This window comes from Candidatus Hydrogenedentota bacterium (assembly GCA_016791475.1).
Taxonomy (GTDB): domain Bacteria; phylum Hydrogenedentota; class Hydrogenedentia; order Hydrogenedentales; family JAEUWI01; genus JAEUWI01.
Window position 1 is genome coordinate 1 of sequence record JAEUWI010000038.1, and the last position, 57671, is coordinate 57671.

The window sequence follows — 57671 nt, forward strand, 5'->3', positions numbered from 1 at the left end:
GGCTGAAGGCTGAAGGCTGAAGGCTGAAGGCTGAAGGCTGAAGGCTGAAGGCTGAAGGCTGAAGGCTGAAGGCTGAAAAACGTACTTGTCGGAGATTGTCTTGTTGCACTGGCTCACTCAACTCCAGATATCCCCCGATCAGATCGGTCCTATCCGTCCAATCCGTCTGATAAAACCGCTACGGCAATGGGCACTCCTTTCAGCCTTCATCCTTCAGACTTCAGCCTTCTCATCCCCCATGGTCCCCGGCTTCGAGCGATTCGCAGCCTCCCCCGATAGCGGCGTCTCCCCCGGCCTCCTGCTCTACAACGAGCTCAAGTGCGGCGCGTGCCACGGCGAGATCGCGCCCATGCAATCCGCATTCCCGCCCCACGCGGCCCCAATCCTCGACAATGCGGGCGCGCGGATGCGTCTCGATTATCTCCAAGCCTTCATCGCCGCCCCCCACGCCACCAAGCCCGGCACCAGCATGCCCGATCTACTCGCCACCCTCGAACCCGCCGCGCGGGCCGAAACGAGCGAGGCCCTGGCCCACTATCTCGCGAGCCTGGGCGAGCTGATGGCTGAGAAGGACACACAAATCTCCGAGGCCGAATTGGAAGCGGGTGCCGCGCTGTTTCATTCCGTCGGCTGTGTCGCCTGCCACGAACCCACGCAATCCGCCCAAACCGCGGGCCCGGAGGATATCTTCTGGGAAGACGGCGGCGTGGAGACGCCGAAGATTGAAGTGCCATCGGTTCCCCTGCCCAATCTCGCCGCGAAGACCACGCCCGAGGCGCTCGCGGCCTTCCTCCGCGATCCCGCCGCAATTCGCCCCGGCGCACGCATGCCGAATATGACCTTGAGCGAAGAGGAAGCGCGACAAATTGCCCAGTGGATGACCCAGGGTGATTCAGCGTCGGCCACCGCCACTATTGACCCAACCAAAGCCGCGCGCGGCAAGGAACTCTTCCAAACCCTCGGTTGCGCTTCCTGCCACACCATCGGCGGCGCGACCACACGGCCCACCGCCACGCCACTCGCGGGCAAGCCGCTTTCCGACGCCGGGTGCCTCGCAATCGCGCCCCTGCCGAATCTGCCCTGGTTCGATCTGAGCGAAGCGCAGCGGACCGCGCTGCGCGCCATCCCCATCGACGCGCCCGCCCCCACGGATGCCGACACCATCAACCACACGCTTCTCGCGCTGAACTGCTATGCCTGCCACGAGCGCAATGGACTCGGCGGCCCCGAGCCCGGTCGCGCGCTCTATTTCACCGAAACTGAAATCCTCGATCTGGGCGACGAAGGCCGCCTCCCTCCCACGCTCACCGGCGTGGGCGCGAAGCTCACGCCCGAATGGCTGCGGACCATCCTCACCGACGGCGGTCGCGTGCGCCCCTACATGGCCACGCGCATGCCCCACTTCGGCGAGGCCAACATCGGCACACTCGTAGAGGCATTCGCCAAGGTCGACGCGGATCCGAATCCGCCCACCGTGAACGTCTCCGGCCTGGAGCATCACCACCGCAACGAATACGGCCGCGAACTCATGGGCACGACCGGCCTCGGTTGCGTCACCTGCCACAACTTGAACGGACAAAAATCCCTCGGCATCCCCGCGGTGGACCTGGCCCACGTGCCCGCGCGGCTCCAGCCCGAATGGTTCATGAAATATATGCTCGCTCCCGCGTCGCTCCGCCCCCAGACCCGCATGCCCGCCTTCTTCGAGAACGGCAAGAGCCTGAGCAGCGAACTCTTCAAAGGCGACGCCGTCAAGCAGATTGAAGCGCTCTGGATCTACCTCAAAGAAGTAAACGAAACCCGCCTTCCCGAGGGCATGGAGGACACGGGCGGCTTCGAACTCATCCCAACCGACGCACCGATCATCCACCGCACCTTCATCCAGGATGTCGGACCCCGCGCCATCGCCGTGGGCTTTCCCGGCGGACTCAACTATGCCTTCGACGCCGAAACCTGCCGCGTCGCCCTCCTCTGGCGCGGGCGCTTCATCGACGCCGAATCCGCCTGGGCCGATCGCTTCACCCTCTTCGTGTCGCCCCTGGGCGAGGCCATCGCGAAACTGCCCGAAGGGCCCGCCGTGGCGTTGAACGCCGAGGGTCCATGGGATCAGAGTCGCTTGCGCTTTCTCGGTTACCGACTCGACGAATCACGAACGCCCATTTTCCGATATCAATTGGGAGACGTGATCATCGAAGAGTCACTGCGGCCTGCGCCGGAAAACCCGATTCGACTCATAAGGCGATTGGAACTCAAGGGCCCGTTGCAGACCGTGTACGTGCGCTTGGGAATGGAGTCTCCTCCAACGCCAATTGAAGTAACCGAAGCGGGTACGACGTTTGAAGAGGTGATAACATGGTAAGTCAAGACACCACGGGTACCACTCACTCATCTCGAACTCGTTCCCAAGCTCTGCTTGGGAATGCAGCCCGTGAAGCTCTGCTTCACAACCCGGCGGCGAATAAGCTGGTCGATCAGCGTAACATCCAGAAGCGTGAAATACAGCTCAAGTGGGTTAACGTGACCGCGGTGCCTGCGGAGCGGAGCTCCGGGGACTGCATTCCCAAGCAGAGCTTGGGAACGAGAGCAGGCACTCCGCTCTCTCAACTCTTCTCTGCGTCTCTGCATCTTTGCGTGACATCTTTTCTCAGTTTCGCACGCAAAGGCGCAAAGGCGCAAAGCATCCACGCATCGGCTTTCCTGGCTGCGCTCACTTTCCTGGTCGTCATCATCCCCCCATCCACCCACGCCGAAAACCACCCCGCCTACACCATCCAGGCGATCCCCACACCCGAGGGCGTGCCCTTCGAAGCCAGCGCCGTGGAGACCCTGCCCGATGGTCGCATTGCCATCGCCCTGCGCAAGGGCGAAGTCTGGCTCCTCGACAATCCCGATCCCGCGCAGGCGAACTTCACGAAAATCGCCGAGGCCCTCCATGAACCCCTCGACCTACTCCACAAAGACGACGGACTCTACGTCGTCCAGCGCGGCGAGCTCACCCACCTGCGCGACACCAACGGCGACGACCTCATCGACGAGTACCGCTCCGTCACCAGTGCCTGGGGCATCACCGGTAACTACCACGAATACGCCTACGGTGCCGTGCCCGATAAAGATGGCAGTCTCTGGGTGACGCTCAATATCGGCATGGGCAAAGCCGACTATCCCGAGCGAGACGCCTGGCGCGGCTGGGGCGTGAAGATCTTCCCCGATGGCCACATGGAACCCCAGTGCGCGGGCATGCGCTCCCCCTGCGGCCTCGGCGCGAACCTCGCGGGCGATGTATTCTTCACCGACCAACAGGGTAACTGGATTCCCGCCGGTTCCCTGCACCACCTTCGCAAGGGCGCGTTCTACGGGCACGTGGAATCCCTCAAACACTGCGCCCTGCCCGGCGCGCCCTTTGCAAAACCCGCCAGCATCCCTTCGGGCATACCTCTGCCCCAGGCCAAGGCCGTATTCCCCATGCTCTCCCTGCCCGCCGTATGGTTCCCCTACAAGAAAGTCGGCATGAGCACGACCGACATTCTCTGTGTGCAAAACGACCAGCAAATCGGCCCCTTCGCCGGACAACTCCTCGTGGGCGACTTCACCACCGCCGCCATCTCGCGCGTGTTCCTCGAACAAGTCAACGGCGAATACCAGGGGGCCTGCTTCAACTTCCTGGAAGGCTTTCAGAGCGCCGTGCTCCGCATGGCCTGGGCGAAAGACGGCTCCCTCATCGTCGGCGAGAGCAACCGCGGCTGGAACTCGGTAGGCAAGAAATCCTTCGGCCTCGACCGCGTCACCTGGAACGGAAAAACGCCCTTCGAGATCCAGGAAATGCGCCTCAACACCGACGGCTTCACCCTGCGCTTCACCCAGCCGGTCGATACGGCCAGCGCAGCCAATCCGAGCAGCTACACACTCTCCAGCTACACCCTGATGTACCACGGGAGCTACGGCAGCCCCGAAATCGACACCCGGCCCCACGCCATCCAGTCCGCCACCCTCAGTGACGACGCCATGGAAGTCCGCCTCGTCACCGACCCCATCCGGCAATACCACATCCACGAACTCCACGCCGAGGGCGTGAAGAACACCGAAGACCAGCCACTGCTCCACGCGGATGCCTACTACACGACGAATGAGCTTCGAGCCCAATAACATTCGTCCGTACGTAGCCCGCTTGGATGCAAAGTACACGCCGGGTGCCACCCACACCACCACGGGTGCCACCCTCAAGCAGAGGAGCGAAGCGGGGGAAGCTTGTGGGTGAGGTGACTGCAACATAGTTCGGCACTGTAACGTCCGTGGTACGTCTCTGCCATAAAATTTTGAAGATAACCCGCTGCACTTCCATGACCGAAATCCCATCACCCACAAGCTCCCGCGGCGGAGCCGCCCCGCTTGAGGGTGGCACCCGTCGGCCCCCCTTTCTCAACCCGTGCGATTGGAACTATCAACTATCAACTATCAACTGTCAACTGCTCTGTCACCTTTCCCTTCTTTCCCCCAACTAAGGGTAGAATCAACGGGAAGGATCACCCCAATGTCGGCAGATACCCAGCAACTCATCCAGCGGAGCCTCCAGGGCGATCAGCGCGCTTTCGGCCAGATTGTGGAGCGCTACCAGGGCGCCGTCAGCGCCATGGCCTACAGCGTCACCGGCAACCTCGCCCAGAGCGAGGATCTCGCACAGGAAGCCTTCATCATCGCGTGGAAAAAACTCGGCGCATTGCAGAAGCACGAATCACTGAGCGCCTGGCTCTGTGGCATCGCCCGAAACCTCGCCCGCGACTGGATGCGCACGCAAGCCGCCCGGCCCACCGTCTCCATGGAAAACCTCGACGAGACCGCGCAGCCCCTCGCTGAATCCCCCGAGATCACGCAACACCAGCGCGAACGCGCGGACCTCGTCTGGACCGCCCTCGCCGAGATCCCCGAGACCTACCGCGAGCCCCTCATCCTCTTCTACCGCCAGGGCGAATCCATCCGCGACATCGCCGAGGCCCTCGAACTCAGTGAGGACAACGTGAGGCAGCGCCTCTCCCGCGGCCGCAAGTTCCTCCGCGCGGAAGTCGCGCACACCGTCGAAGACACCCTCGCCGACACACGCCCCGGCAAGGCTTTTACGGCGGGCGTCATCGCCGCGCTACCCGCGCTCTACGGCGCGAAAACGGCCGCTGTCGAAGCGGGGACGTATGCACTGCAGACACGAACGGGAGTGCTCGCCATGTCTACGAAACAGGTGGTGCTAACGGGAGTCGCAATACTGCTGTTTACCGCGGGTACATACCTGGCAATCCGGCCACACGTTACGACGCCTGGACCTGTCTCGACCGAAACCCTTCCTGCCGCGACGGTCCCCGGAAATACGTCGATACCCGTTAGTGCCACCGCAATATCCACCCCTGCTGAACCAACACACCTCGCGGGAACGGCAATATTTCCCCCGGCGTCGCCACAGAGAATTGAAATCGAGCCGATTGAGATTTCCAATCCGAGCGACTACATCACGCTCATGGGTTCCGTTGTGGATTCGGCCGGGTACCCAGTGCCGGGCGCTGAAGTAAGTGTCGCGGCCCTGGGTCTGCCGAAACCGCCCTCCGATGCAAATGCGGATCTGCTTTATGCACACCGGACGGCCTACGAGAAGTATCTTGGAAACCGCAGCCATTATTGGTACGGCCATACCGGCGAGAACGGCGCCTTTACTATCGCCGGCGTGCGCTTTTCCGGATCGACGTTGATCACTGCGCGCGCTCCGGGTTACCGGGCCGCGATGAAACATCTTGCTCTGGACGATACCGATGTTTCGCGAGAGAACCTTGTACTGCGCCTGGAAGCCGGTGTTACTATCCGCGGCGTTCTATTGAGTTTCGCCGGATTGCCCGTGAATGACGGCGTGTTGAAACTCGTGGGGTTTGTTGATGAGTCGGGAAAAATGAGCGACTCGATAGGGCTGACGGCGCTCACGAATGATAGGGGGCAGTTCGAAATGGCGATTGACGGGCCTGGTGTCGCATCGCTCAGCGCCCGGAGCGAATCCTGCGGCCAGAATTCGTTTGCAAACGTTGTTGCGAATCCAGAGCGGGAGTTGGTACTTCGTTATCCTCCGGTGGCATCCGTCTTCGGCAGGGTCACGGACAGCGACGGGGCGGCTGTATCCGGGGTTGAAGTTCGCCTCGACGGCACGCTGGAAACCAGACACCCGTCTGCCGGCGGCTCCAGCCCGAGCAACAGAGCGAGAGGCGAGACATTCAAGGCAACGACGGATCTCAACGGCGGATACCAAATCGCAAGAGTCGACTCCGGGCAGCAATATACCAGCGGAGTGTATGGGACAGACGGAACGATACTGACGCAGGGCCCCGGAGTTGAGGCGGTGACACCCGGACGCGACTACCGATTGAATTTCACCGTGACCACACCGGCAATTGTGCGCGGCACGGTCCGCGGCAGGTCCTCGGGCAAACCGATTCCGGGAATTCCATTGATCGCTATTCAGTCGGAAAATCTTCGCCAGACAAGCGGGATTTCCGGATTGACGAGCTACGCAACCGCGTTGAGTGGTCCAGACGGCACCTATGAGATTAGTATCACCGGCGCCAGTAGCACCTATGTCTTGATGCCCACGTACGACCTTTCCCCATATGATTTTGTGGGTACGGACGTCCCGCCAAACGCCGTTACAGTGAACGTTCGTCCGGGCGATATCGTTTCATGTGATTTGCAAGTCGATGAGCCCGGAACGCGCGCTTTCCTGCTTCTTGACGGTAGCGGCAAGCGGGTCGCGGACGCGCACTTGCACCTGGGTCTCGATCCCCACGAATCTGGTTTTGGATACAGTCTTGATGCGAAGACCGGAGCCGATGGACGCGTCGTTGTGAACGGCATACCACCGGATCACTTATCCGTGATTTCTTTTCGAAGAGATGGATTCTACCCCGCCCAAAGTGAGCCCCTGGCGGTCACATGGGATGAGACGCCGACGGAGGAAGTCATCGTTATGTACCAACTGGCTCGAATTCTGTTGGTGGCGCGTAACCCGGCTGGCGAGCCCCTGGCGAACCAGACGGTGGAAATGGAGGCCGAATTCGACCTCGACAACGTCTTGACGGCCATCCTCCGTACGGATGCCAATGGTGTGGTCAGCGTCGACACGGAACTGCCGGCGACGCGGCTTGCAGTCACATTTTATCAGGATGTTAATCGGGACGGCACGAGCACGAGAGTTAGTACAGGACCCGTCGACTTTGAACTGAGTCCGGGACAAAACGACCTTGGCGAAATTGTACTTGTCTGGGAGTAGGCACCCCGGGTGGACAGCATTTCTAATCATAGTGACCACCACAATTTATTCGGCAATCTCCATGTCGCAAAATCGTAGCTCCCCGAATGAAGACTCCGGCCCCCGATTCGTGGTAGCCTTTCTTCAGGAGGCCGCCATGGAATACTACGACGTCACCTGCCCCCACTGCTGGCAAACATTCTCCATACCCCTGGATGTGTCCGTACGGGGCCAGCTTTTTGTCTATGATTGCGAGATATGCTGCAATCCGCTGGAGGTGGAGTATGAGGCGGAGGACGGCGAGATTGTGTTCTGCGAGGCGCGTTCTCTGGAGCAGTAGGGGGAAATCGATAGCGAGTGATTTCCCTTGATTCTCTCGTTCGCGGCACCTCCTGGAACTTACAAAGAGAATTCGCACGGCTGGGAGCGCAGGCGTCCCCGCCTGCATCATGCACCGAAGGTGCATAGACTTTGTATAAGAAGATTGCTCGGTACTTAGGAAGTGCCTTCGGCACTTTGCAGGCGGGACGCCTGCGCTCCCAGCCTTGCGCGATTCCATTGGAAGGGCAAAGTAGCCTTTCAAAGCGAGGCGGATGACGCTCCTACATATCCGACATCGTCCTCGGCGGCCAGGCGGCGCGGAGGGCGTTGAGCACGGCGAGCACGTCGATCACTTCCTGGCATATCGCGCCTTCCACGGGACTGAGCATCCCCACGGAGGCAAAGGCCATACCCGCGAGGCTGAGCACCATGCCGCCCACGGCGGTCTGAAGGGCGATGCTCCGCATGCGCTTGCTGATGTGGAGGAACTCGTCGATCTTGCGCAGGGAGTTGTCCATCACCACCACGCCCGCCGCTTCGGCCGTCACATCGCTACCCTGGCCGATGGCGAGGCCCACGGTGGCGGCCATCATGGCGGGGGCGTCGTTGATGCCGTCCCCGACGTACAGGGTCCTGGCGCGCTTTGTCTCGTCGCGCACAATGGCGAGCTTTTCTTCCGGACTTTTTTGCGCGTGGATATCGGTAATGCCCACTTCCTTCGCGAGATAGTGAACTTCGGATTCGCGGTCACCGGACACGATCATGAGCCGGTTGAACTGGTGACGCGGGCCGAGGTGCTTCATGAAGGAGTGGCTGTCGGAGCGGGGTGCGTCGCGGAAGCGATAGACGGCGGCAAAGGCGCCCCCGACGGCCACCACGCACTCCAGGCCCTCTCCCGCGCCGGGCATGTGCTCCTGGCCAGTGACAGCGATGTTGGCGAGCTTCTTTCGGCTGGTAATCAAGACTTCCTGGCCGGAAACTCTCCCGCGCAGGCCCTGGCCGGGGTGCTCGCTTACTTCTGTCGCGTCTATGTCTTCTCCGCCGAGTTTTTCAGCGGCCTTAAGGATCGCGCTGGCCAGCGGGTGCTTGGAATAGCGCTCCAGGCCCGCCGCGAGAGCAAGCACGGTAGGCGCGTCAAAGCCCGGCGCCACGATCTGTTCAACCAGCGCGGGCTCGCCGTAGGTCAGTGTGCCCGTCTTGTCGAAAATGGCCGTGCGACACTTGGCGATCTGCTCCAGCACCACGGGACTCTTCACGATGATCGCCCGGCGCGCGCAAAGCGAAATGGAGCCGATGATGGCCACGGGAATCCCGATGAGCAGCGGACACGGCGTGGCGATGACGAGCACGGCGAGAAAGCGCGTGGCGTCGCCGCTGAAACCCCAGGCCAGGAGCGCCACGGCCACCGCAATCGGCGTGTAGACCGCGCCAAGTTGATCGCCGAGCCGACGCATCTGCGGGCGGGTCGCCTCGGACTCGCGCATGACCGACATGATCCGGGCATACCGGGAATCCGCCGCGCGCTGGGTCGCGCGAATGGTCAACGCCACTTCGCCGTTGATGGAGCCGGAGATAACCGACGAACCAATCGTCTTCGTAATCTGAAAGGGCTCGCCCGTGAGGTAGGATTCATCCATCACGCCGCGCCCTTCGATCACATCGCCGTCCACGGGGCAGATCTCGTGCGGGTAGACCACCACTATATCACCGGGCTCCAGCGATTCCAGTGCGGCGTCGGCGATGCCATCCGGCCCGCGCCGGTGCGCGATGGAAGGCATGCGCTTCGCCAAAGCCGCCAGCACGGAGGAGGCGCTGCGCAAAGCATAGGCCTCCAGCGCCTCGCCGCCGGATAACATCAGCACGATGATGGCGCCAGCCAGGTATTCGCCCAGAAACACGGACGTGGTAATGGAGATGCCGCCCAGCAGATCGGAGCCGAATTCACCCCGCAGGAATTTTTTGAAGAGATCGATGACCTGCGGCACACCACCCACGATGAGGCAGAGAATCAGGGGCGCATTCACTACGGACGATGAGGCTTCCGTCGCCAATCGCATTACCGCGTAGGCCGCGATGCAAATCAGGGCCATCACAGCGGTGCCCGTGGTGCGAAAACGCTCCGATCCAAAGAGTTGCCGAAACGCGCTCGGCGTTCCGGTCGTATCCCCCGTCGCATGCTCAGTCATCGGGTCCCCGGCTTTCTAGAAGTGTGAGGCGGTTGTCGGATCCCGGCCGGGCACGGAAGCCCCGGCCCGAACCTCCCCAATCATAGCGTATTTCCGTACCCCCGAGCGATTTCACCCCTGGCCGGCGGGGTGGACCTCGTAATTCAATTGTTCAAGTTTCTCATTCTGGTTTTCGCATTTGTTTCACTTCCCTATTGCGCCCGCGACCCCTATCCGAGAAAAAATTCAAGCAGACCAGGGCAAATGGGGTAAATCCCGCATATTTTCGATTATTTTTGGTGCGATGAGCCGAAGAATATGCTATGGTAGCAACGGTATCTATATAGTCTATAGATTCAAATAAACTTGTGTATGGCGTATCACACAATTGGGCAGCCTGCGATAATCGAGGAGCGGACCGTATGGAAGACGCAGAACGCGCTGTAGTCTTTTCCGTTGACGCACGGCGATTTGCCGTCTCCGCCGCCTGTGTCGATTTTGTCACTCGGGCGGTCGCGCTCACCCCCCTGCCCAATGCGCCGGATATCGTCGCGGGCCTCGTCAATGTACGAGGTGTCATCATGCCCGTCGTCAGCGTCCGACGCCGTTCGGGCATCCCCGATCGTCCCCTCTCGTCGGGAGACTACTTCATCGTCGCCCGCACACCCCGTCGCTCGCTGGCGCTCATTGCCGACGCCATTCTGGGTCTCTTCCCATTTCGCGCGGAGGACTTTTCCGCGACGGCGGAGGTCCTGCGGGGCGTACCCCATCTGGGCGGTATCCTCCAGGACCCCGATGGATTGATACTTATCCACGACCTTGAGCGCTTCCTCTCGCTGGAGGAAGAGCAGTTCCTCGACGTCGCGCTGGCGGGCCACACGTCATGAACGCCCCCCTGACGGATCAGCTCCTCTCCCGCGCGAGCGCCTGGCTCACGGAAGCCATCGGTCTCCATTTCCCACCGGCGCGGTGGCGCGATCTGCGGCGCGGCATCGCTTCGGCCGCGCCGGCGCTTGGCTTTCGGTGCCCGCTCGATTGCACGGAATGGATCGCCCAGGGACGACTGAGCCCCGAGCAGCTTGATCGTCTCGCGCCCCATCTGACCGTCAGTGAGACCTACTTCTTCCGCGATACGGCCCTCTTCCAATACTTGGAAAGTGTGCTGCTTCCCGATTTGATCCAGAAGAAGCGCGCCGGTGGGATGGGGCTGCGTCTCTGGTGCGCCGGGTGCTGCACGGGTGAGGAGGCCTACTCTCTCGCCATTCTCCTCCACCGCCTCATTCCCGATCTCCCCCGATGGAACCTATCCCTGCTGGCGACCGACATCAACGTCGACGCCCTGGCGAAGGCGCGGGAGGGCTGCTACAGCCTCTGGTCCTTCCGGGGCACTTCCGCCTGGAATGACACCCGCTATTTCACAGCCGGCCCCGGTAAGTGTTTCACGGTTCGCCCCGAAGTCCGCGCCGCCGTTCGTTTCGAATCCCTCAATCTGGCAAGTTCCGACTACCCTTCGCTCCTCAACGGAACCTCCAACATCGACGTGCTGATCTGTCGGAACGTGCTCATGTATTTCGAGCCCGGGGCGGCCAACCGCGCCATGGCGCGGCTGGCCGACGCCATCTCGGAAGAAGGATGGCTCATCGTAGCCCCTTCGGAACTCCCGCTCGTGGACAAAGCTCAGTTCGCGCCGGTCCACAGGGAAAGCACGATCCTCCACCAGAAATCCGGCCTGCGACTCCACACACCCGTGCCGCCACCCATTGCGAAGCCCTTCCCGAGGCCTGCCCACCGCCCTGTTCCACCCGCGCGGCCCGCGGCAAACCCGAATGCCTCCCCCGTGGACCGCGCGGACGCAGAGTTCGCCCTGAGCAACGCCGAGGACCTCTTTGCGGCCCATCAGCACGAGGCCGCCTGGGACATCGCGGTAACCTTCACCGGGGAAAGTCCCGCCCGAGTAAGGGCGATGCGCCTGCTGGCGCGAATTTGCGCCGATCAGGGTCGCCTCGCGGAAGCACAGGACTGGTGCGACAGAATCATCGCGGAGGATCGCGTGGACCCCGCGGGCTACTATCTCCGCGCCCTCGTCCTCCGGGAGCGGGGACTCCATATCGAAGCGGGTGACGCCCTCCGACAGACCCTCTATCTCGACCCCGACTTCATCATCGCCCATTTCACGCTCGGGGCGCTTGCCCACGCCAGGGGCGATGCCGCCACGGCGGCGCGGCACTGGCGAAACACCATCCGGCTCCTGGGCCGTTGCGCCCCGGAGGCGTCCGTACCCGAGTCCGACGGACTCTCCGCCGCCCGTCTGCTGGACATCGTAGAAAGTCTGATGGAAAGGGAGGTGGCGATATGACCGTGGAACCGGGCCCCCCCGAGGAGCAGGCTATCCTCGAAAGGCGCGCGCGCGAGCTCGCGCGGCGGCCCCGAGGCGACGCCGACACCGGCGCACGACTGGAAATCGTGGAATTCACCATGGCCCACGAGCGCTATGGCGTGGAGTCCCGATTCGTCCGGGAAGTTTACCCCCTGCGCGAGTTGACGCCCATTCCAGGCACGCCGCCCTTCGTCCTGGGTATCGTGAACTTGCGCGGCCACGTCATCTCCCTTGTGGACCTGAAGCGATTCTTCTCCTTACCGGAAAAAGGACTCTCGGACATAAACCACGTCGTGCTGTTGTCCTCCACGGAAATGGAATTCGGCATTCTGGCGGATACCCTGCGCGGCGTGCGCAGCCTCCCCGCGGGCGAACTTCAGCACGAACTGCCCACCTTCACGGGCCGAAGAAGGGACTACCTCCTCGGCGTGGCCCGAGACGGAACCGTGGTGCTCGACGCGCGGCGGATTCTGGGCGACCCGGATATCGTCATTCGTGATCACGGAACCGACTAGCAGGCGTCGCGGGCGCACTCGGGGTCAAACCCCGGACCGCGACCCGGCCCTGATATTTATGCATTCAATGTTGCGGTGAGCAGGCACTGAACGGGCCAACAGTGGGCCCCGGCAGATCAATGGAGCGGGAATCATGACAATCGGAACTCGGGTACTCAGCGGGTACGTCGTCGTACTCGCCCTTTCCACCCTCGCAAGCGCCGGTGGAGTCTGGGCCATCACCGAGGCGCGCGACGCCTACTCGGAGTTTATCGACAAGGACTCGGCAATGCATCAGCGCGCCATTTCCCTGAGTATGCACGCCCAATTGCAGAGCTCGGCGTTTCGGGGATACCTGCTCTACCGGGATCCCGCCATGCTCGATGCCTGGAAGGGCGCGATCCAGGACTTTGACCGCGATCTGGCCGGGCTCGGCAAAATGGTGGACGATCCGGCCGACACCTCCACCCTCGGCGAGATTGAAACGGGGGCGCGGCTCTGGCGGGATCTTCAGGAAAAGCAGCTACAGACCGTCAACTCAGAAGCCGCCGGGGTCGGCCCGCCGGTCGGCGAACTGGACGACCAGCGCACCAACGCAAGCGACGCGATCCGGACGCAGGTGGAAACCTTCATCGCCCACCGCACCAGCGAACTGGCGGATTCCAGAAAGCATCTGGAGGAGGCCATCGCCCAGGTTGTAACCCTCCTCCTGATTCTGGCCGCCGCCGCCCTCGTCACGGGACTCGCCACCTCCATCTGGACCACCCGCTCCGTTTCTCGGGCGCTGCGCGACGTCATCGGCCGCCTCGCAAGCTCCACCGCGGAGATCTCCGCCATGACCCGCCAGGTCGCCTCCAGCGCCGCGGAGACGGCCGCCGCCGTCAGCGAAACGACCAGCACCGTCGAGGAAGTAAAGCAGACCGCTTCCGTCTCCGCCAGCAAGGCCCGCTCCGTCTCGCAGATCGCCCAGCGCTCGGTGGAAATATCCGATGGCGGGCAGAAAGCCGCGGACGACTCGCTCCACGGGATGCAGGCCATTCGCAAGCAAATGGATACGATCGCCCAGTGCGTGATACGCCTGAGCGAACAGGGCCAGGCCATAGGCGAAATCATCGCCACGGTAAACGACCTGGCGGATCAGACCAACCTCCTCGCGGTCAATGCCTCGATCGAAGCGGCTCGCGCGGGAGAATACGGGCGGGGATTCGGCGTGGTCGCCCAGGAAGTGAAGAGCCTGGCGGATCAATCCAAACTGGCCACGGCCCAGGTGAGGACCATTCTCGGCGAAGTTCAGCGCGCCACCGGCTCCGCGGTCATGGCCGCGGAGCAGGGCAACAAGGCCGTGGATGCCGGCGTCCAGCAGGCCGGCACCGTGGGCGCCGCCATCCAGCAGCTTGCGGCGAGCATCGCGGACTCCGCCTTATCGGCCGCACAGATCGCCGCATCCAGCCAGCAGCAACTGGCCGGGATGGACCAAGTCGCCCTGGCCATGGAAAACATCAGCCAGGCCAGCAAGCAGAACGCCGCCGGCACCGGCCAGGCGCAAAGCGCCGCGGAAGATTTGAAGCTGCTCGCCGAACGCCTGCGCCTGCTGATCGAGAAAGGCACACCGGCGACTGCGGTTCACTGAGCAAAAGGCGGGGCCCATGGGTATGAACGAGCGCGAGTTTCTGAAACGGCTGATGGCGACCTTCCAACAGGAGGCGCGGGAGCTGCTTGATGCCATGTCGCAGGGCCTCGTGCGCCTGGAATCCAACCCGGACGACACGGAAGCCGTCGAAACCGTATTCCGCGACGCCCACAGCCTCAAGGGCGCCGCGCGGGCCGTGAATCTCAATGAAGTCGCGCGGCACTGCCACCGGCTGGAGGATGTGTTCTCCGATTGGAAGCACGCACGGCGTCCAACGTCACCGCAGGTCTTTGACGCCCTCCACCGTTCCATCGACGCGCTCCAGCGGGCGGTGGCGGCCATCGATCCCGTCGATGGCGCCAGCGGCTACAACGCCGGCGATGCCCTCCGCGATCTGGACATCGCCCTCAATGCGGAACCTGAACCGGAGCCCGCCGAGCGGGAAACACCACCCGCGGCCCCCCCTCCCCTCGCGGCGGAGGCCGCCGAAGCCCCCCAACCCGCTCCACCCCGCGCCGAACCGGTCGGACGCCTCCCCCGTGCCGACACCGTCCGCATTCCAGCCGCGCGGATGGACACGATTCTGCTCCGCAGCGAAGAACTCACCGGCATCAAGTTGGCCGCCGTGGAGCGCGCCGCCGATCTCGCCCAATTGGGCAGCCTGGTGCGGGAGTGGACTCGCGAAGCACCCGCGCGGGACGCGACCGACGATGTCACCGGCGCGGCGATTGTCCACAGGCTTTCCACCGCCGCGCGGGAGGCCGATCGCGACCAGCGGGCCTTTTCCGCCATGCTGGAGAGCCTGCTGTCGGAACTCAAGCAGGCCCTGATGCTGCCCGTGGGAACCTTGCTCGAAGGGATGCCCAAGCTGGTGCGCGACCTCGCCCGGGATCAGGGCAAGGACATCGAAGTCACCTTGGAAGGCGAACACATCGAGGTGGACCGGCGGGTCCTCGAAGAGCTTCGCGCGCCGGTGGTACATATCGTAAGAAATTGCGTCGACCACGCGATCGAGACGCCCGCGGCCCGCCGGGAGAAGAACAAACCTCCACGGGGCGGCATAGCCATCCGCGCCGCGCAGCTCGAAAACCGCTACTTCGAGCTGAGGATTCGCGACGACGGACGGGGTTTCGACACCAGAGCCCTGCGCGCGGCCGCCTTGCGCTCTGGAATTCTTGCGCCGGAGGAGGATGCATCGCCGAATCGGGAAGACCCGGCCGTGCTGGCCTTTCACTCGGGCGTCTCCACAAGCCCCATACTCACCGACGTATCGGGGCGGGGTCTGGGTCTCGCAATCGTGCGCAACAAGGTCGAGCGGCTGGGGGGGACCGTGGAATTATCCGTGCCCGCGGGCGGTGGCGCGGAGATCGCACTTCGGGTCCCCATTACCCTGGCGACCTTTCGCGGCGTGCTCGTGAAGTGCGGCGAACACACCTTTTTGCTGCCGACCCACAGTGTCCGCCGGGTTCTCCGGGTCCGGCCCGGCACCCTGGAAAGCGCCGAGGGCAAGGAAATCCTCCGCGTCAACGACGAACTACTCGCTCTGGCCCGCCTGAATCGGATTCTGGGCCTGGCGGAGTCTCGCAAAGACCTCGCGGACGAACGCCCCCACTGCGCCCTCGTCGTCGAAGCCGCAAACCGCCGCCTGGCCCTGCTGGTCGATGAAGTTGTCGCGGAGCAGGAAGTTCTCGTAAAAAGCCTGGGAAGACAACTCGCCCGCGTCCGCCACATCGCGGGTGCGGCCGTGCTCGGCGGCGGCGCCCTGGTCCCGATCCTGCACCTCCCCGACATTATCCATACCGCCATCCACGGTGGCGGCGCTGGCGGCGCCACCGCGCCCGAACCCGCCGCCGAAAGGCGGGCGTTCAACGTGCTGCTGGCGGAGGACTCCATCACCGCCCGCACCCTGCTGAAGACGATCCTGGAAACAGCCGGCTATTTCGTTTTCCCCGCCGTCGATGGGGCGGAAGCGTGGGCCACGATCCGCACCAACAAAATCGACATCGTCGTCTCCGACGTGGAAATGCCACGCATGAACGGCTTTGAACTTACCGCGCGAATCCGCGCGGACCGGGAACTGGGCACAATTCCCGTCATTCTTGTCACCGCCCTCGAGTCCCGAGAGGACCGCGAGCGCGGCATCGAGGCGGGCGCCAATGCCTACATCGTCAAGAGCAGCTTCGACCAGAGCAATCTCTTCGAAGCGATAAAGCGACTCCTCTAGAAAGGCTTCACGTGGTCAGTATCCTGATAGTCGATGATACCCTGGTTGTCCGGGAGCTGCTGAGTTATATCCTCGGCTCCACCCCGGGCGTGACCATTGCCGGCACGGCGGCGAACGGCAGGGAAGCGCTGGAGGCCATCGCCACGCTCCGCCCGGACATTGTCACCATGGATATCAACATGCCCGGGATGAACGGCTTCGAGACCACCCGCAGGATCATGGAGACCTGCCCCCTCCCCATCATCATCGTCAGCGGAAGCTGGAAAACCGACGAAGTCGCCACCACGTTTCGCGCCCTGGAGGCCGGCGCGGTCGCGGTGGTCGCACGGCCGCCGGGGATCGGCCATCCCGATCACAAATATGCCGCCGCGGAGCTCGTGCAGACCGTTCTCGCCATGGCCGAGGTTCGCGTCGTCCGGCGTTGGCCCAGGGCCGCCGCACAGACCCCCACCACCTTCCAGCCGGATCGCCCCACCGCCCCCGCAAGCCGCAAGCAAATCGATATGGTGGCCGTGGGCGCGTCCACGGGCGGCCCGGTCGTCATACAATCCTTCTTGAAATCCCTGCCGGAGAACTTCTCCATACCCATTCTCATCGTGCAGCACATGGCCGGCGGCTTCATCCAGGGCTTCGTGGAATGGCTCGCCCACACCTGCGGAAGGCCCGTGCTGCTCGGGGGCCATGGCGCATTTCTCGTGCGGGGTCACGCCTATGTCGCGCCCGATGGGCACCAGATGGGCGTCGACGCGTGCGGTCGGCTTCGCCTCGGCGCACCGGAACCCGAAAACGGCTTCGCACCATCCGTCTCCTATCTCTTTCGTTCCGTCGCCGAGGTCTACGGACTTCGATCCGCCGCCATTCTGCTTTCCGGCATGGGGATCGATGGCGCGGCGGAACTCAAGCACCTCAACGACATCGGCGCCCTGACCTTCGCACAGGATGAAGAAAGCGCCGTCATTTATGGGATGCCCGGCGAGGCAAAACGCCTCGGCGCGGCTCAGTACATATTACCGCCGCAGAAAATTGCGACAACACTGGCGTCGTTATCCCAACCGTAACGCCGGAAGGAAGTACAATCATGGCTACAGGCACCACCTATCCCAACGCCGGCAGGCATATTCTGATTGCGGAGGACAGCCCGACCCAGGCGGTCAAACTCCAGTTTCTCCTCGAACAGGCAGGCTTCGTCGCCGACGTTTCACGCAATGGCGAGGAAGCGCTGGCCAGGGCCCAGGCCAACCGGCCCGACCTGCTCATTACCGATATCATCATGCCCAGGATGAACGGCTACGAACTGGCCCGCAGTTTCCGCCAGGATCCCGAGCTGAGCCAGGTGCCGATCATCCTCCTCACGACCCTCTCCGATCCCCATGACATTATTCTGGGCCTGGAATGCGGGGCGGACAACTTCATACGAAAACCCTACAGCGACGACTACCTCCTGCAGCGCGTCAGCTACATCCTCACAAACAAGGCGCTGCGACAAAGCGAAAAGGTCCAGATGGGCATCCAGATCGACCTGAGCGGGCAGCGGCACTTCATCACGGCGGAGCGCCAGCAGATCTTCGACCTTCTCATCTCCACCTACGAGGAGGCCGTCCAGCTCAACAAGAGCCTCGAACTCTCAAATCAGTCCCTGAACGGACTCTTCCGCGTCGCGGAAGGCTTGAACCAGTGTACCCTGGAAGCCGATGTCCTCGTTCGTGTCCTCGAACGCGTCCTGGAGCTCCCCGCCGTCGCCGCGGGGTGGATTTACGCCTGCGATCCCCCGCGCGACCTCCATGTCGCCGCCGTAAAGGGCAATGACACCGTCTTCCAGCAGCCCGGCGGAAAGAACGGGGGATGTGAATGCCGGCGGCGCTTCCTCGCCGGCGCCTGGGATCAGAACGCCGGCGATCTTCATTGCGAAACCCTGCTCCATTGCGCCGTGCCCAACTTCTCCGCGCGGGCCCAGGCCTCAATCCCCCTCTGGGTGGGTACCCAGCCCGCGGCTATCCTGAATCTCGTCAACGCGTCGGGGCACCCCTTCACGGAGGAGGAACTCCAAGTCTTCCACGGCGTGGGACACCAGGCCGGGCTGGCCCTGGAGCGGGCCCGACTCCACGGCCAACTCGAGCAATTGGTCGAACAGCGCACGAAGGAACTGCGGGAGAAGACCACCCTCCTCGATCATCTACTCTCGGCCAGTCCGACCAACATCTATGCGATGGCCTACCGGGACGGCGAATTCGTGCCCACCTGGGTCAGTGAGAATCTTGAGAGCATCACGGGTTGGCCCTCGGCGGAAGGCCTCCGGCCAAACTGGCTCGCCCTTGTGGCGCACCCCGACGAACGGGATACCATCGCGGAGGGGGAGGCCCGCCTCTTGCGCGAGGATTATGTCTCTCTGGAGTACCGAATCCGCCACAAGGCGGGCCACTATATGTGGATCCACGACGAGCGGCGACTTCTGCGCGGCGCGGATGAGGCCCCGAGAGAAGTCGTCGGCTCGCGCATCGACATCAGCGCGCGCAAGAACGCGGAGGAGGCCCTGAAGCGCACCGAGGAACTCCTGTACCAGGCCCAGAAGCTGGAGTCCATCGGCAGCCTCGCCGGGGGCATCGCCCACGACATGAACAACGTGCTCGCCGCCGTTTGCGGCTTCACGGAAATGGTGCTCAACGATATCGGCCCGGACAGCCCGTACCATCGCGACTTGAGCTATGTGCTCACCGCGGGAAACCACGGCGCCAAACTCATTTCCCAGATTCTGGCCTTCAGCCGCAAGCAGATCCTGCGACCCGAGGTTCTCAATCTCAATGAAGTCGTACTCGATTTCACCGGGATGATCCGCCGCCTGCTGGGCGAGAGTGTTGAAATTGTCAACGCCCTGAACCCCGACCTCCATGCCGTGTACGCCGACGCCGTTCAGGTCGAGCAGGTCATTCTGAACCTCGTCATCAACGCCCGCGACGCCATGCCCGATGGCGGCACTCTCACGATCGAAACGGCGGATGTGGAACTGGACGCGACCTACGCCCGGCACCACCCCAATGTGGCGCCCGGCCCCCATGTCATGCTGGCGGTAAGCGATACCGGCACCGGTATGGACGCCGAGACGCGGCAGAAAATCTTCGAGCCTTTCTTCACCACCAAGGAAGTGGGGCGCGGCACGGGCCTGGGCCTCGCCACCGTGTACGGAATCGTCAAGCAGCACAACGGCAGCATCTGGGTCTACAGCGAACCCGGACAGGGCTCGACCTTCAAAGTCTATTTCCCCGCCGCGCTCGAAGCCGCCACCGGCAACTCACCAATCCAGGCGGTTCCCGAGTCGCTCAAGGGTACCGAGCGAATTCTGGTCGTCGAAGACGACGAAATCGTCCGGCAGTTGATCGTGGAAACGCTCCAGGCGGAAGGTTACAAGATCACCAGTGCTCCCCTTCCCCAGAAGGCCATTGACATTTTCGCCGCCGCCCAGCCTCCCTTCGATCTGCTGGTGACCGACGTGATCCTTCCCGGAATGAACGGAAAGGAACTTTATCTCCACCTGCGGACCGGCGCCCCCGATCTCAAAGTACTCTATGTGTCGGGATACACGCGCGATGTCATCAGCAGGCATGGCCTGCTGGAGAAGGGTATCCTTCACTTGCAAAAGCCCTTCACGATTCGCGGGCTGCTCGTCGCCGTCCGAGACGCCCTGAATGCCCCATCACACCCGGAATAAACGCGAGGCAAGGTTCAAGTCGCGCAGGGGAACCTGTGAAAAAGGGTCCAATGGGCGGGCGCTAACGCCATCAACCCATTGGACCCGGAGAACCGCGCGAGCCCTTAGTCCAGGCTAAAACCGGACCTGCGCCTGGTAGGTCAGTTCCACCTCGCCATCGACCGGCACCGGGATCGTAAACACCGCCGTCTGGGCATCTTTCTTCACGTGGGGGTGGGATGCCTCGAGTATCTTCCAGTCGCCGGGAATACTCTCCACGACGTCCACCGTAACAGCCGTGTCCTTGTGATTGCGCAGCACGATCTTATAGCTGGACTGGTGAACATTCACGCCCACCACGTTGAAATCGGTCTGGGTGCGCTCGCCCATCACATCGAAGGCATTGCCCAGGCGCAGGGTAATCTCCTCATCCTTCGGCGTGTGCTTCACGTTGTCTTCGCCGGTGAACTGGAGCATGCCGGACGAATCCTCCTGATAGACCCGCATGACGCCCGCGGGCAGGGGCATGCCGAGCTTGTTCGCCTCTTCGTTCTTCAGTTTCAGCGTCACGCTGATATGCTCCGGCTGCGAGGGAGTGGGCTGGGTGTAGTAGTGGCCAGGCCCGCGAAACTCATAGACCTTGGTCACGGCGGCGCCGTCCGCCCGAAGCAGACTCACTTGCTTGGTCTGGTTCTGCTTGATGGTGGTGCGGCGCGGCAGGGTATAGAGGTGATACTCGCCAAAGGCCTCCTGCTGCATCGGCGCGGCGGCGTCGAAGGCCACCATCTCCATCGCGCCCGCTTTGGCCATCATGGGCATCGGGGCATTCTGCACCACATTCACGTCGCCCGCCACCAGCTTCAACTGGGCATTCGTGTATTGGGCCCCCGATTCATTGGTCAGCGTTACCCAGCCTTCCAGGTCGATCGTCTCTTCGTCCTTCGACAGGGTCGCCACGTAGTCGGCCTTCCACGACACGCCGTTGGTGAGATAGGTCACTTCGACCTCGTGATCGGTGCCGCCGTTGTTCAACAGCCAGATCAGCGACGGCTTGGCGATGAGCTCCTCGGGAATCTCCGGAAGCACGACGGAGCCGGGGTGGCCCAGATAGATGTCATCGTTGATCTGGTAGACCGGGCCGTCGTTGTTGCTGAGCAGCGTCGCCGTCTCTTCGATGAAGGAAAGGTCGTTGGACTTGTTGATCAGCCGCACGTTTTTGCCCACGTACTTGTTCAGCAGCGAAGCCTGGGTCATCAGATCGTATTCGTAGTTCTGTTCCAGGATTTGAAGTCCGCCAGGATTGGAGACCGACTTCAGGCTCACCGTCTCCGGCATGATCTGCGCCGCCACATCCATGAATTTCAGGGTCATTTCACCGGGCAGCAGCTTGATCGTCCGCCGATCGCGCACCAGGGCGCGATTCGTGTTGTAGGCCGTAAGGGCCACGTCGGTCTGATCGGCCAGGGTGGACTCGCCCGGACTCGCCGATTCCTTCAGTGGATCGGCCAGCTTCAGCGCCGGCTTGTCCCCTTTCGCGCCTTCCTGGGCCGGGCACATGGCGGGCAGCGCCAGGGCGGCAATCACGACAACTGAAAGCAGCTTATGCATTGGGAAACTCCTTCTTCGGTACGCGGAACGAGGTCCGCGATGGTTTTCACTGCCGGATCGCGCGCATTGGACGCGGCGACCTGATCATGCGCCTTTAGACACCGGAAATGAAGCCCGGTTCGAAGAAAGTCGGATCGAAACACGCCAGGGGGGTACTTCTCCACCGCCGGGGTTTCAGCCGCCAACACCCGCCGACGCCGTAACGGTCATTTCCAGGTTTTCCGGCGCCAGCTTGAGCAATCGCGGCACCAGCGGCTCCAGCGTGGTGGGAAACTCCACATCCTGGCCCTGAATCAAGTCGCGGCCCCGCGATACCTGGGTCGCCAGCGTGACGTAAACCGGCTCCTTGCGCAGATTGATGATGTACAGATAGGCGCTGCCCTCATGCACCACATACCGCGTTTTCACCCCCTCCACGGGGTAACCCTGCGCCGTGATCGCCCTCGGGATCTGGGGGAGCGCGCCGAGCACGGTGGCGGCATCCATCGCATGAAGGTATTCGGTCGGTAGATTCAATCCGCGAACGAGTACCGTATTCCCCGTGTTCCGGATCAGGTCGCCCCGGGAGAATCCCCGCTCATTGTAGGGAATCGGCGCGCCCGTGCGCGCGACCGTGCCGCCCGCCTCCACAAACGCGCTGATCTTCTGAAAGGCGCCGTCGCCGAGGGCCGGCGTGTTGGGAATCACCAGGATCTTCAGGTCGTCCAGCGCGCCGTTGACGCATTGCGCCTCGGTAATGAAACGGACGTTGTAGCCGCCAAAGGCCGCGCCGTCGTAGGCATTGATGGCCGATTCGAGATGGGGTTCGCCATCGTCAAACACCTTGGAGGCCGAGCTGAACAGAATGCCCACGTCCGTGGGCGCATTCTGAAAAGCGCGCACGATGGGGGCGAGCCGGTTGACATCCAGCGCGGCCGTGGCGAAGCCCTCCAGGGCTTCGGGCTGCTGGAACAACAGGGAATCCATGGGAACCGTGGCGCCGTTCAGGCCGGACATGGCCCCCTCCCATATCGCCGAATGGGCAAAGCGGAACCCGCGCTCACCGGTCTGTCCCGCACTCAACGTCAGCACTTTGTTCAGGTTGAACACGGGCTGTCCGGGCTGGAACGACTTGAGCAGGGTGTAGTACGCCGAAGCCTTGGGGTAGCCCATGGCATAGATCGGGTCCTCGGCCGCCACTTCGCCGCTGCATGCCGCGATCTGAAGCGACTCGGCAAGGCGCTCGCGGTTCACGCCGTAGCGCGTTTCGCCCTTGGCGAACACCACGTCGGTCATGGTCGCCGCCAGGGGTGTACCGGGCAGTTGAGCGCCCACCAGATTTCGGGCCCAGTCGAAATAGGCGTTGCCCAGGCTCTGGTGATAGGTCTGCCAGTCAAACTGATAGGGGCGATGGGCCTGATAGGTATCCAGCGGATCCGTGCTCCAAAGGGTGATATCCTCCAGAACCGCAAGATGGGCCCGCCACGACCGATTGAGCGTCAACCGATCGGGATAATTGGAACGGATGAACTCCAGGAAACCGTCCCGAATGTCAAGCCCGGAAAAATGAAAATGCGGATCGCTGGCGAGGCTCACCCCCGCCACCATGGGCTGCCCCTTCAGAACTGGAAGCACCTGACCAAGATAGGCCTGCCAGTCCTCGCGAACTTCGGGCCGAGCAATGTCCACGTACCCCTCATGCTTCACATCGGGGTGGCTCGCAAGAAACTCCGGCGTGAGTTGCTCCGGCGCCAACTGCACCATCAGGCTCACGTTCTGCGCCACCGCCGCGTCCAGCACATCCCGCAACCGGCCGAGTTGGTCCGCCGGATTCTGAACGGTACCCGGCTTTTCCTCGCGACCCAGCGTCAGCGAGGCGGCGTTGAACTGATAGCGGCGCAGTGAAGCCAGCGCCTCGCTGTCCAGCGCCGGCAACGCCCCGCCAAACAGGAAGACCGGCGTCCCCTGCGCGGAAAATCCGCCGTTCTCAATGGCAATCCCGTTGAGCGCGGGATGGACCGCGGCCGGTAAACGCTCGGGCGCCGCCGCACCGAAGACCAGTCCGCCATGTATGGCGTCCAGCCGCAGCGTCACGAAGCGGAGGCGCTGCTCCAGCGATTCCCACTCGCCCTTCTGGCCGTTTTCTTCCGCCTTCCGCAAGACATCCCCCGCGATGCTGGCCTTCAGCCGCAGATAGGGCAGACTTCCCTCGCTGCTGTCGGTCTTGTCCAGGGCCTTCTCCAGGGCATCGAGACGCGCCCGCGAGGCCCCGAGCAGCTCCAGAAGCTTCACACCATTGACTTTACGCAGTATGATCGTGTGAGACGGCTGGTCCAGAAGCTGGGGATGGGAGAGATAGATTCGGGCCTTGTAGGTCCCCAGGGGCAGGGCGGTCGCGTCGAACACGATCCGGCACTCCGTGGCGCCCGCCAGCACATTTAGACCCTGCTCGCCCGAACTCATCACCGTTCCCGCACTGTCCGTCACCTCCAACGCCACACGGGTGTTGTTGTATCCCAGGGTGCTCCGCACAGCCCCTGTGAAATGAATAATTTGACCGGCCCCGTCGTCTGCTGACCGTGTAACTTCGAGCGACAGATGGCGCGCCGGAACCGCCGGTTCGGGTGTGGCCCAGACCCAGGTCTGGTCGGCGCCTTCCTGCCCCGGCGCCTTAAGCGCGACGGTCAGGGCGAGGATGGAAAGGCCGAGGGCCAGCGTGAACACGGAATTCTTCATGGGTGCTATCCTTACCCCCCGGATCGGGGCGAAAATCCTGCTGTTTGAGCCCCGGTATAGTACCCGCCGCGGCAAGAATGATGCAACGAGTGAACGATTCCGCGCTCGCCCGCGTTGACGGCGGGAGCGCGCCGCAACCCGTGGTCCGCCAACCCGGCTCTGGAATCGCCCCACGGGGGTGTCACAAGGCCCCCCCTCGGTGGTATTATTGATTCAGGAGAGCGCAAGGCGTAGGCTGGGTGCTCGCGTCCCGCATGCGCCGAAAAGAAAACCGGTTTTCAGGAAACTTTTTCGCGTTACGGGGCATGAAGTACACCAGTGGCCCGGGCCTACCGGTGCGGGTAGCCCAGGAGGCTACCCCACAAGGGCCGGGGCGTGGCGGGTATTTAATTGACACAAAAAGGACGTGAAGCGTACCATTAGTACGTTTTAGAACGATAACAACCCCCGAGCGCGTGGCTGTACTGCATCGCCGGGTAGAAAGCGTTCCAAAATGGGACTTCGTACATACACGAACTGGTTGCTGTGCTTGACCGCCATTGCCGTTGGGGCTACGGCGTGGGGGCTTTCCATACCTCCCGAGCAACAGGATCTGCAGAAAATCTTCTATGGCGTGCCGGAAAAATTCGAAAAGCCGGCCCGGGTTAACTATCAGGAAATTGTGAAGGCCACCCCGGAATATTCGTCCATCAAGAAGAAGAAAATTGTCAGCGGTTCGGCCAAGTACTGGATTCTAATCAGCAAAGCCAGCGAACGAGCCCAGCAACTGATCAAGGAGGTGGGCGAGGAATCGACCTACGACCTGATCGTCGCGGATGGTTACCTGGAAACGATGGAACCCGCGATTCCCGCCGACGACATAACCGAACTGGTTCTAGAGAAGCTCAAGTAGTAACGCATTTGCTGGCCTGCCCATCATGAAGACCGTGCTTCGCACCCCGGGGGATCAATCCGTCTGTCTCCTCGCGGTGATATCTGCGGGACTGGTTGCGATTTCAGGCTGCCAGATTGCGGGCCCTCAGAGCCTGCGGGATGGACGAGGCCCCTACGCGCTGGAGCGAACGGCGGTCAACAGCCTTACCGCGGACCAAGAGTTGGCCCAGGCCCGCCGAATGCTCGACTCGGGTGAGCATTCTCGGGTGATCCCCCGCCTCACCGCCATCGCCGCGCAAAATCCCGGCACCGACGCGGGTACGGAGGCGCTCTATCTGCTCGGGCTGACCTACTACAAGATTGAAGGCATCTACTACGCCGAGGACTATTTCCGAAAGTACGTCGCCGCCGCCCCGGAAGGCGAATTTGCTCCGTTGTGCCGCGAGTACTTGCGCGGGATAGAGGGCGCGCGTGCGCGGAAGGGAAGCGCTCGCTCGGCCCTGGAAGCGCGCGTGGCGCGGTATGATGGCGTCTCCGCCCCCGAAGAACTCGCGGCCAATCTGGAACTGGCCGACACCTACTGGCAGGATGGCGACTTTGAAAAGGCGTCGGCGGTTTACGCGAAAGTGTTTCGGGTCTGGCCGTCGCTGAAGGATGACGCCCTCCTCCGACAGCGGATGGAGCCGGCTCCCGGCGGCGGATACGTTGTCCTCACGCCGGAAGAGGTGACGCGGCGCGAGGCGGCGGCGGCCCCGCTGGCCGTGTTCAACGTTCAGTCGTTCCGCAGCGGCCAGTTTCGCGCGGATCACTACGGCTATCAGGAAGAGTATTATAATGTGGCCGGTCAGACGGTCAACCGGGGCGATCAGCTCCTGCTGGACGCATCGGTGACCGTGACCATCTTCGGAATCGCGGGCCAGGTCTACGATACGCAGACGGTTCAACTGGGCCGTCTGAAACCCGGCGAGGTGCGCGCGTTCAGCGTGCGTTTCAGCCATTTTGACAATATCGCCAACGTGCATCGACACGAGTGTACGGTCGCCTATTCGCAGTAAGGATCCCATGCGCGCACAACTCATCATAGCGGCCCTGCTTCTGGCCATGCCTGGCGTGCCGGTGGCGGCCCAGGCCCCCCAGCAGGTTCAGGTCTCGGTGAAAGTCATCGAGTTCCAGACGAGCAAAGATGTGGAAACGGGACTCAGCGCCTATTTCAAGCAGCGCACCGAGCCCCAGCCCTATGGCCGCGCGGACAGCGGCGTGGGCAGTATTTCCTCTTCGGATATCACCTTCCCCACCAGCACCACGAGCGGCATCACCGTATTTCTCGACCGCCTGGTCACCAAGTACGGCGACATCGAGGTGGTCCTTCAGGGCCTCGTGGAGCAGGGGCGGGCTTTCATCCTTTCCCAGCCCACCGCCCTGGTACCCGTCGCCCCGGCCAACGACGCTATCCCGACCATCATCAAGACTGCCCAGCAGATCCCCTACGAGGACAAGCAGGTATTTGTCTATACACCGGTGTCCATCACGGCCTTCAAAGACACGGGGGTATCCCTGACGATTCAGGCGCTCGCCGTGGTGGATGACGACGCCGACCCCAATACACGAGGCGACACGTACATCCGCCTGAACCTGATCGCGACCGTCAAAGAAGAGGGCCAGCGCATTACCGTGGCGCTGGACGAAAACAGTTCGTCGGGTGGCCTGCTTGGCGATTCGAACAACGCCATCCAGGTACCCGAGTTCGTCAGCCGCGAAATAAAGACGGAAGTATGGGTGCGCCATGGGCAGGTCCTCATGCTGGGCGGCCTCTACCGCGACACCGACGAGAAGGACTTGTCCACCCTGCCCTGGCTCTCCCAGGGCGACCGCTTCATGAACGGGCTGATTCAACGTGTCGTACCCTTCGCGGTGGAACCCGTGCCCCTCAGCAGCAGCATTGGCAACAACAAGACTTCCGACGCGCGCCGTGAACTGGCCTTCCTGATCAAGGCCGATGTGCCCGCGCTCATATACGACGAGACCACCGCTTCCGAAGAGAAAGAGAGTTTCATGACGCGCCCGACCGAAGTGGTCACCGGCGTGCTCAGGGGCCTCACCCAGATACCTCAGGGGATTGCGGAAGGGGTGACCGGCGAAAACCTGGACGAGGATATTTCGACGGGGCTTCAGGAGGATGAAAAGGAATGAAACGGGCCCGTTTAATTTGGATAAGTCTTCTGGGCCTCGGCCTCTTCGCCGCCGCCACGCAAGCCCAGGATCCCGCTCCGGCGCCCGCGCCCGCGCCCGCCCCGGCGGAAGCGGCACCGCCCGCGCCGGCACCCGCACCTGCGGAAGCCGCCCCCGCCGCGCCGCCGCCTGCGGAAGCCGCACCGGCGGCCCCCCCGGCGGAACCGGCGCCCCCCCCGCCACCTCCGCCACCGCCACCGCCTGTAGACATTCGCCAGGTTCAGGTGAAGGTGAAGATTGTGGAGACGAGCCAGCGCGGCCTGCGCCAGTTGGGCGCCAATCTGAACTACACCCGTTTCGTGGAAGGTGTCGAGCAATCGGGCTCGGTCGCGCGTGTCGCGACCGGAACCTTTGACCCGGTAACCGATTTCCCGCGGGTGACGCTGCCCGTGCCCGGCGTGGGAACACCCAACCGCCCCGACGAGGACAAGAACGCTTCCAACGCCATCCAGACACGCGAAGGCGCCGGCCTGACCGCCAGTGTGATTGAATCGGATGAAGGGACGCTCGAAGCCGTGTTTCGCGGACTCGAAGAAGGACAGGATACGGACACCGTGTCCCAGCCGGAGCTCCTCGTCATCGACAAGATGCCGGCGGAAATCAACGCGGGCGGCGAAGTCCCCTTCCAGGGATCGCTCCTGGCGGCTACGCCCTCGCTCAAGGTGGAATTCAAGAACATCGGCGTAAACCTGGGAATGACGCCGACCATCATGCCCAACGACCTCGTGAAACTGAATATCACGAAACTGGATGTGACCGACACCCTGCGCTTCGACCAGATTCGAGGCCTGGACTTGCCCGTATTCTCCCAGCGATCGCAAACGGGCGTCGTTTACGTTCCCAATGGCCGAACCCTGGTTACCGGCGGTTTGACCTCCCATGTGGCACGCCGCAAAGAGGCACGCGTTCCCCTCATGGGCACCTTGCCCGTCATCGGATTTCCCTTCCGGAGCCGCGAGACCGAGTCCCTGGAAAACACGCTGCTGATATTCGTCACCCCGACGGTGGTGGACCTGCGCAATCTCTCCCCCGAAGGCCTGCGCGCCATGGAATTCTGGAAGAACGGCGACTGGGAAAATGAAAAGAGAATCGACGCGGAAAAGGAAGCGCTGCGGTATTAGGCGGTGGTTGACAGTTGACAGTTGACAGTTGACAGTTGACAGTTGACAGCGACGCGACCCATAAGACCCATAAGACCCATAAGACCCATTTTAGCTTTCATCACAGCGTCAACTTGATCAGTTGGCGCTGTTTTTCGCACAATCCCCCGTCGCGACCCTGAACCACCCTTCCGGAGCCCTTTCCCCTCGATGATTGTTTTTCTGCGCAGTTATGGCTGGGCGTTGGCCTCCGGCGTGCTCATGTCGTGGGCGTTGCCAAATTTCCATTGGTACCCCCTCGCATGGATCGCGTTGATTCCCCTGCTGGCTCGCAGCCTGGACCAGACGCCCGGACAGGCCGCGGCGCAATTCTTTGCGGCGGGCTGGATCTTCCACACGATCACGCTGCAATGGCTCATGGCCAACATTTTCTGGGCGGGTGGCTGGGCAATCGTGGGCCAGCAAGGCATCTGTGTGGCCCTGGCGGGCTACTGGGCCCTCATGGGGGTGCTGTGGACGTGGATCAATCGGCGTTGGCCGGGAGCGCGGGCGGCGTGGCTCTTTGGCGCGTGCTGGATTTCCATGGAATGGCTCCAGGCGCGGCTGTTCACGGGCTTCGCCTGGGCCGCGCTGGGCTATAGCCAGGGACCCGATCTCTGGTTTGCCCAACTGGCCTCGCTGGGCGGGGTAATTCTGATCTCGGGCATACTGGTGGTGGTCAACGCGCTTCTGGCACAGGCCATTGCGACCCCGCCCCGGCGCTGGCGCGCCACCGCTATCGCCGCACTCACGGCCCTTCTGGTCCATGGCGTGGGCTACGGAATGCTGCGTCCCGCATCGCAGAGCGCTTCTTACAGCGCGGGAATGTATCAGAGTAACTACTCCCAACAGATGAAGTGGGACCCGGACTTTCAGGACGAAATGCTCGACCTCGCCTTCGCCCAAACCGAGGCCGTGCTGGGGCGGGAACCGGCCAACGTGTTCGTGTGGCCGGAAGCATTGATCATGGACGACTTTCGCGAGCCCGACGTGCTCTCCGCCCTCCAGGCTTTTGCAGGCTCCACCCAGACCCCCCTCTTCGCGGGGGCGGTGCGGGAAGAAGGGGGCAAGTCGTACAACAGCAGCGTGCTGGTGCGTCCCGACGGAACCTACGAGTGGTACGACAAGATTAAGCTGGCCCCCTTTGGCGAGTATATCCCGCTGGAGTCGTGGCTGTCCTTTATGGAGGGCTTCGGCGCGGCGGGTGGCCAGACTTCGGGTGCGGAGCACAAGGTGCTGGAGGCGGGTGGCAGAAAGCTGGGCCCGCTCATCTGCTTCGAGGTGCTCTTTTCACCCCTCGCCTCAAAATGTCGGGCACTGGGGGCAGACTATCTCGTGGTCATCACCAATCTCGGCTGGTTCGGCCTCAGCAATGTGCTGGCGCAGGAATTGGAACTGGCCCGCTTCCGGGCCATCGAGAACCGGCTACCGCTGGTCCAATGCGCGAACAGCGGCATCTCCGGAGTCTTTGATGCCTACGGCCGTCTGACCGTCATCGACGGCTTCGTCAATTCGCGTGGCGGCTACGCCGTGGCCCAGTCCCCCCAGTCGCCTTCTGATGCGAAAATGCACCGGCGGGCGGGCGCTCTTCCCGTCCCGGAAGCGGGGCGCATGCTGTTTCCGGGCTCCGTAGACTGGTTTGGTCGCATTCTTCCCGTCGCAACCCTGTTGCTCCTCTGCTGGGGCTATGCAACACGTAATCGGCAGGCGACGGTCTGATGAGTTCCAATCGAAGTCAACTTACCCGCTTCATGGCCATTTTCGCCGGCGGCACCATGCTCAGCCGCGTCCTCGGACTCGTGCGGGACGTGGTCGTCGCCAATATGCCTTTCGCCTCCCGCGAGATTTTCCTCTTCGCGTTCCGATTTCCCAACCTGCTGCGCGACATGCTCGGCGAGGGCGCGGTCAATGCCGCCTTCGTACCGCTTTTTGCGCGCTGCCGGGAGACCGAAGGCGAGGAAGCTTTTCAGCGCCTCGTACGCGCATGCCTGGGGGCGACGTTGATCCTGTTCGCCGTGTTGAGCGCCCTGGGCATGGTATTGGTCCCCCTTCTGCCGGGAATTCTCTCGGTACTGGACCCATGGACGGGTGGTGATTCCACCACGGTCGACATGGACCTGACCCTCTCGGTCATGTACTGGCTCATGCCCTATTTCCTGCTCATCGGCGCGGCCGTCTTTGCCATGGGCCCTCTCTTTGTAGTCAAGCGCTACGGCACGGCGTCGTGGTCGCCGGTAATTCTGAATATTGCCCTCATTGCGGTGTGCCTCATTCACCAGGACTACTTCTCCGATCCGGTCTGGGCGCTGGTAACCGGCGTGTGGCTCGGTGGCATCGGGCAGGTGATAGTGATGTTTCACGCGATGAAGAAGCACACGGGGGTCTGGCTGCCTTCGCTGGAATTGAAGCACCCCGGCGTGGCCAAGGCCTTTTTGCTCCTGGGTCCTGTGATTGTGGGACAGGCGACCGGAGAAGTGAACAAACTGGTGGACAGTTTCTTCGCTTATAAGCTCGAAGCCGTGTCTTACCTCTATTTCTCCAACCGGCTGGTCCAGTTGCCCCTCTCCATCTTCGGTATCGCCGTGGCCGTTTCGATTCTCCCGGCCATCTCTGCGGCGGGCGCGCGCGACGATCTGAAGGAGATTCGCGAGACGCTCATCTTCGGTTTCCGCCAGTCCGCCTTCCTGGTAATGCCATCCCTCGTGGGTCTGTTGGTGCTGGGCGATCCCCTGATGCGTCTGCTCTTCGTGCACCCGGGCGGCGGTTTCAGCGTAGAGGATGCCCATCACTCGGCGAACGCCATGTTCTACCTCGCCTGGGGCCTGCTGGCCTTCACCTGGGTCAAAGTCGCGGTACAAGGGTTCTTCGCAATCCATGACACCAAATCGCCGGTGATCATTGCCTCGCTGAGCATGGCGCTGAATATCGTGTTGATCCTGCTGCTCGTGAAGCCCATGGGGTATCAGGGGCTGGCTTTCGCCACGACCCTGTCCTACGCCGCAAATTTCTTCGGCCTTTACTGGATGCTCGGACGGCGGTTCGGCTCGCTGACCACCGCCGCCTTCGTCTGGTCTCTCGCGCGGATCGGCGCGGCGGCCGGCCTGATGGGCGCCGCGGCGCGAGTCACCTATCAGTTGCTGCTTGCACGCTTCCCCGATCATTCCCTGCACCACGAGCTCCTCTCGGTACTCGTTCCCATCGGCGTGGCCATGGCGGTCTACCCGCTCCTGGCGCTGATACTTCGCCTCGAAGACGCCCACCAGCTTCTGGGCATTCTTCGCAGGCGCCTTCCCGGCAGTCGCGGCTGAGCCGGGGCTCGGGGAACAAGGAACGGCCGGCCCGGTGTTTGCCCCTTGACGGATGGTGTACAATCGGGTTGGAGAGCGTGCCATGACTTCTGACAACTCCCTTCAGCAGGCGGACGGGCAACCGGTATGCACCGCCCTCACCCAGCGACATCTGGAAACGCTGTTTCGGGCCACTCTCGATGTGACCCTGGTGCTGGACGGGGAGTCTCAGGAAATACTCTATGCCAACGATGCGGCCATCCGGGTGCTGGGCTACCCACCCGAAGCCTTGATCGGCACGCCTTTTTCCCGGCTCCTGCCCGACCATGCGGCGGACCAACTGATGGAAGCCGAACTGGTGGATGGCGTCTATGGCCCCATGCCTGTCCGTTGCGCCACGGGCGAATTGCGCAATGTGGATGTGACGGTGGCCGTGGTGCCCTGGGATGGAAAACCGGCCCTGCTGTACTCCCTCCGGGACGCCACCCAGCGCACCCGGGCCGAGCAGGAACGGGAGAAGCTGATCCGGGAATTGCAGGCCGCGCTGGCCACCGTGAAACAGCTCAGCGGCCTCCTCCCCATCTGCGCGAACTGCAAACGCATTCGGGACGACGACGGTAACTGGGCGAATCTGGAGCGCTACATCAGCGAGCGCTCCAACGCGGAATTCAGCCACGGCATATGCCCGACCTGCCGCGAGGAACTCTACCCGGAACTGGGCAAGTCCTGAATCATTCGATTTATTGGGGGCGATCATGGAATGGACAATAGCGACGTGGCGATCCGAGCGGAACAGATCAGATTCGACGACGGATCAGCGCGCGCGGGTCAGGCGGTCATGCGTTTGATACGTGCCGTGGCCTTTCCCGGATCGGGGAACACGAGGGAAGCCGTGGTCCCCTCGCCCGGCACGCTCTCGATCTGAAGGCGCCCCCCGTGCTGCTCCATGACGCGGTGGCAGACGGCGAGGCCGAGACCCGTACCCTGGCCTTTTTTCGTTGTGAAGAAGGCCTGACCCACCCGGGGCATATCCTCGGGGCGAATACCGGTGCCGGTATCGCGCACCCGCACCACGTTCGCATCTTCCTCCGCGGCGACCTCGATCGTCACCACGCCCCCCGCCGTCATGGCGTCCAGCGCGTTGCTGAGGAGGTTCAGCAGCACCCGGTGGACCTGCTGGGTGTCGAGCGAAATCTTCTCGATCAGGCGGTTCTCGACGCGGATGCGGACGTTGCGCTTTTCGGCCTCGGCTTCGACGGACTCCACGACTTCATTCACGAGGGCCCCGAGATTTACATCCTCCAGCGTCAGATCGGTCTTTCGAGCGCAGGTAAGCAGACTCTCCACCAGCGTCTCGAAACGGTGGAGGGAATTGCGGATGAGCCGTGTGGCCTTGGCCGCGCGCTCCCAGTTCTGATTCTGATTCGCCAGTTCGAGCAACTCCGCCCCCCCGGAGATGCCCATGAGGATATTGCGCATGTCGTGGCTCGTTGCGGATACCGCCTGGCCGATGGCCGCAAGTCGCTCCTGGTGGATCTGCTTCTCATACAGCAGCATGTTCTCCACCGCCGCACCGGCCACCTGCCCGACAATGGACATGAGCTGCAGATGGGTCTGGGTGAAGGGCATAGGCTCCGCACTGGCGTCGGCATAGAGAACGCCGTAGACCGTGTCATGGCTGGTCAAGGGAACGCAAATCGCCGCCTTGATCTGGTGGGCCGCGATGCTGTCGGAGTTATCAAAACGCTGGTCATCCCCCGCATCCGACGTCATCACGCTGCCGCGGGTACACAACACATGGTCCACCAGCGTCTGGCTGATGGGCGGGGGCAACTGACCGACGCGGCGGGAACGGGAGACGCAGTGCGTCCCGGAAGAATCAATCGCTTCGCTCGTCTTCACAAAGCCCCGATCCGCCGGGAGGGCCTCCATCAACTCATCCAGCACCGTTTCCAGAAGTTGCTGCAGGGTGCGCTGGGTGGACAGTCGCTGGGAAAGGCGGTACAGAAAGGACAGCGCGGAATGGTCTTTGTCTACGATGTGCTCGTGCAGGGCGCCCACATCGTTGTAGTGCAACTCCATACGGTGGGCCGCCACCGTCTTGAGCAACACACTGACGGGTTCAACGTGGATCGTGTAGGGCCCCACCGAGACCCGGTCCGAAGGTAGCAACCGCTGCTTTCGGATCCGCTGCCCATTGACGTGTACCCCATTACTGGAATCCAGGTCTTCAACGAAAGCCTCGTCGCCAATGACGTAAAACTGGGCATGGCGACGACTGACGGAGTCCTCTCTGAGGAGAAAATCAGCCTCGGGCGAACGCCCCGCGATCCGGGGAACTTCGCTGAGTGTGCCCAGGACAACGGGAAACCCAGGTCGTTGAATTTTGATACGAAATGTGGCCAAAGGAATGATTCCGGTCTTTATAAGTTTACATCTCGATCCACGCCTCGCCCCTGCCCCTCCCGATCACACCCCAATTATTCAGCAAAAACCGGAAAATAGCAACTAATCCGGATAAATTTATGGTTTTAATCGATTTTATAAGTAAAAAGGCCCCCGGAACGGGTTCCGGGGGCCTCGAATTCAGGTGGACCTGAGCTTACTTCTTCGCTTTGGCCTTTGCCTTGCTCTTGGCTTTCGCCTTTGGCTTCGCCGCCGCCTTGGCCTTTCCGGCCTTCACCGCGCCACGGGGCGTCTCAATCGCCGCCTGGGCAGCGGCCAGGCGCGCGATCGGCACGCGGAAGGGGCTGCAGCTCACGTAGTTCAGACCCACGCGGTGGCAGAACTTCACGGAGTTCGGCTCGCCGCCGTGCTCACCGCAGATACCCACCTTGAGGTCGGGGCGGGTGCTGCGGCCGCGGGTCACGCCGAAATCGACCAACTGGCCGATGCCTTCCTGATCGAGGACCTGGAAGGGATCCACCGGAAGGATTTCTTCCTTCAGGTAGGAGGGCAGGAAACCGCCGATGTCGTCGCGGGAGAAGCCGAAGCCCATCTGGGTCAGGTCGTTGGTGCCGAAGCTGAAGAACTCGGCGTGCTCGGCGATCTTGTCCGCCACGAGACAGGCGCGGGGGATTTCGATCATGGTGCCGACCATGTAGTCGAGCTTCTTAAGCTTGTACTTCGCCTTGACCTGCTCCGCGACCGTGCGCACGATGGCGGCCTGGTTCAGGAACTCGTTCTGGTGGCCTACGAGGGGGATCATGATCTCCGGGAAGACCTTGACGCCCTTGGCGGTCAGCTCGGCGGCGGCGCTGAGAATGGCCGTGACCTGCATCTCGGTGATTTCGGGGTAGGCGATGCCCAGACGGCAGCCGCGGTGACCGAGCATGGGGTTCAGCTCGTGAAGCTGGTCGATGCGGTTGTGGATGTCCGTGTACTGAAGGCCCATGTGGCGCGCCAGATCGTGCACCTGCTCGGGGGAGAGGGTGACGAACTCGTGGAGCGGCGGATCGAGCAGGCGGACGGTGACAGGCTTGCCGGCCATCGCCTTGAAGATGCCGAGGAAGTCCTTCTTCTGGAAGGGAAGGAGCTTCATGACCGCGGCGCGGCGATCCTTCTCGTTGTTCGCCAGGATCATCTCGCGCATGTGGATGATGCGGTCCGGCTCAAAGAACATGTGCTCGGTACGGGCCAGGCCGATACCTTCGGCGCCGAAGGCCACGGCCTGGGCGGCGTCGCCGGGGGTTTCGCAATTGGTGCGAACGTTGATCTGGCGGGTGGCGTCGGCCCAGGCCATGATCTTCTTGTACCAGGGGTTGCGATCGGGCTGGGCGGGGAGCACGTCCAGCGCGCCTTCGAAGAGGTCGCCGGTGCTGCCGTTCATGGAGACCCAGTCGCCTTCGGAAAGGACCTTCTTGCCGATGGTGACTTTCTTGGCCTTGGCATCGATCTGGAGGGCGCCGCAACCGACGATGCAGCACTTGCCCCAGCCGCGGGCCACGAGGGCCGCGTGGGAGGTCATGCCGCCCTTGGCGGTAAGGATGCCGGAGGAGGCGTGCATGCCGTGCACGTCTTCGGGGGAGGTTTCATTGCGGACCAGGATGACCTTCTTACCCTGCTTGGCCCAGATCTCGGCGTCTTCGGAATTGAAGACGATCTGGCCCACGCCGCCGCCGGGACCCGCGGGAAGGCCCTTCGCCAGAAGGGTGGCCTTCTTCTCGGCCTTCGGATCGACCATGGGGTGAAGCAGTTCGTTGACCTGCTCCGGATCGACGCGCATGAGGGCCGTCTCCTTGGAGATCAGCTTCTGCTCGGCCATTTCCACGGCCATGCGGATGGCCGCCGGGCCGGTGCGCTTGCCGGTACGGGTCTGGAGCATCCACAGTTCGCGATTTTCGATCGTGAACTCGATGTCCTGCATGTCGGTGTAGTGCTTTTCGAGCTTGCAGCGGATGTCGAAGAGTTCCTTGTAGGTCTTCGGCCACAACTCTTCCAGGGACTTCACCTTGGTCTGGTCGGGGGTCTTGGACTTCTTGTTCAGGGGGAGGGGGGTGCGGATACCGGCCACCACGTCTTCGCCCTGGGCGTTGATCAGCCACTCGCCGTAGAACATGTCTTCGCCGTTGGCCGGGTTGCGCGTGAACGCCACACCGGTGGCGGAATCATCGCCCATGTTGCCGAAGACCATCGCCTGAACGTTTACGGCCGTACCCCATTCGTGGGGGATGCCTTCAATCTGGCGGTAGGCGATGGCGCGTTTGCCCATCCAGGACTGGAACACGGCCTTGATGCCGCCTTCGAGCTGCTTCATCGCGTCGTCGGGGAAGGGCGTGCCCAGGGTGGCTTTGACCGTCTTCTTGAACTCTTCGCAGAGGTCCTTCAGGTCTTCCGCGGTCAAGTCGGTGTCTTCCGTAACCCCGCGCTTCTCCTTGAGGGAGTCGAACTTGTGTTCCAGCTTGTGGCGGATGCTCTCGCCGTCTTTCGGCTCCAGGCCGGCGGCCTTTTCCATCACCACGTCGGCGTACATCGTGATCAGGCGGCGGTAGGCGTCATAGACGAAACGCGGGTCGCCGGAGGACTTCAGCAGGCCGGGGAGCGTCTTGGTGCACAGGCCGATGTTCAGCACGGTGTCCATCATGCCGGGCATCGACATGCGGGCGCCGGAACGGACGGAAAGGAGAAGAGGATTCTTCTCGTCGCCGAACTTCTTGCCCATGACCTTCTCGACCTTCTTCAGGGCGGCGACATACTCATCGGTGACGTTCTTGGGGATGCGCCCCTTGTTGTCATAGTACGCCGTGCAGACTTCCGTCGTGACGGTGAAGCCTGCGGGGACGGGCACGCCCAACTGGGCCATGTCCGCCAGGTTGGCGCCCTTGCCGCCGAGCAGGTTCTTCATGGAGCGGTCGCCTTCGGCTTTGCCGCCACCAAAAAAGTAGACGCTTTTCTTGGCCATTGTTAGAATTCTCCTTCACGTTGCCAAATGGGGTGCGCCGGCGGGACACAGGGGAATAGATCAGCCTGCGAATCCTGTAGAGGTACACTGCCGGTCACGATTTACGAGACACGATTGCCTGAAGCTCGGGCAAAACTTGGGGAGTATACTGGAATCCTTGTTTTTCATGCAAATATCAAGCGGCACAGGTCAAGCACGGATGGAATTAGCTTTACCCGACGCGGGTGGATGTGAAATAATTGGGCCGCTCGGAACGGGCCCATCGGGAGCAGCGACACGGCCCCCTTCCCCGCCCAGCCATCCCCCATGCGCGCCAGTAGCTCAGCCGGATAGAGCAACGGCCTTCTAAGCCGTAGGTCGCGGGTTCGAATCCCTCCTGGCGCGCCATTATTTCTTTTCTTCCCCGCCGGGGCCAGGTTTCCGCAGGGTGGTGGCGCCAGGCAAACGGGAAGCGTCAGAGCCATGACGTGCCACATCCAATTTCAAAGTCTTGGCGAATCTCAGATCCTCGAGGTAATGGCGAAGCCGCCGTGTATCGTCGGGCGCTCCGTCGCGGAATGCACCCAAAGGCCTTGAGCTTCCACACCCGACTCCAACACTAATACGAACAGTTCAGCCGATCCGGACCTGAATACTCATTGGTGGGCATCTACCGTACAGCACAACGGGGAAAGTGGCGCGCGAGGAACTTCTTTGCGCCGAGAGCGCCACCTATCGGGGCGTGCAATGTTTGTCAATTCTGACACAGCAAATACACGACTTCTCACGAATACTGAGTCGGCAGTCAATTGATATCTACCCTTTTTTGCCTTTGGGGTACAGCAATCGGATTTGATCGGAAAAAAAATTTCGCGGGCTTTTTCGCAATTCCAGATCCGCGACCAGGAACTTTTTCGCACCCCTCGGCCCGAGTGGTGGAATACCCGCAACAAATTCGTAAATCCATTTGAATCATAGACTTCGGAATTTCGACGACAAAAATCCGGCATACAAATTGCAGAAAAATAACGTGGACAACACGCTTGGGGAAGTGGTGCGAAGAGGTCTTCTCTGTGTGTCTCGGTGTGTGAAATTGACTAATGAGGGTTTGAACAATGAGAAAAATGGTGCGAAGTATAGTGGGAATTGCCGCGTTAGCGGCGCTGTGTTTGCCATTTCAGGCAAGCGCAGCATCATTGACGGATTGGGAGAATCTCGGGCTGCCGGGGCTGACCCTTGATCCCTTGCAGCCGGGTGCACTGTTTTTTCAGTCGTCCGCACTAACAAACAACACCGGTCTACACAGTGGATTGGACTTTGGTTTGGTGATGTATGAGCACGATAACCTCGCAAGATTCGCCTTCGTCAATTTTGACTCGGCCACCGTGGAATCGTCCATAACAGATATCTACTTCAGCGATTCGAATGAACCAAACTATCTCGCCGATCTACTGGATACTAATGTTATCGAGAGTGACGGCCCGGAATTTTCTCAAGGCGTAGCACCTCCAAACGTAGGAGGAACTTGGGCTTATGAAGCGGATATGGATGTAGCTTTGAGCGCCGATTCGGACAGTCCGGTATCGGATAGTGGTATCGAATCGAGTGACGAGTGGGTAGTGCTGGGATTTGGCATGAATACTCCGAATGCGCCACTCTACGACTATGACTACATTTATGACGAGATAATCAATCGCAGAATCAATATCGCGATGCACGTCCAAGCGATAACAAGAATCAGCGATGGGGCCGGAGGGGGTTCTGATTGGTTCGAATGGGCCCCGTCTGAGAGCTATTATCCGCCCCGTGACAACATCGTGGTCCCAGTGCCCGCCGCTGCTGGCCTTGGTTTCCTAGGCATGGCGCTGGTCGGTATGGTTCGTCGTAAGAAGAGCTAATCACGCTCGTGCATGCTGGCATCGCCTAAGAGTTTAGTCCCACCCCGCTGACCCGTCTTCGGGCGGCTTCGGGGTGGGATTGTTTGTTCAACAATCTCCATCCCTTCGTGCGGTGCGCTCCGACCTTGACGCACACCTTGGAAATTGGGATGCACCGCTCCGGACCAGCGCCCCCCTTCGCTGGTCCGGATTTCGCTTTCGGGTAACATTTTAGCCGAATGAAGCGCCTTTACTTGAGTTGGCACGTCACTTCCAGGCTGGGTGGCTCCCAGTTATCTGGGTTCGTTGGCAGTCGGAAGCCTTCTGAAGCTAACCTGGAATGGGGAGGTGCGCCAACGTGGCTTAGCCTTCCAGGCTGAGGAAAAGCACTCTGTTAGTTTTCGAGTAGCCCCATTTTTGTGTCTTGGCTCTGGTCCCCCAATGAATCGCAAGGCCCGGCAGCATTTAAGATACGCCTTGCCTCAACCTGGAAGGCTCAGCCACGTTGGCGCACGATTTTATTTGAAGTCACGATACAACATCGGAGTATTCTTTGCTGGACGATAGACTGAATCCAACATTTATGACTACTTCAGTCGGCTAAAGTCTTACGAGAATTCCCCCCCATTTTTTTGCCCGTCCCGCAGTTGAGATTTGATCCTGAAGTTTGTTCAAGTACGGTAAAGACTATCGGGGGCTGGAAAGCCCCCGCTCCCTACTTTTCGAAATATTGAAGCACTGGCACCGCAGATGGGTTGCGGTGTACTTAGGATCCTTATTGCCATGCCCTTGCGTAATCATTCCCGGCGTTCATTCATCAAGCGTACCGCACTGCTCTCGGGGGCGGCTGCGTTGGCCACTGCGGCGGCGCAGGCCCAGCCGGCGGAGACTGCCCCGCCGCTGATCGCGTATATCGGCACCTTCAGCGCACCGCTGCGCGACATGCTGCCTACGCAGGTGGATCTGCCCCCCGGCAATGGCCGCGGGATTCATCTGTTCCACGTGGATCGCTCCAGTGGCGCGATGACACCCATCGGGATCCACGAGATGGGCACGAGCCCCAGTTGCCTGGTGCTGAATGGCGATGGAACCCGGTTGTACTCGGCGAATGAAACGGATCGGGTGGGCGAAAGCAAGGAAGGCACCGTCAGCGCGTTTGCCATCAATCCCGCCGATGGGCAGTTGGAATTGCTCAACACCCTTCCTTCAGGAGGCCGGGGCCCTACCTATGTGAGCATCCACCCTTCGGGACGCTTTCTGCTGGTGGCCAATTATTTCGGCGGGTCCGTCGCGGTGTTCCCGATCCTGGACGACGGTCGCCTGGGAGCAGCAACGTGCGTGCAGGTCGACGCCGGCGAGATTGGCCCCACCCGGGCGACCAACGCGCCGGAGGGCAGCTTCGCCTTCAGCGGGCATGACCGTACCCACGCGCACATGATCCAGGCCGATCCCTCGGGGCGCTTCGTTCTGCATGTGGACCTGGGTCTGGATCGGATCTTCGTCTGGAAGTTTGATGCGCAGGCGGGAGTTCTGACGGCGAATGACCCGCCCTCCGTCTCGCTGCCGCCCGGCGACGGCCCGCGTCACTTTCACTTTCACCCCAATGGCCGCTGGTTCTACTCAATTCAGGAGGAGGGTTCCACCGTCGTCCTGTTTGACTACGACGGAACCACGGGGCGCCTCGAAGCGCGGCAGACCATCTCCACCCTGCCCCCCGACTTTGCGGGGAGCAACTTCTGCTCCGAGATCCTGGTGTCACCCGACGGGCGTTTTGTCTATGCGGGCAACCGCCTTCACGACAGCATCGGAATCTTTGCCGTCGGTCAGGAGGGAGAACTCACCTACGTGGGGGAAGAATGGACCCGGGGCAACTATCCCCGCAGTTTCAGTTTCGATCCTTCCGGGCAGTTCCTGTTCTGCTGCAATCAGCGCGCGGACAACGTGACCGTCTTCCGGGTGAATAAGGACACGGGCGGCCTGACCTTTACTGGCGAATACGCCCCGGTTGGAAATCCCTCGTGCATCGTATTCCTTGATCGTGACGGGGCACCCCGGCTCGGCTGAGGAGGAGAGCCCATGGAACGCATGGGAGATGGCTTGGTGAAGGAATCTGATCGCGGTCTGGGAAACTCGACCGACCCGGCGCATTCCACCCCGCCAATTCGCCGCTTCGACAGGGAACGTGCAATTCGCGCGGCCCTCGCCATGAGCCTCTTCGCGCTGTTGAGTCCGCTGCTTGCCCTATCAAGCCCCGAGATTGCCCTGACGGATGACGCTTTCTACTACCTTCTGCCGGCGGCCAATTTCTGGTCGTTGGGCTTCTTCTCCTTCGACGGATTGACGGGCACGAACGGCTTTCATCCACTCTGGATGGCGCTGGTGACTGCCTGCGCGCTGCCGCTGCATCTGGCGGGTGCGCTGGGGGGCTTGCCCCGTGTCGTCCTGTGGTTGAGTGTCGCGTTGACGATTTGGGGCGGCCTGGCGTGGTACGGCGTGCTTCGCAGGGGCGGCGTGACGCGGGTGCTGGCCGCTTTGATCGTGGTGGTAACGGTTGCTGCATGCCAGGACCTCTTCCTGTCCGGCCTGGAGTCGGTCGCGGTGTTCTGGAGCCTGGGGCTGCTCGCCGACCACCTCATCAAGCGCATCGCGGAGGGCGCCCCCATACAACCTGTCCGGCTCGCTCTGTATTCAATGCTGGTTCTGTTCAGCCGACTGGATTGCGGACTATTTTTGCTTTTGCTCTATGTGCTCCTGCTCCCCTTTGCGGGCTTGCGCCGGGTCTTCATCGCGGGCGTGATACTGACCCTGCTGGCAACGCCGTATCTGCTGATGAATGTGGCATGGCATGGCGCCGCAACACCCATCAGCGGCCGGGTGAAACAGCACTGGGGCGACCGCTACGAACTGGAGACCACGGGGCAGATCTATGGCGTGTCCCTGGCCCAGATTCAAACCGGGCCCGGAAAATCGCGCCTGCGCCAGATCACCCAAACCTATCTGCCGCGCGACCTCGCGCCGGGCCTGCGCACGCTGTCCCTCGGTCAAATTGATCTTGCAGGCAACCAGCGCGCGTGGTTTCCCTGGGTGCTCGGCGCGTCGCTCCTGGCGGCGGGGCTCCGGCTGGCGCTGCTGCTTCGCAGACGCCCGCCCCTTGCCGGTCGTTTTCTGGCGGGCCTGGGCATCGCGCTGCTCGCCTTCTACATCGTCAGCACCATGTACTACGCCCTTTCCTATGACCGCGTTTGGCCGTGGTACGGCGCCGCGGGTGTAATGGTGACGGCGGCGGGCCTGACCGGACTCGCGGGGGGCTTGCTGGCCTTTTCCAGAGCCGTGTTCGCTCTAGGCGCCGTCCTCGCCGTGCTGCTCGTGTTCTGGACCGCCGCAAATCTCCGCGACCTGCGGAAGGCGGAAAACACGAACCCCCAGTCGTTGCGGGCGGTCTATCTCGACATGGCCAACTGGCTGGCAAAGCAAACGCCGAAGGATACCGTGGCCGCCGGGTGGGCCGTCGGAGAAATTGGTTGGTACGCCGAGCGCCCAGTCATCAACCTGGAGGGGCTCGCAAGCGACGAAAGCCTGCTGGAGGCCAATAAGGCCACGGACCTCCTCCCCTTTCTGGCGTGGTACGATGTGCGCTACCTGTGCAATTTCTGGCGTCCTTCCCTCGCGCCCCGCCCGGAGGAATTGCTCGCATCGCAGACATCCATCGGGGCCTGGAAGCGCGATCCCGTCCGCTATTTCTGGACGCTCCGTCTCCGCCCGATGATGGATTGCCCCGAAGCTTTCTCGGTGCTCCACCGAAATGACGCGGGCGACGCGCAGGACACCTCAGGCTATGTGATTGGGGTAGATCAGGACACCGTGGCGCGATTTCTGGCCGCGAGGAGCGCCTGGCGCGATCGCCTCGCCGCCACGGCGACGGTTTTGCCCGCGGAAAATCTCCTGTCAATTCGGGGGGGCAAGGTTGAGGCGAATATCGGCCGGACGGAAGGCTACTTCGTTCGCGGGAGCGAGTTGACGTATGCGCTGCAGGATCAGGCTCCGGGCAGCTACGAAGTCTACGGCCGACTCTGCAATCTATCCGCGAAGGAGGGAAGCCTGGATCTCGCTAACGGGACCGGAAAACGGACCGTGCGGATACCCGGCGAGTTGCAATGGCGCCATACCCATCTCGGGAGTAAGATGATCGCCGATGGCATGCCCGAAGCAGCGCTTCATATCACGGCGATGAGCGGCGGTGTGTATCTCGATCAACTCTACCTGGTCGCGCGCGAAAAGCAAGCGGAATTTGAGGCCATTCCCCCCGATTGGTGGGGCTCGGCCCGATAGCGAATCTTCACCGTTCGCCGGGGTGCGTCTATGCGCGAAACAGGTTGGGAGGGCGGGCATGCCAGTGCCGCAGGTTCAAACGTTCTCACTTGCCGCCTTCCATACGGGCGATCTGCCCTGTGAAAAGGAAGGCGAAGAGCAGAACCAGGAGCACGAGATCGCCCCGGCGGCTTTCGCCGCTTCTGGCGGTCTTTGCGGGGGCGGTGCAGCCTTCGTCGATGGGCTCTTCCACGTCTTCCGCGAGCATGGGATAGTTCGCGACGCGATAGATGCCCGCGACGAGGTTGATGTTCTCGTTCACGGTTGGGAAACCGGAGGCGGTGACGGTGACCTGCCAGGTCCCGGCACGCAGCGCGGGGAATGCGACGCGCCCGTCGGTCGTCGTATTGCCACTCAATGTGGTTCCGCCACTGACGATGGATACACGCGCGTTGCGGATACGGGCCTGGGACTGGCCGTTGAACACGACGACCTCCAGCGCCGCCGCGGAACTGGCGCCACCCGCACCGAGTGCATTGGCCTGGTCGACCTCGCCTTCGATGAGCGCCTCGAGCGCGACGGGATCTTCCGTACCCCAGTCGTTCCACTGGGCGCTGACGGCTTCTGCGCTCTGGTTGGCGATGGCGATGCCTTCGCCAATCCCGCTGAAGTCGTTCCAGCCATTTAAACCGTCGCCCATGATCGCGTTATCACCCAGAATAACATCCGGCAGAACTGCGATGCCGGCACCGCCGATGTTAATGAACTGGCACTGGCGCACGTGGGGCAGCACGCCGTCGACGCTAATGCCCGTGGCAAGGTTCATGAAGACGCAGCCTTCGATTACGCCAGGGCTGGCGCTCTGGAGGCCCGGGTTCCTATCTTCCACCACGATACCGGTGAGGTTCGTACCGAACTCGCCATTGAAGGTACAGCCCGAGATGCGGACATTTCCGCCCGTGATGAAGAGCAGAGCGGTGTCGGCGCCATCGGAACTCAGGGTCACATCGCGCAAGATACTGCCAGCGGGCGCGATCACGGTACCCATGATTTCCACGTTCGCATCGACCATCGCGCGGACGACGAGGCCGGGGAGCAGGCTAATATCTTCGACGTATACGCCGCTGTCGACAAAAAGCTGATTGGCGCCCGAGGGAGCGGACTCCAGGCGGGCCAGAGCGTAGCCCAGACTTTGCCACGGATCTTCCAGGGTGCCGGCGGTGGAGGCATCGACGCCATTGGGGCTGACGTAGAAGGAGCGCACGGGTGTGGCGGCGTTCCGGGGGGAGCCGCCTTCGAGGTACTCCTCCAGATTGGTGAGGCCGTCGAGATCCAGATCGAGGTCCGCATCGTTGACGCGAAGCGCGAGCTGGTGGCGGTATTCGAAGCCGTCGGGCATCCCGTCGTTGTCGGAATCGGGATCGCTGTCGCTGCTGTTGGCGCACTGCTCCTTGCAGGCGGAGAGGCCGTCACCGTCCCCGTCGATCTGGTCGTTGGGCTCGCCGGTGCAGGTGGCGTCGCAGGGCGTGGCGCAGGCGAGCACGGTGACCGTGCGCGTCACTTCCTCGGCCGGGGTTCCGGTGCCATCGGAAACGTTGTAGCGCACGGAGTAGGTCCCCGGAACTTCCGTGTTCACCGGGTTGTCGGTGACTATCGCATGGCCGATATCCGACTGACAGCCATCCACGGCGCTGGCCCCGGCGTCCTGGTAGTTGCCGCCGCAGGCCACCGTGATCGCGGCTTGACCGGTCAGTGTGATCCGGGGCGGACTCTGGCCTTCGACGGAGATGGTCCGGGTGAGGGTGGCCGCCACGTTTCCGCTGGCGTCAATAGCGTCGTAGTGGCGGTTGTAGACGCCGATAGTGTTCGGGTCCACATCCCCGGTAACCACCACCTCGGCGACCGCGTCGCACGCATCGTCAATCGTTGCGCCCAGCTCGGCATAGCCGTCACCACACTGAAGCACCAGCTCCGCCGCGCCCACCAGCGTCAGCACGGGCGGCGTCGTATCGTCTACCGTAATGGTGCGGGTTACGGCGGTCGCCTGATTGCCCTCGCCGTCCTCGGCCCGGTAAGTCAGCGTGTATTCACCGGTCTGGTTGATGTTGACCGAGCCTGCGACACTCACATCCACCGCGCCGCCACAATCATCGCTGGCGGTCGCGCCGGGGTCACTGAAAACTTCACCGCAGACCACGCCAAGGCTGGGGGCGCCGTTGAGCACGATGACGGGCGGGGTTCGGTCTTCCACCGTAACCGTGCGGATTACCGCACCCGACGTGTTGCCCGAACTGTCGGTCGCCGAATAAGAGAGTGTGTAGTCGCCGGGTGCGGCGCTGTCCACCGTACCCGCAACTTGAAGTTCGGGTGCGCTGTCGCAACCATCCTGTGCGGTGGCACCGGGATCGTCGAATTCTTCTCCGCAGCCGAGGCGCAGGCTCTCCGCGCCATTGAGGGTCACGGTGGGTGCGGTTGTGTCTTCGACCACCACCGTGCGCGATACGGGCGCCGCGACCAGCCCGGAGGAATCGGAAACGGAATAAATCAGTGTGTAAACGCCTGGCGCCGCGCCGTCGAGGCTCGCCAATACGGTACCCGAAGTGTCTTGAATGGTGGCGACAATCTGATTGTTGAGGTTCCCATCGATATTGTCGGACGCGGTTGCGCCAGGATCGTCAAAGGGCGCACTACACTCCAGTGTGAGCTTCCCGGCCCCGGTCAACTGAAGCACAGGCGGCGTGAAGTCAATGGGGGCGGGTCGGCTGAAGGGTGAGGTATTCCCGGCGTCGTCGGTGGCGATGGCGGTGAGGTAGCGGCCGTCGAAGAGGGCGAGATCCAGCATCGCGCCGAAAGCGCCGGTCTCGTCGGCCACCAGGGAAATCAGAAAATCTTCGCCCTCATCATCATCATCCACGTAGCAGTCCACGCGGCTGTTCGGGGGCGCGCTTCCAGCGAGGGGCGACACCGTGGCAATCTCGGGGCGGAAAACGTTCTCATTGCCGCCTTCGAACAGGCGGATTCCAAGCTCGCCATTGCCGAAGATGGTGTTGCCCAGGACGGAATTCCGCGCGGTGGCATCGCCGACGATCCAGACGCCTATCCCCGCGTTGCCCGTGATAAGATTCGCTTCGCCGCTCTCGTCGCCGCCCACGCGATTGTCCGACGCGCCGGTGTTGATCAGAACGCCCGCGATCACATTGCCGTCCGCGGGAAGCCCATCCGCTCCCTGGCCGATGGTGTTGCCAAGGATGAGATTCTCCGACGTGTTCGCGCCACTCAAGGCGATACCGGCGTTTTGATTGGCCGCGATATGGTTGCCCTCTCCGGCGACGGCGCCGCCGATGACATTGCCCGACGCGCCATCGGCGACAAGAATCCCGTGGATTCCCTGGCCCAGGGCCGTTTCGCCATCGGTTCCGATGTGACAACCGGTTACGCGATTCCCCGTTGCGCCACTCCCCGAGATGACGATGCCGTGTTCGGGGAAGCTATGTACCCCAAGTCCCTTGATGTGGTTTTCAGCGGAGGTTAACGTCAACCCGGAACCACTTTCGCCCAGCAGGGAACCGTCGAGGCTCAGCGCATCCATGCCGTCCAGCGTGAGCGCGCCCTCGCTGTCGCTGATGGCGGGCAGGGGCGAATGCGGTTGAAGCACACCCTCCACGGAGAAGCGGACGCTGTTGGGGCCCGCCATGGTGTTGGCCGCAACGATAGCCTCGCGAAGCGAAACAACGCCATCGGCCCCCGGTTCGGCCAGGAGCCGCGCAAAGGAAGACGTGTTGCCGTCGCTCCCGTCGGTTAGCGTGTTTACCTCCAGTTCATCCAGATCTTCGCCGACGACGCGCACGAAGATCTCGCGCGAGTTCACCCCGCCCAGGCCGTTGTCCGCCACGCACTGGTAGTAGCCTTCGAACGCATGATCGGCATCGGCGATGAAAAGCGTCTCCGTCTCGCTGCCTGAAACGCCGCCGGCGTCCTCCAGGTCGGCGTACTCTCCTTGCGCCGATCTGAAGCGCCACTGGAGTCGGATGGTTGGCGAGCCGGTCAAGTTCACTGGAAGCTCAAAATCATCCCCTTCCACCACCACCCGATCCGCCGGGGTCACGGCGAATGCCGGCGGCACGATCGCGATGGGAGCGCTGAACTCCGAAGTGTCCCCCGCGCTGTCGGTCGCGGTGGAGGTCAGATTGGTGTTCACGTGGGGCGCCAGGTTGAGGGCGACGGAAAAGTTGCCCTCCGCGTCCGTGGTGGTGGAGCCGATATACGTCTTTCCCTCTTCCCCGGCGTCGGAAAAGATGTCCACGAAGCTGTCGGGTGGCGCCGTCCCCGCAAAAGGCACGAAGGTCTCGATCACCGGCGGGACAATGCCCTTATTCGCGCCAAAGGTGAGGAGAATGCCCTTTTCCCCGTTGTCATAAATCGAGTTCAACCGGATCTGGTTTTCAAAGGTGTTAGCACCGTTGATCTCGATTCCGGATAGTTCGTTTTCGAATATCCTGTTTCGCTCCGCCAGCGGAACGCCCCCCACGATATTGCCCGAGGTCCCATCCACCATGAACACGCCCCGGGTGCCGTTGCCGTGTATCTCGTTGCCGAGTATGCGGTTGCCCGTGGAGTTGATATCGTGTATCTCCACACCCGTGACCGCGTTGTCGTAGATGTTGTTTCCCGAGCCCGGCGTTGTGCCGCCAACGACGTTATTCGACGCGCCGTTTACCATAAAGACGCCTATCTCGCCGTTCCGCTCGATGAGATTGCCGAGAATTTGGTTGTCGTTTGAACCCGGGTCAAAGATTACGACGCCGTCGCTGAAGTTCCGCGCGATCTCGTTCGCAAGCGCGGGCGTCGTACCGCCGATGATATTGCCCGCCGCGCCGTTGCGGATCGCTATGCCCGAAAAACCGTTTTCGGAAATGAGATTCCCGATGACCGTATTGCGGGTGGTGCCCGTACCGGTCAATTCGACGCCGTACTCGCCCGCCGATATTTTGTTCCCGTTGCCGCCCGCACCCAGAAAATTGTCCTGGGCTCCATTCTGGAAGACCACGCCGTCCCGCAGGGCGTCGATTTCATTGTTGGCGATCACGTTGTCGCTCGTCCCCGAGCCATCGACCACCACCCCCTCTTTCAGTCCGTACCGGATTTTGTTGCCCAGCGCGGGCTCGCTTTCATGCCCGATGACGTTCTCGGTTGCGCCGTTTCGCACCAGCACGGAATAACCCGTGAGTCCGCTCATGTCCCGCTGGGGGCACAGGGACACGTTGCCAAACTGGTCTGCAATCACCACGGCGACATTTCGATAGCCGATATAGTTCCCCTGGATCCGGTTTCCGGTCGTCCCGACGCCATCCAGAATCACGCCGGCCTGATTGCCTTCGACCGCTCCCTGAGCGCGGCGCGGCATGATGCCGCAACGAACGATGCCCGACTTCCAGTGGCTACCGCCAATAAAATTGGCCAGGTCGCGCCCCTCCCCGCCTACAATATTGCCGGATGCGCCATTGTCAATGCCCACGGCCCCGGTCGCGTTGGGCGCGGCACTTCCGCTCAGGTACCCATTCAAAAATGCCTCGTGTATCGACCGGCCGCACTCCGGAGGGAGCGGCAGCGGGGTCAGGTTCGTGATCTCGTCAATGTCCACGCCGCAGGCCGCGACCAGCGCGCGGCGCCGTTGCCCCAGATAGTTCCCCGTAACGAGGTTGCCATCGCTGCCCGTACCCGTAATGTGAATGCCGTAGATTGAATCGGCCCCGGTGCAATCCGTGACCACATTGGCGGATGCGCCACCATCGATGCGGATGGCGTCCCGCCCGACGCCGTCCACAAGCCCACACCACGCACCGATGTCGCAATGCTCAAGTGTATTGCCCGAGGCATCCGGCCCGGAAATATTTATGCCGTCCTGGGGAAATCCAAGGGCGTTGAAGTTGCGCACGATATTGCCCGCGGAGAGGATCACGAGTGCGGCATTGTAGCCGGGCTCGCCGAGCTCCGGATCGATATTGACGCCGGAAAAATAGTAGATACTTTCGAGCTGAATCGTGGTTCCGGCGGTGGGATCGTTCAAGGGAGGCAGGGGGCGGGTGTACTTGAGCTCCACCCTGCACGGAGCGGGCGAATCGCACTCGCAACTAAAATTGAGGTCGAGCCCGAACGATATGGTATCCGGCCCGGGGAATGCGTTGGCCTCCTCGATCGCCGCGTGAAACGTGGTTATGCCCGTCCCTGGCTGGATCTCGGCGACCCCGTCCCCGGGCACCGCATCCGACTGCTCGCCGGGCGAGTTTACGAGGAAGTTGGCCGCGTGAACCGGCGGGCACGGCCAAACGGCAAGCCCCCCCACCCCAATCAACAGCGCCACAGCCCGTCGGCCACCCATGTACCCGAAAAGATCCCTCATACCGCCTCCGCTTGCTGAACTTGCCCTATAAGTCCGAATAATGCCGCAGCCCTTTAATGCTGTAACGACATAATAACGTGAAAATTAATTTCATGCAAGGGAAAAAATATTGTTATAAACTTATACACTTTTACGGCAACCACTCCAAGATGAGGGCGAAATTGGAGGAATCTTGATCACTCTGTAAGTTCTACAATACTGAATTGCAATGACTTACGTGCGCCGAGGCGGTCCACCTCAAGGGTAACTTCGTCGCCAATAAACAGATCCCAGTTGACGAAGTCCATTTCGGAGGGGTGGGCGACGGGAATGTCATTCATCCTCAGGATGACGTCGCCCAGTTCGAGGCCCGCTTTGAAAGCGGGGGCGCTGCGATAGATCTCGGTGACGACGACACCGGATTCGACTTGAATGCCCATTTGGTGGAGGGCCTGCGGCGAGAGTTCGCCCACGGGCTCGCCGTGGATGCCGATCCACGGATTGCGGCGACGACCGAACTGGATAATTTCCTCGGCCACGCGCTTGACGCGATCAATGGGGATGGCGAACCCAAGCCCCTGGTAGCCGCCACTGTTGGAAAAGATCATGGTGTTGACGCCCACCACCTCGCCATCGGCATTTACGAGCGGACCGCCGCTGTTGCCGGGATTGATGGCGGCGTCAGTCTGGATGAGATCCTGGTAGAGACGCTCTCCCCCGCCCACTTCGCGGCTGACGCGACGGTGGTTCGCGGAAACCACGCCCACGCTGACGCTGGGCTGGGGATCGGCCATCATGGTGCCGAAAGGATTGCCGATGGCGATGACCCACTCACCGATCATGAGCCCTTTGGATGTGCCAAGCTTGATGAAGGGAAAATCATCGCCCTTTGCCTTCACAACCGCGATATCGGTGCGCTCATCGGTACCGACGAGCTCGACTTCGAGTTGCTGGCCACCCGGCAGCGTAACCGATGTGATGGCATCCGCATCTTGAATAACGTGGTAGTTTGTGAGGATGTAGCCGCGCTTGTCGAAGATGAAGCCGCTGCCAATGCCTTCCACGGCGCGATCCTGGGTCCGCAGGCGGGGCCGGAAAAGCCCCCAGAAATCCCGATCGATAACCCGTTCCTGCTGGTACTCCACCACGTTGAGGGTAACCACGGCGGGTGAGACCTTTTCGATCGCCGTTACCACGGCGGTCCGACGGCTCTCTGAAATGGGGTCAGCCCCGGCCGTCCCAGGGACGGCCAGGGCTGCAACAACGAGAAGTGCTGTAACCGCACTGAAACGCATGATGAACCTTACTGCGCGGGCGCCGCCGCAGGGGCTTCAGGCGCAGGAGCGGGCGCAGGGGTGGGAACCGCCTCCGGAGCCGGGGCCGGGGCCGCTTCAGGAGCTGGGGCGGGGGCCACCTCGGGAGCTGGGGCTGGGGCGGGGGCGGGTGCCGCTTCAGGCGCGGGAACTGGCGCAGGGAGCACTTCAGGCGCCGGAGCCGGTACGGGCGCCGCTTCGGGAGCGGCCGCTGGAGCAGCAGCGCCCTTGGAATCTTTCACGGCGGTCAGCGCCGTGATGACACCATCCAGATCGGCGGCGGCGACGGTGAAGCTGGTCGGCGCGCCACTGACTGTGACCGGATAGTTGCCATCCGCGACGGCGCCATAGGTAAGCAGACGGGAGGCGCCGGAGTTATCGGCGATACTGAAGGCGCCCGCCTCGACGATGGGCGCGGAGGCAGCGGCGAAATTCACATCGGCGGCCTCCAGGGCCAGGAGACTGTCCACGAAGGCATCCGCTTTCGCGGTATCCGCCGGGAACGTTTCCGCGCCGATAGCCAGGGTCCAGCCTTCGGGACCGCGCGCCAGCGAAAGTGCCTCGCCATTCACGCGGGCATCCACACGGGCCACATCCGCGGCGGGCGTGCTCAGCAGGGCGAGCTGGAAGAAGTCGCGGGGCTTCACGAAGAACTTGGTTACGTCGGCAGTCTTCATGATGAGCAACTGGTCCTGGCCTTCGATACGGGCGTAGGATCCATCCGAGCCCTTGGCCTTGGAAGCGACCGAGAAGCGCTTTACGGCGCCGCCCACGGTTACTTCAATGGAACGGTCGAAGGCGCCCGTATCCGCGGTGCTGTCTGCGTAGTCCGCGGGCGTCCAGGTCGCGGCGGCGGCGGCCAGCGCGTCGATGGTGGACTTCTGGACTTTCAGGGTGCTCGCCGGTTCGACGACGGCCCAGTCCGCGCCATTCTTAGCCAGAACCACACGGCCCTCGGGCTGATTGATGGTGATACCCGAAAGGGCGGCGGCGTCCGCCTCCCATTTGGGCAGATCCATCAGATTCGCGCCTTTCAGGAAAACTTGGTCGTAATTGAAGCTGCTGATCTCGTAGACCACCTCCTTCGCGTTGCTGGCGATGCGGATGTAGCCATTGCCCGCAAGATCCGGACGTCCGCCCTCGATGACGACGTCTTCAGCATCCTTGCGGCTGATGGTGCACTTGAAGCCGGGCGTTTCCAGACCCCACTCGGCCTTCTTCGCGGGATCCACGACCGTGTTCGCCGTAAGCAGGGCCAGCTTGTTCAGGGAGTTCTGCAGGGCGGAATCCTTGAAGGCCTTTTCCACACCGCCGGCATTCAGCACCCACTTCGTCTCCTTGGTGGGCGCAGGCGGGGTCGCGGGCGGCGTTTCACCTTCGGCCGGCGCGGGCGCGGGAATCTCGATCTCCTGCTTCTCAAACACAAGGGACTTATCCGGCGTGTTGATGGCAACTTTGGTGATCGTTTCCTTGTCCAGCTTCAGGGCGTCCTTGTCAAGCCAGTTGTCGGCCTTGGGGGCCTCGGCGAGATCCTCGGCAAAGAGGCCCGCATCGCGGCGGAGATTGGCGGATTCCACGTAGACCGTGTTGTCGCCATCCTTGCGGACGAAGACCGTGCTCTGGCTCGGGGCCTTGCCGAAGAGGAGCTTGGCCGCGGGCTCAGCGGAACCGGCCTTGTAGGCCACCACGTGGAAGGCCTCGTCGGCCTTCAGGCTGTAGGTGGCAAGCTGTTCGTCCCCTTCGGCCGTAGCGCGGAACTCGCCCTTGATGCCCGCGAGTTTGTCCAGGTAGGTGTCGATAGTATCCTTCTTCGCGGGGGCGTCGAAGTGGCTGCGCACCAGCCAGTTTTCGCCATCCTTTTCCAGGACGACTTTCTCTTCCGGCTTGGCCGCGGCATAGAGCTCGACCTTGGCGATGGAGCCCGCCGTCAGTTCGCCGTCCACCAGCGCCTGGAGGTTGGCCTGCTCGCTGAGCTTGGGCTGATCGATTTGCTTCTCGCGCTTCAGGTACGCCAGGCCGCCCAGCAGGGCGAGAATGACGATAAAGGGCAGCAGTCTCTTGATACTCATGAATCTATACTCCGCTCATCCGTTGTTTCGGTTGATGGGTTTTCCGTTATCCGTTCAGGTGCGACATGGTGTAGGCATTGCGGGTGCGGCGGCGGTTCACCAGGAAGACGATACCCGTGCCGGCGATAACCACGTTGGCCAGACCATAGTTGATCACGCGCCAGAAGGACTTGGTGCCGTCCGACGGGCGGTCGATAACCCGGTTGACCGGCTTGCGGCCGCGCACCAGGGCCAGGTTCTCGTTCAGTGTGACGGCGTCGACACTGTTGAGGAACAGATCCAGGTTGGCATCCTGCAGGAAGTTCTTACGGAAGGTTTCCGAGCAGCCAAGCAGTACCAACTGGCCGGGCTTCGGCTCGACGGCAGCCGCGGGTTCTTCGGGCGCGTCATCCTCCGGCACAGGCGGCTGGCCGAACTGGCTCTGGGGATCGGCCTTGGGCCAAGCGGGACGTTCCGCACCGGCAAAGGCGTCGGGGAACTGACCCTTCACCACCGCCATCAACGGGAAGGCCTTGCGCTCGGCGTTGGCCGGTTCTTCGAAGGTGGTCGCCGTGATGGGGTCGGCGGCGGGCACCTCCCAGGCACTCTCACTGGAGCTCATGACCACCTTGGCCTCGAGGTTATGCTCTTTCAACTTTTCCTCGTTGATATCGAGGGCGGTGCCCCAGAGGTAGAAGATGGAGGAAAGGCGGTTGGTGATGGCCGTGTCCTGCGCCATGGAACTGCTGTTCACGAGAATGTGCATGGGCAGATTGATCTGCTGCGGTCCTCGCAGGAGATCCTGCAGGGAATTGCCGCCCGCCTGAATGGAGAGGGGCACCTTGTTGGTGTCCATCAGGATGTCCTTGCTGACGCCCAGACCGTATTTCTCCAGCAGTTCGTTGATGCCGGGATTCTCTTCGCGCTTGTTCACGCTCAGGCCGCGCGCCGTGGGCTGGTAGTCCCACTCGTAGTTCTGCACGGCGATGATAACGGACTTGCCGCTCTGGATCGCGCGATTGATCTCCCAGCGCTGGCGCTCATTGAGGCTGCGGGGATTGATCACGGCCAGGGTGTCGTACTCCGCGGGCAGGGGGCTTTCCTTGGTCAGCTCCACGCGCTCGACGGTGTACTTTTCATATTCCAGCACCTGCTGGAGGTATTCATAGGGATCTTCGCTCTCGGGAATCGGCTGCCCCATCTGCATGAGGATCTGCTTCATCTGGGGATCGATATTGACCGCTTCTTTCGGCGCGACCAGGGCGACCACCGGCTGTTTTTCACGGGTCATCTTGTGGACGGTGCTGACCAGGCGGTACTCCAGTTCTTCCAGGCTCTGGGGCACGATCTGCGGAATGATCTCTTCCGCCTTGTCCTTGTAGCCCACGCCGATGCTGGAATAGACCAGCTTGCTCGTCACTTCGTCCTTGCTCATGGCCTGGACGTTGAAGGGCTGAACACCCTTTTCAAGCATGCGCTTTTCGATAGCTTCGTCTTCGGTCTTCTCCCCTTCTTCTTTCTTCTCTTCGCCGTCCGGCCCCGCGATCTTTTCGGGATCGGCCATGGCGTTGGCGACGTTCATGGGGATGGTCTTGTACTCCAGCTTGCCGCCGGAGGCCACGCGCATCTCTTCGAGCTTATCCTTGATGTCCTGCTCGAGTTCCTTCATGCCCGTGGGCATTTCGGACTGGGGCGTGATGTACAGGTTCAACTGAACCGGGGTATCCAGCTCGGAGAGGATGTTCTTCGAGGCCTGCGAGATGGTGTAGATTTTGTCCTGCGTCAGGTCGAAGCGCAGCAGGCTGGTGCCGGCCATCAGGAAGTTAAAGAGCAGGCCGATGGCGACGCTCATCACCAGCGAACCGGTGAAGATGGCCCGGGCGCCGGGGCGATTGCGCCCATCGATATACATGACGTTGAGCACGAGGAACACAGCGGTCCAAACGAGGAAATAGACCACGTCCGCCAGATCGATTACCCCGCGTGTGAAGGGACCGTAGTGGCCGAAGAGCCCGAGGAGATCGGACAGGAGCGAGCCGAGGCCGGGCATGCGGTCATCGATGTAGGAAGCGATGAAGGAGGTGCCCACCAGGAAGAAGCTGAAGCAGGTCAGCAGCGTGACCGCGAAGGCTACGATCTGGTCCTTGAAAAAGCCCGAGAAGAAAATACCCATGGACAGGAAGAAACCGCCCAGGAGCAGGGTGCCGAAGTAGCCGCCGAAGATGGCGCCGAGATCGGGCTTGCCCAGGGAGATCAGCATGGCCGGGACCGTCACCGTGCTGAGCAGGGTCAGCGCGAAGAAGATGAACGCGGCGAAGAACTTGCCCAGCACGAGCTCCCGCGCTTCCATGGGGAAGGTGAGGAGCATTTCCCAGGTGTTTTCCTTGCGCTCTTCGGCCCATACCCGCATGGTAACGGCGGGCATGAACACGCAGAGAAGCAACGGAAGATTGTCGAAATAGGGCCGCATGTCGGCCATGGGGAAGGAGAAGAAGGAGGTTATGTAGAGCCCCACGCTGATGGTGACGAAGACCATCATGAAGATATAGCCGACGGGGGAAGTAAAGTACGCGCCAAGGTCGCGGCGCATAATGGCTTTAATGTTATTCATGCGTCCGTATCCTTCAGTTAGCCGCCTTGGCCGCTTTTTCGGTCAAGGTGAGGAAGGTTTCCTCGAGGGTGAGGGGCTTGTCGCCCAATTGTTTCACCTGCCACTTTTCCGCCTGGGCCAGATTGTTGATCTCGCGCCAGGGGCTCACGCCCGTCTTGGAGAAGAGCAGGAAGGAAGGACAACCGCCTTCTTCCCCGATGCTGTCCACGTGGGTGATGCCGTCGAGCTTCTTGAGCTTGGGCAGGATCTCGTCGCGGTTGCCTTCGACGGAAAACGCCGTCCGCTCGTTGTCCTTGGCCTTGTGGCGCAGTTCGTCGAGCGTGCCGTCGCCCACGATCTGGCCGCGGTTGATAATGACGATGCGGTCCGCGGTGGTTTCCACTTCATGAAGGATGTGGGTGGAGAGGATAACCGTCTTCTCTTTGGCAAGATCGCTGATGAGCGCGCGAATCTCCAGGATCTGGTGGGGGTCCAGGCCGGAGGTGGGCTCGTCGAGGATGACGACTTCGGGGTCATGGATCAGGGCCTGGGCGATACCAGTACGCTGCTTGTAACCTTTGGACAGCTCGCGGATGACCTTGCGGTACATGGGGCGCAGGCCGGTCACGTCGAGCACCACATTGACCCGCTCCTTGAGCTTGTCGCCCGAGAGGCCGCGGGCGCTGCCCACGAAGTCCAGGTAGGTTTTCACCTCCATGTCCATATAGAGAGGAAGCACTTCGGGAAGGTACCCGATTTTCTTGCGCACCGCCACGGGATCCTTCAGGACATCCACGCCGGCCACAATGGCGCTGCCGCCGCTGGGGTACAAATAGGTGGTGAGAATTTTCATCGTGGTGGACTTGCCGGCGCCGTTGGGCCCCAGCAAACCGACGACCTCGCCGCGGTTCACCTCGAACGAGACGTCATTGAGGGCCCGCACCGGCCCATAATGCATCGTCAGTCCATTTGCCTTGATCATGGTGAGCTAATCTCCTTAACTCCGCAAAAAAGTTTGCCGGGCCAAAATGGCACGACCGTAGAACCCCCGTTCATACCCTCTCCAGGATAGACACGGAGAAGGAAGCAAATCTCATACCAAGGGCCGCAACCGGAGAAAACCCCAGTGACCTTGGTCTTAACGGGGAGTTGGGCAGTGTAGCATGGGTTTCCGGGGTGCCGCAATTCGGGTTCCCGCCCGATCTGGGACACGGTCTGCCCGATTTGGGACATGGGATTTGATGCGGGGGGGTACCGGTGGGCTACATGAAGTTGTAAAGCACCTCGGCAGCAATTCGGGTCCTCCCATGGGGATGCGTCCTACGAATAAAACTTTGCCGCGCACGGTAGATTACCATGCGTTTGAGGACTCAAACGTCCTTCAGTCTAAACCCAGCCACCCGACCAGACCGCGAAAAACCAGCCCTCCTCCGGGTGGGCCGTTAACGTGATCTGCTTGCCCGGTTTGATGTCCTCGGTGAACACATGGGCGTCTGGGGATCACCCCCGGTGGAGACCGGTCCCTGGCCGCCGCTGGTAACCGTCAGAGTGTTCTGGTAAAACACCGCCGTCACCGACTGATCGCTGTCTATCTCGATGGCTGCCGGATTGTCCGACGTGTTGATCGCGCCCGTCCACTCATTGAAGCCCCAGCCCGGCACCGCCAAAATCTATCGTCCGAACGGGTTCCAATACCACATTCCATCAATACTGCGCATCACCACCAACAAGTCGCCATTCTCGGAAAATGTAAAGTGACGCG

32 protein-coding genes and 1 tRNA gene (1 of these 33 running past the window's edge) are annotated in these 57671 nt (G+C 62.0%); 22 read left to right on the forward strand and 11 right to left on the reverse strand.

What is annotated here, in order from left to right; genetic code table 11:
* Positions 1-100 precede the first annotated feature (100 nt).
* From JNK74_18800 to JNK74_18815, 4 genes are all read left to right on the forward strand, one after another.
* Positions 101-2359 carry a c-type cytochrome gene (locus tag JNK74_18800; GenBank protein MBL7648233.1) on the forward strand — a complete coding sequence of 753 codons (2259 nt, stop codon included), beginning with the start codon at positions 101-103 and terminating at the stop codon, positions 2357-2359.
* 272 nt (positions 2360-2631) lie between these two features.
* Positions 2632-4143, forward strand: a complete 1512-nt coding sequence (locus tag JNK74_18805; protein MBL7648234.1) for a hypothetical protein — start codon at positions 2632-2634, stop codon at positions 4141-4143.
* 385 nt (positions 4144-4528) lie between these two features.
* On the forward strand, positions 4529-7291 hold the full coding sequence (locus tag JNK74_18810) for a sigma-70 family RNA polymerase sigma factor (protein ID MBL7648235.1): 2763 nt from the start codon (positions 4529-4531) through the stop codon (positions 7289-7291).
* A gap of 136 nt (positions 7292-7427) precedes the next feature.
* Positions 7428-7610: a CPXCG motif-containing cysteine-rich protein gene (locus JNK74_18815; GenBank protein ID MBL7648236.1), complete on the forward strand. Its 183-nt coding sequence runs from the start codon at positions 7428-7430 to the stop codon at positions 7608-7610.
* A 262-nt stretch (positions 7611-7872) separates the two neighbouring features.
* Here the strand turns inward: JNK74_18815 and JNK74_18820 are convergent, their stop codons facing one another.
* Complete coding sequence (locus JNK74_18820) at positions 7873-9777, reverse strand: heavy metal translocating P-type ATPase (GenBank protein ID MBL7648237.1); 1905 nt, start codon at positions 9775-9777, stop codon at positions 7873-7875.
* A 401-nt stretch (positions 9778-10178) separates the two neighbouring features.
* On the opposite strand from JNK74_18820, the gene JNK74_18825 reads away from it, so the two are divergent.
* The 7 genes from JNK74_18825 (at position 10179) to JNK74_18855 (ending at position 20184) form a co-directional block, all read left to right on the forward strand.
* Positions 10179-10643 (forward strand): purine-binding chemotaxis protein CheW, encoded by a 465-nt coding sequence (locus JNK74_18825; GenBank protein MBL7648238.1) that lies wholly within the window; start codon positions 10179-10181, stop codon positions 10641-10643.
* The gene (locus JNK74_18830) at positions 10640-12112 is read left to right on the forward strand and encodes a tetratricopeptide repeat protein (GenBank protein MBL7648239.1); all 1473 of its coding nucleotides are present in this window, start codon (positions 10640-10642) and stop codon (positions 12110-12112) included. The genes JNK74_18825 and JNK74_18830 overlap by 4 nt, the downstream gene beginning before the upstream one ends.
* Positions 12109-12648, forward strand: a complete 540-nt coding sequence (locus JNK74_18835) for a purine-binding chemotaxis protein CheW (GenBank protein MBL7648240.1) — start codon at positions 12109-12111, stop codon at positions 12646-12648. Before JNK74_18830 ends, JNK74_18835 begins: the two co-directional genes overlap by 4 nt.
* Positions 12649-12781: 133 nt before the next feature.
* Complete coding sequence (locus JNK74_18840; protein ID MBL7648241.1) at positions 12782-14257, forward strand: CHASE3 domain-containing protein; 1476 nt, start codon at positions 12782-12784, stop codon at positions 14255-14257.
* A gap of 16 nt (positions 14258-14273) precedes the next feature.
* Positions 14274-16481 (forward strand): response regulator, encoded by a 2208-nt coding sequence (locus JNK74_18845; GenBank protein ID MBL7648242.1) that lies wholly within the window; start codon positions 14274-14276, stop codon positions 16479-16481.
* 11 nt (positions 16482-16492) lie between these two features.
* Entirely contained in the window at positions 16493-17539 is a 1047-nt protein-coding gene (cheB, locus tag JNK74_18850; protein MBL7648243.1) for a chemotaxis-specific protein-glutamate methyltransferase CheB, read from the forward strand.
* 20 nt (positions 17540-17559) lie between these two features.
* On the forward strand, positions 17560-20184 hold the full coding sequence (locus tag JNK74_18855; protein MBL7648244.1) for a response regulator: 2625 nt from the start codon (positions 17560-17562) through the stop codon (positions 20182-20184).
* Positions 20185-20298: 114 nt separating this feature from the next.
* Here JNK74_18855 and JNK74_18860 read toward each other — a convergent pair whose 3' ends face one another.
* Positions 20299-21771 carry a DUF4139 domain-containing protein gene (locus JNK74_18860; GenBank protein ID MBL7648245.1) on the reverse strand — a complete coding sequence of 491 codons (1473 nt, stop codon included), beginning with the start codon at positions 21769-21771 and terminating at the stop codon, positions 20299-20301.
* A gap of 174 nt (positions 21772-21945) precedes the next feature.
* A complete protein-coding gene (locus tag JNK74_18865; GenBank protein MBL7648246.1) occupies positions 21946-24486 on the reverse strand; it encodes a hypothetical protein in 2541 nt (846 codons plus the stop codon).
* A 493-nt stretch (positions 24487-24979) separates the two neighbouring features.
* Between JNK74_18865 and JNK74_18870 the strand changes: the two genes are divergently transcribed.
* From JNK74_18870 to JNK74_18900, 7 genes are all read left to right on the forward strand, one after another.
* Entirely contained in the window at positions 24980-25378 is a 399-nt protein-coding gene (locus JNK74_18870) for a hypothetical protein (protein ID MBL7648247.1), read from the forward strand.
* 25 nt (positions 25379-25403) lie between these two features.
* A complete protein-coding gene (locus tag JNK74_18875; protein ID MBL7648248.1) occupies positions 25404-26414 on the forward strand; it encodes a hypothetical protein in 1011 nt (336 codons plus the stop codon).
* A 7-nt stretch (positions 26415-26421) separates the two neighbouring features.
* Positions 26422-27549 (forward strand): hypothetical protein, encoded by a 1128-nt coding sequence (locus JNK74_18880; protein ID MBL7648249.1) that lies wholly within the window; start codon positions 26422-26424, stop codon positions 27547-27549.
* The gene (locus JNK74_18885) at positions 27546-28709 is read left to right on the forward strand and encodes a type II and III secretion system protein (GenBank protein ID MBL7648250.1); all 1164 of its coding nucleotides are present in this window, start codon (positions 27546-27548) and stop codon (positions 28707-28709) included. Before JNK74_18880 ends, JNK74_18885 begins: the two co-directional genes overlap by 4 nt.
* Positions 28710-28898: 189 nt before the next feature.
* Complete coding sequence (gene lnt, locus JNK74_18890; GenBank protein ID MBL7648251.1) at positions 28899-30446, forward strand: apolipoprotein N-acyltransferase; 1548 nt, start codon at positions 28899-28901, stop codon at positions 30444-30446.
* Entirely contained in the window at positions 30446-32035 is a 1590-nt protein-coding gene (gene murJ, locus JNK74_18895) for a murein biosynthesis integral membrane protein MurJ (GenBank protein ID MBL7648252.1), read from the forward strand. The genes lnt and murJ overlap by 1 nt, the downstream gene beginning before the upstream one ends.
* An 82-nt stretch (positions 32036-32117) precedes the next feature.
* Positions 32118-32744 carry a PAS domain S-box protein gene (locus JNK74_18900; protein MBL7648253.1) on the forward strand — a complete coding sequence of 209 codons (627 nt, stop codon included), beginning with the start codon at positions 32118-32120 and terminating at the stop codon, positions 32742-32744.
* A gap of 98 nt (positions 32745-32842) precedes the next feature.
* On the opposite strand, the gene JNK74_18905 is transcribed toward JNK74_18900, so the two are convergent.
* Positions 32843-34420 (reverse strand): GAF domain-containing protein, encoded by a 1578-nt coding sequence (locus tag JNK74_18905; GenBank protein ID MBL7648254.1) that lies wholly within the window; start codon positions 34418-34420, stop codon positions 32843-32845.
* Between the two features lie 196 nt (positions 34421-34616).
* Complete coding sequence (locus tag JNK74_18910; GenBank protein MBL7648255.1) at positions 34617-37415, reverse strand: pyruvate, phosphate dikinase; 2799 nt, start codon at positions 37413-37415, stop codon at positions 34617-34619.
* 310 nt (positions 37416-37725) lie between these two features.
* Between JNK74_18910 and JNK74_18915 the strand changes: the two genes are divergently transcribed.
* The 4 genes from JNK74_18915 to JNK74_18930 all read left to right on the forward strand — a co-directional run bounded on the left by JNK74_18915 (position 37726) and on the right by JNK74_18930 (position 43600).
* A tRNA-Arg gene (locus JNK74_18915) sits at positions 37726-37802 on the forward strand.
* A gap of 707 nt (positions 37803-38509) precedes the next feature.
* On the forward strand, positions 38510-39292 hold the full coding sequence (locus tag JNK74_18920; GenBank protein MBL7648256.1) for a hypothetical protein: 783 nt from the start codon (positions 38510-38512) through the stop codon (positions 39290-39292).
* A 762-nt stretch (positions 39293-40054) separates the two neighbouring features.
* Positions 40055-41335 (forward strand): lactonase family protein, encoded by a 1281-nt coding sequence (locus JNK74_18925; protein ID MBL7648257.1) that lies wholly within the window; start codon positions 40055-40057, stop codon positions 41333-41335.
* 12 nt (positions 41336-41347) lie between these two features.
* Positions 41348-43600 (forward strand): hypothetical protein, encoded by a 2253-nt coding sequence (locus JNK74_18930; protein ID MBL7648258.1) that lies wholly within the window; start codon positions 41348-41350, stop codon positions 43598-43600.
* 85 nt (positions 43601-43685) lie between these two features.
* Here JNK74_18930 and JNK74_18935 read toward each other — a convergent pair whose 3' ends face one another.
* The 6 genes from JNK74_18935 to JNK74_18960 form a co-directional block, all read right to left on the reverse strand.
* Positions 43686-49979, reverse strand: a complete 6294-nt coding sequence (locus JNK74_18935) for a DUF5011 domain-containing protein (GenBank protein MBL7648259.1) — start codon at positions 49977-49979, stop codon at positions 43686-43688.
* Positions 49980-50155: 176 nt separating this feature from the next.
* Entirely contained in the window at positions 50156-51154 is a 999-nt protein-coding gene (locus tag JNK74_18940; protein ID MBL7648260.1) for a trypsin-like peptidase domain-containing protein, read from the reverse strand.
* A gap of 107 nt (positions 51155-51261) precedes the next feature.
* Positions 51262-53340: a DUF4340 domain-containing protein gene (locus JNK74_18945; GenBank protein ID MBL7648261.1), complete on the reverse strand. Its 2079-nt coding sequence runs from the start codon at positions 53338-53340 to the stop codon at positions 51262-51264.
* 46 nt (positions 53341-53386) lie between these two features.
* The gene (locus tag JNK74_18950; GenBank protein MBL7648262.1) at positions 53387-55930 is read right to left on the reverse strand and encodes a Gldg family protein; all 2544 of its coding nucleotides are present in this window, start codon (positions 55928-55930) and stop codon (positions 53387-53389) included.
* Positions 55931-55943: 13 nt separating this feature from the next.
* Positions 55944-56891, reverse strand: coding sequence for an ATP-binding cassette domain-containing protein (locus JNK74_18955; GenBank protein ID MBL7648263.1), 948 nt, complete (start codon positions 56889-56891; stop codon positions 55944-55946).
* Between the two features lie 688 nt (positions 56892-57579).
* Positions 57580-57671, reverse strand: partial view of a hypothetical protein gene (locus tag JNK74_18960; protein ID MBL7648264.1) — the 3' end only. 1288 nt of this gene lie beyond the right edge of the window; only the last 92 of its 1380 coding nucleotides appear in the window; the start codon falls outside the window, past its right edge; it ends in the stop codon at positions 57580-57582.

What these genes read in the sequence shown, in the direction of transcription:
- JNK74_18810 (MBL7648235.1), top strand. Translation starts at nt 4,529, where the DNA reads ATGTCGGCAGATACCCAGCAACTCATCCAGCGGAGCCTCCAGGGCGAT.
- JNK74_18815 (MBL7648236.1), top strand. Translation starts at nt 7,428, where the DNA reads ATGGAATACTACGACGTCACCTGCCCCCACTGCTGGCAAACATTCTCC.
- JNK74_18820 (MBL7648237.1), bottom strand. Translation starts at nt 9,777, where the DNA reads ATGACTGAGCATGCGACGGGGGATACGACCGGAACGCCGAGCGCGTTT.
- JNK74_18825 (MBL7648238.1), top strand. Translation starts at nt 10,179, where the DNA reads ATGGAAGACGCAGAACGCGCTGTAGTCTTTTCCGTTGACGCACGGCGA.
- JNK74_18830 (MBL7648239.1), top strand. Translation starts at nt 10,640, where the DNA reads ATGAACGCCCCCCTGACGGATCAGCTCCTCTCCCGCGCGAGCGCCTGG.
- JNK74_18835 (MBL7648240.1), top strand. Translation starts at nt 12,109, where the DNA reads ATGACCGTGGAACCGGGCCCCCCCGAGGAGCAGGCTATCCTCGAAAGG.
- JNK74_18840 (MBL7648241.1), top strand. Translation starts at nt 12,782, where the DNA reads ATGACAATCGGAACTCGGGTACTCAGCGGGTACGTCGTCGTACTCGCC.
- JNK74_18845 (MBL7648242.1), top strand. Translation starts at nt 14,274, where the DNA reads ATGGGTATGAACGAGCGCGAGTTTCTGAAACGGCTGATGGCGACCTTC.
- JNK74_18855 (MBL7648244.1), top strand. Translation starts at nt 17,560, where the DNA reads ATGGCTACAGGCACCACCTATCCCAACGCCGGCAGGCATATTCTGATT.
- JNK74_18860 (MBL7648245.1), bottom strand. Translation starts at nt 21,771, where the DNA reads ATGCATAAGCTGCTTTCAGTTGTCGTGATTGCCGCCCTGGCGCTGCCC.
- JNK74_18865 (MBL7648246.1), bottom strand. Translation starts at nt 24,486, where the DNA reads ATGAAGAATTCCGTGTTCACGCTGGCCCTCGGCCTTTCCATCCTCGCC.
- JNK74_18870 (MBL7648247.1), top strand. Translation starts at nt 24,980, where the DNA reads ATGGGACTTCGTACATACACGAACTGGTTGCTGTGCTTGACCGCCATT.
- JNK74_18875 (MBL7648248.1), top strand. Translation starts at nt 25,404, where the DNA reads ATGAAGACCGTGCTTCGCACCCCGGGGGATCAATCCGTCTGTCTCCTC.
- JNK74_18880 (MBL7648249.1), top strand. Translation starts at nt 26,422, where the DNA reads ATGCGCGCACAACTCATCATAGCGGCCCTGCTTCTGGCCATGCCTGGC.
- JNK74_18885 (MBL7648250.1), top strand. Translation starts at nt 27,546, where the DNA reads ATGAAACGGGCCCGTTTAATTTGGATAAGTCTTCTGGGCCTCGGCCTC.
- lnt (MBL7648251.1), top strand. Translation starts at nt 28,899, where the DNA reads ATGATTGTTTTTCTGCGCAGTTATGGCTGGGCGTTGGCCTCCGGCGTG.
- murJ (MBL7648252.1), top strand. Translation starts at nt 30,446, where the DNA reads ATGAGTTCCAATCGAAGTCAACTTACCCGCTTCATGGCCATTTTCGCC.
- JNK74_18900 (MBL7648253.1), top strand. Translation starts at nt 32,118, where the DNA reads ATGACTTCTGACAACTCCCTTCAGCAGGCGGACGGGCAACCGGTATGC.
- JNK74_18910 (MBL7648255.1), bottom strand. Translation starts at nt 37,415, where the DNA reads ATGGCCAAGAAAAGCGTCTACTTTTTTGGTGGCGGCAAAGCCGAAGGC.
- JNK74_18920 (MBL7648256.1), top strand. Translation starts at nt 38,510, where the DNA reads ATGAGAAAAATGGTGCGAAGTATAGTGGGAATTGCCGCGTTAGCGGCG.
- JNK74_18925 (MBL7648257.1), top strand. Translation starts at nt 40,055, where the DNA reads ATGCCCTTGCGTAATCATTCCCGGCGTTCATTCATCAAGCGTACCGCA.
- JNK74_18930 (MBL7648258.1), top strand. Translation starts at nt 41,348, where the DNA reads ATGGAACGCATGGGAGATGGCTTGGTGAAGGAATCTGATCGCGGTCTG.
- JNK74_18935 (MBL7648259.1), bottom strand. Translation starts at nt 49,979, where the DNA reads ATGAGGGATCTTTTCGGGTACATGGGTGGCCGACGGGCTGTGGCGCTG.
- JNK74_18945 (MBL7648261.1), bottom strand. Translation starts at nt 53,340, where the DNA reads ATGAGTATCAAGAGACTGCTGCCCTTTATCGTCATTCTCGCCCTGCTG.
- JNK74_18950 (MBL7648262.1), bottom strand. Translation starts at nt 55,930, where the DNA reads ATGAATAACATTAAAGCCATTATGCGCCGCGACCTTGGCGCGTACTTT.
- JNK74_18955 (MBL7648263.1), bottom strand. Translation starts at nt 56,891, where the DNA reads ATGATCAAGGCAAATGGACTGACGATGCATTATGGGCCGGTGCGGGCC.